Annotated in this window: 33 protein-coding genes and 2 pseudogenes; 24 read left to right on the top strand and 11 right to left on the bottom strand. The window is 61.7% G+C overall.

The window, feature by feature from the left end; all coding sequences use genetic code 11:
- The 7 genes from ACYP2A_RS19355 to ACYP2A_RS19325 all read left to right on the top strand — a co-directional run.
- A partial coding sequence (locus ACYP2A_RS19355) for an amino acid adenylation domain-containing protein (protein ID WP_459747344.1) occupies positions 1-9,462 on the top strand: 9,462 nt, incomplete at its 5' end.
- Between the two features lie 7 nt (positions 9,463-9,469).
- On the top strand, positions 9,470-10,615 hold the full coding sequence (gene macA, locus ACYP2A_RS19350) for a macrolide transporter subunit MacA (protein ID WP_459747342.1): 1,146 nt from the start codon (positions 9,470-9,472) through the stop codon (positions 10,613-10,615).
- 26 nt (positions 10,616-10,641) lie between these two features.
- Positions 10,642-12,600: a MacB family efflux pump subunit gene (locus ACYP2A_RS19345; protein ID WP_459747370.1), complete on the top strand. Its 1,959-nt coding sequence runs from the start codon at positions 10,642-10,644 to the stop codon at positions 12,598-12,600.
- A gap of 77 nt (positions 12,601-12,677) precedes the next feature.
- Positions 12,678-13,253, top strand: coding sequence for a sigma-70 family RNA polymerase sigma factor (locus ACYP2A_RS19340; protein ID WP_459747341.1), 576 nt, complete (start codon positions 12,678-12,680; stop codon positions 13,251-13,253).
- On the top strand, positions 13,250-13,957 hold the full coding sequence (locus ACYP2A_RS19335) for an anti-sigma factor (protein ID WP_459747340.1): 708 nt from the start codon (positions 13,250-13,252) through the stop codon (positions 13,955-13,957). The genes ACYP2A_RS19340 and ACYP2A_RS19335 overlap by 4 nt, the downstream gene beginning before the upstream one ends.
- Positions 13,958-14,031: 74 nt before the next feature.
- Positions 14,032-14,592 carry a fasciclin domain-containing protein gene (locus tag ACYP2A_RS19330; protein ID WP_459747338.1) on the top strand — a complete coding sequence of 187 codons (561 nt, stop codon included), beginning with the start codon at positions 14,032-14,034 and terminating at the stop codon, positions 14,590-14,592.
- A gap of 283 nt (positions 14,593-14,875) precedes the next feature.
- Positions 14,876-15,421 carry a hypothetical protein gene (locus ACYP2A_RS19325; protein WP_459747337.1) on the top strand — a complete coding sequence of 182 codons (546 nt, stop codon included), beginning with the start codon at positions 14,876-14,878 and terminating at the stop codon, positions 15,419-15,421.
- A 165-nt stretch (positions 15,422-15,586) separates the two neighbouring features.
- On the opposite strand, the gene ACYP2A_RS19320 is transcribed toward ACYP2A_RS19325, so the two are convergent.
- Genes ACYP2A_RS19320 through ACYP2A_RS19310 form a run of 3 tightly spaced genes read right to left on the bottom strand, consistent with a single transcriptional unit; the run spans position 15,587 to position 18,900 of the window.
- Complete coding sequence (locus tag ACYP2A_RS19320) at positions 15,587-16,798, bottom strand: MFS transporter (RefSeq protein WP_459747335.1); 1,212 nt, start codon at positions 16,796-16,798, stop codon at positions 15,587-15,589.
- 27 nt (positions 16,799-16,825) lie between these two features.
- Entirely contained in the window at positions 16,826-17,845 is a 1,020-nt protein-coding gene (locus ACYP2A_RS19315; protein ID WP_459747333.1) for an alpha/beta hydrolase, read from the bottom strand.
- The gene (locus ACYP2A_RS19310) at positions 17,842-18,900 is read right to left on the bottom strand and encodes an NAD(P)-dependent alcohol dehydrogenase (protein WP_459747332.1); all 1,059 of its coding nucleotides are present in this window, start codon (positions 18,898-18,900) and stop codon (positions 17,842-17,844) included. The genes ACYP2A_RS19315 and ACYP2A_RS19310 overlap by 4 nt, the downstream gene beginning before the upstream one ends.
- A 172-nt stretch (positions 18,901-19,072) precedes the next feature.
- On the opposite strand from ACYP2A_RS19310, the gene ACYP2A_RS19305 reads away from it, so the two are divergent.
- Positions 19,073-19,972: an AraC family transcriptional regulator gene (locus ACYP2A_RS19305; protein WP_459747331.1), complete on the top strand. Its 900-nt coding sequence runs from the start codon at positions 19,073-19,075 to the stop codon at positions 19,970-19,972.
- A 272-nt stretch (positions 19,973-20,244) separates the two neighbouring features.
- On the opposite strand, the gene ACYP2A_RS19300 is transcribed toward ACYP2A_RS19305, so the two are convergent.
- On the bottom strand, positions 20,245-20,778 hold the full coding sequence (locus ACYP2A_RS19300) for a hypothetical protein (protein ID WP_459747330.1): 534 nt from the start codon (positions 20,776-20,778) through the stop codon (positions 20,245-20,247).
- 216 nt (positions 20,779-20,994) lie between these two features.
- Between ACYP2A_RS19300 and ACYP2A_RS19295 the strand changes: the two genes are divergently transcribed.
- The 3 genes from ACYP2A_RS19295 (at position 20,995) to ACYP2A_RS19285 (ending at position 23,583) form a co-directional block, all read left to right on the top strand.
- Positions 20,995-22,107 (top strand): GAF domain-containing protein, encoded by a 1,113-nt coding sequence (locus ACYP2A_RS19295; protein WP_459747329.1) that lies wholly within the window; start codon positions 20,995-20,997, stop codon positions 22,105-22,107.
- Positions 22,108-22,345: 238 nt separating this feature from the next.
- Positions 22,346-23,143, top strand: a complete 798-nt coding sequence (locus tag ACYP2A_RS19290) for a hypothetical protein (RefSeq protein ID WP_459747327.1) — start codon at positions 22,346-22,348, stop codon at positions 23,141-23,143.
- Positions 23,140-23,583 (top strand): DMP19 family protein, encoded by a 444-nt coding sequence (locus tag ACYP2A_RS19285; RefSeq protein WP_459747325.1) that lies wholly within the window; start codon positions 23,140-23,142, stop codon positions 23,581-23,583. The genes ACYP2A_RS19290 and ACYP2A_RS19285 overlap by 4 nt, the downstream gene beginning before the upstream one ends.
- On the opposite strand, the gene ACYP2A_RS19280 is transcribed toward ACYP2A_RS19285, so the two are convergent.
- Positions 23,574-24,446, bottom strand: a complete 873-nt coding sequence (locus ACYP2A_RS19280; RefSeq protein ID WP_459747323.1) for a LysR family transcriptional regulator — start codon at positions 24,444-24,446, stop codon at positions 23,574-23,576. The two genes, ACYP2A_RS19285 and ACYP2A_RS19280, sit on opposite strands and share 10 nt — an antisense overlap.
- Before the next feature lie 123 nt (positions 24,447-24,569).
- Between ACYP2A_RS19280 and ACYP2A_RS19275 the strand changes: the two genes are divergently transcribed.
- Both ACYP2A_RS19275 and dld read left to right on the top strand, forming a co-directional pair.
- Entirely contained in the window at positions 24,570-24,995 is a 426-nt protein-coding gene (locus ACYP2A_RS19275; protein WP_459747322.1) for a VOC family protein, read from the top strand.
- A gap of 118 nt (positions 24,996-25,113) precedes the next feature.
- A complete protein-coding gene (dld, locus tag ACYP2A_RS19270; protein ID WP_459747320.1) occupies positions 25,114-26,805 on the top strand; it encodes a D-lactate dehydrogenase in 1,692 nt (563 codons plus the stop codon).
- A 95-nt stretch (positions 26,806-26,900) separates the two neighbouring features.
- Here the strand turns inward: dld and ACYP2A_RS19265 are convergent, their stop codons facing one another.
- The gene (locus ACYP2A_RS19265) at positions 26,901-28,685 is read right to left on the bottom strand and encodes an IlvD/Edd family dehydratase (protein WP_459747319.1); all 1,785 of its coding nucleotides are present in this window, start codon (positions 28,683-28,685) and stop codon (positions 26,901-26,903) included.
- Between the two features lie 31 nt (positions 28,686-28,716).
- Positions 28,717-29,913, bottom strand: coding sequence for a fumarylacetoacetate hydrolase family protein (locus ACYP2A_RS19260; protein ID WP_459747317.1), 1,197 nt, complete (start codon positions 29,911-29,913; stop codon positions 28,717-28,719).
- A gap of 114 nt (positions 29,914-30,027) precedes the next feature.
- Here ACYP2A_RS19260 and ACYP2A_RS19255 point away from each other — a divergent pair, with 114 nt between their 5' ends.
- The 4 genes from ACYP2A_RS19255 (at position 30,028) to ACYP2A_RS19240 (ending at position 34,252) form a co-directional block, all read left to right on the top strand.
- Positions 30,028-30,978, top strand: a complete 951-nt coding sequence (locus tag ACYP2A_RS19255; protein ID WP_459747316.1) for a LysR family transcriptional regulator — start codon at positions 30,028-30,030, stop codon at positions 30,976-30,978.
- Positions 30,979-31,156: 178 nt separating this feature from the next.
- Positions 31,157-32,536, top strand: a complete 1,380-nt coding sequence (locus ACYP2A_RS19250; protein ID WP_459747315.1) for an MFS transporter — start codon at positions 31,157-31,159, stop codon at positions 32,534-32,536.
- On the top strand, positions 32,533-33,273 hold the full coding sequence (locus tag ACYP2A_RS19245) for an SDR family oxidoreductase (protein WP_459747368.1): 741 nt from the start codon (positions 32,533-32,535) through the stop codon (positions 33,271-33,273). The genes ACYP2A_RS19250 and ACYP2A_RS19245 overlap by 4 nt, the downstream gene beginning before the upstream one ends.
- A gap of 130 nt (positions 33,274-33,403) precedes the next feature.
- Positions 33,404-34,252 carry an ureidoglycolate lyase gene (locus tag ACYP2A_RS19240; RefSeq protein WP_459747313.1) on the top strand — a complete coding sequence of 283 codons (849 nt, stop codon included), beginning with the start codon at positions 33,404-33,406 and terminating at the stop codon, positions 34,250-34,252.
- A 171-nt stretch (positions 34,253-34,423) separates the two neighbouring features.
- Here ACYP2A_RS19240 and ACYP2A_RS19235 read toward each other — a convergent pair whose 3' ends face one another.
- From ACYP2A_RS19235 to ACYP2A_RS19225, 3 genes are all read right to left on the bottom strand, one after another.
- On the bottom strand, positions 34,424-36,847 hold the full coding sequence (locus ACYP2A_RS19235) for a TonB-dependent siderophore receptor (protein ID WP_459747311.1): 2,424 nt from the start codon (positions 36,845-36,847) through the stop codon (positions 34,424-34,426).
- A gap of 107 nt (positions 36,848-36,954) precedes the next feature.
- Positions 36,955-37,893, bottom strand: coding sequence for a FecR domain-containing protein (locus tag ACYP2A_RS19230; protein WP_459747309.1), 939 nt, complete (start codon positions 37,891-37,893; stop codon positions 36,955-36,957).
- A 3-nt stretch (positions 37,894-37,896) separates the two neighbouring features.
- Positions 37,897-38,406 carry a sigma-70 family RNA polymerase sigma factor gene (locus ACYP2A_RS19225; RefSeq protein ID WP_459747308.1) on the bottom strand — a complete coding sequence of 170 codons (510 nt, stop codon included), beginning with the start codon at positions 38,404-38,406 and terminating at the stop codon, positions 37,897-37,899.
- A 33-nt stretch (positions 38,407-38,439) separates the two neighbouring features.
- Here ACYP2A_RS19225 and ACYP2A_RS19220 point away from each other — a divergent pair, with 33 nt between their 5' ends.
- Positions 38,440-38,994: a response regulator gene (locus ACYP2A_RS19220; protein WP_459747306.1), complete on the top strand. Its 555-nt coding sequence runs from the start codon at positions 38,440-38,442 to the stop codon at positions 38,992-38,994.
- Between the two features lie 23 nt (positions 38,995-39,017).
- Here the strand turns inward: ACYP2A_RS19220 and ACYP2A_RS19215 are convergent, their stop codons facing one another.
- Positions 39,018-39,908: a LysR family transcriptional regulator gene (locus tag ACYP2A_RS19215; RefSeq protein WP_459747304.1), complete on the bottom strand. Its 891-nt coding sequence runs from the start codon at positions 39,906-39,908 to the stop codon at positions 39,018-39,020.
- 169 nt (positions 39,909-40,077) lie between these two features.
- Here ACYP2A_RS19215 and ACYP2A_RS19210 point away from each other — a divergent pair, with 169 nt between their 5' ends.
- The 6 genes and pseudogenes from ACYP2A_RS19210 to ACYP2A_RS19185 form a co-directional block, all read left to right on the top strand.
- Positions 40,078-41,160, top strand: coding sequence for a 4-oxalomesaconate tautomerase (locus ACYP2A_RS19210; protein WP_459747303.1), 1,083 nt, complete (start codon positions 40,078-40,080; stop codon positions 41,158-41,160).
- Between the two features lie 40 nt (positions 41,161-41,200).
- Positions 41,201-42,523 carry a C4-dicarboxylate transporter DctA gene (gene dctA, locus ACYP2A_RS19205; RefSeq protein WP_459747301.1) on the top strand — a complete coding sequence of 441 codons (1,323 nt, stop codon included), beginning with the start codon at positions 41,201-41,203 and terminating at the stop codon, positions 42,521-42,523.
- Positions 42,524-42,648: 125 nt separating this feature from the next.
- Complete coding sequence (locus tag ACYP2A_RS19200; protein WP_459747300.1) at positions 42,649-43,953, top strand: CitMHS family transporter; 1,305 nt, start codon at positions 42,649-42,651, stop codon at positions 43,951-43,953.
- Between the two features lie 45 nt (positions 43,954-43,998).
- On the top strand, positions 43,999-45,252 hold the full coding sequence (locus ACYP2A_RS19195; protein ID WP_459747297.1) for an OprD family porin: 1,254 nt from the start codon (positions 43,999-44,001) through the stop codon (positions 45,250-45,252).
- Positions 45,253-45,298: 46 nt separating this feature from the next.
- Positions 45,299-46,066 (top strand): annotated as a pseudogene (locus ACYP2A_RS19190) (cache domain-containing protein); the annotation flags it as partial.
- Between the two features lie 396 nt (positions 46,067-46,462).
- A pseudogene (locus ACYP2A_RS19185) lies at positions 46,463-46,971 on the top strand (methyl-accepting chemotaxis protein); the annotation flags it as partial.

Here is a 46,971-nt window from a genome sequence, read left to right as displayed (position 1 = left end):
TTCGCGGCTAAAGCCGCTCCTACGACGTTCACCTATTCCGTAGGAGCGGCTTCAGCCGCGAAGGCCATAAACACACTGGCCTATGTGATCTACACCTCCGGCTCCACCGGCCAACCCAAAGGCGTCATGGTCGAACACCAGACGCTTTCGAATCTGGTCGACTGGCACTGCCAAACCTTCAATCTCGGTGCAGGCCAACACACCTCAAGCCTCGCCGGCTTCGGCTTCGATGCCATGGCTTGGGAAATCTGGCCTGCCCTGTGTAGCGGCGCCACCCTGCACTTGGCGCCGATTCAGGACGGTATCGAAGATATCGATGCGCTGTTGACCTGGTGGCGCGCCCAGCCGCTGGACGTCAGCTTCTTGCCGACCCCGATTGCCGAATACGCCTTCAACCACGACACGCCACACCCAACCCTGCGCACCCTGTTGATCGGCGGCGACCGCCTGCGTCAATTCCCGCACAACCAGCGCTTCGATGTGGTCAACAACTACGGCCCCACCGAAACCACGGTGGTCGCCACCTCAGGCCTTGTAAAAGCAGGCCAGGCGCTGCACATCGGCCAGCCCATGGCCAATGCCAGGGCTTATGTGCTCGACGAACAGCAGCAGCCAGTCCCGATTGGCGTCGCGGGCGAGCTGTATATCGGCGGTGCCGGCGTCGCGCGCGGCTACCTGAATCGCCCGGACCTGACTGCCGAGCGGTTCCTCAAAGACCCGTTCAGCCCACAGCCCAACGCCCGGATGTACAAAACCGGCGATCTGGTGCGCTGGCTACCCGACGGCACTATCGACTATCTGGGGCGCAACGACGATCAGGTCAAGATCCGTGGCGTGCGTATCGAGCCGGGCGAGATCGAAAGCCGTGTGGTGCAGTTCAGCGGCATCAATGAAGCGGTGCTGCTGGCCCGTGAAGACGAGCCGGGGCAGGTGCGGCTGGTCGCGTATTTCACCGAACGCCAACCGGTGAACGTGGCTGCGCTGCGCACCTGGCTGTCGACGCAGTTGCCAGACTACATGCTGCCCAGCGCGTTCGTGGCGCTCGACTGCTGGCCGCTGACGGCCAACGGTAAGCTCGACCGCCGCGCCTTGCCCAGGCCGGAACGTACCGCCTTGGTCAGAGGTGACTGGCAGGCCCCCGAAGGCGAGCTGGAAATTGCCCTGGCGCAGATCTGGGGCGAGTTGCTGGACGTCGAGCAGGTGGGCCGTCATGACCACTTTTTCGAGCTGGGCGGGCATTCGTTGCTGGCCATGCGCCTGGCGTCGCAGGTGCGTCAGCGGCTGGGCGTGGAGCTGAGCCTGAGCGAGCTGTTCGCTCAGGCGCAGTTGTCGGCGGTGGCCGTATCCCTGAGCCGCGCCGGGCACAGCAGCCTGCCGGCTATTGTGCCGGCCGCTCGCGACAGCGCCTTGCCGCTGTCGTTTGCCCAGCAGCGGCTGTGGTTTCTGGCGCAGATGCACGGTGCCAATGCGGCTTACAACATTCCGGTACGCCTGAGCCTGCGTGGCCGCCTGGATGAAAGCGCGCTGCAACGTGCCTTACAGCGCATCGTCGCGCGGCATGACAGCCTGCGCAGCCGCTTTGTCGAGGTCGATGACCAGCCGCAGGTGCTGATTGCGCCGGCCGACTCAAGCGCCTTGTTGAGCGTGCTCGACCTGCGTGGCCAGGCCAGCCAGCAGCTTGACCAGCGCATCGCCGCCGAAGCGGCCCGACCGTTCGATTTGCAGCACGACCCGCTGTTGCGCGGCCAACTGTTGCGGCTGGAGGATGAGCGGCATGTGTTGCTGCTGACCTTGCACCACATCATCAGCGACGGCTGGTCGATGGGCGTGCTGACCCGCGAGTTGCGGGCGCTGTATCAGGCGTTCACTGAGGGCGGCGCCGACCCGCTGCCGCCACTGGCTTTGCAGTATGGCGACTACGCGGTGTGGCAGCGGCGCTGGTTGAGTAATGAGGTCTTGCAGCAACAGAGCGATTACTGGCGTCAGGCGTTGAACGGCGCCCCGGCGCAATTGCTGCTGCCCACCGACCGCCCGCGCCCGGCGCAGCAGGATTATCGCGGTGCCAGTGTCGAGGTGCATCTATCGCCGGCGGTGAGCGCCGGCCTCAAGGCCCTGGCCCAGCGTCAGGGCGTGACCCTGTACATGATCGTGGTCGGCGCCTGGGCGCAGTTGCTGGCGCGCTTGTCCGGGCAGGGCGATGTGGTGATCGGCTCGCCGGTGGCCAACCGTGGCCGCGCCGAGATCGAAGGCCTGATCGGCTTGTTCGTCAACACCGTGGCGTTGCGCATCGACGCCAGCGATGCCCCGGACACCCGCACGTTGCTGGCGCGGGTCAAGCAGCGAGTGCTGGACGCCCAGGCCCATCAGGACTTGCCGTTCGAGCAAGTGGTGGACATTCTGCGGCCCGAGCGTAGCCTTTCCCACAGCCCGGTCTTTCAAACCCTGCTGAGCTGGGACAGCGGGCTGGAGGCCGCGGCCAGCTTGGGTGGCCTGAGCCTGGAAGGCATTGCCCAAGGCAGTCAGGTGGCCAAATTCGACCTGTCGCTGAACCTGGGCGAAACCGCTGGCGGCATTCGCGGCAATCTGGAATACGCCAGCGCCCTGTTCGATGCCGCGACGGTGCAGCGTTATGCCAGGTATTTCGAGCGGGTCTTGCAGGCGATGCTTGGCGATGAGCATACGGCGCTGGAACAGGCTGTGATCGTGTCGGATCAGGAGCGGCAGCAGTTGCTCGAAGACTTCAACGACACCGCTGTGCCATATGACCTTGAGCAGACCTTGCACGGATTGTTCGAGGCGCAGGTGCTGCGCACGCCCGAGGCCATTGCGGTGCAGGCGGGGGAGTTGCGCCTGAGCTATGCCGAGCTGGACGCGCGGGCCAACGGGTTGGCGCATGAACTGATCGAACGCGGCGTGCAGGCGGATGACCGTGTGGCGATCTGCGTCGAGCGCGGCCTGGAGATGGTGATCGGGCTGTTGGGGATCCTTAAAGCCGGCGGCGCGTATGTGCCGCTGGACCCGGCGTACCCGCAGGAGCGGCTGGCGCACATGCTCGAAGACAGCGCGCCGGTGGTGGTGCTGGTGCATGAAGCGACGCGGGAGGTGTTGCCGGTCGTGGATGTGCCCTTTATTCAACTGGGCGCGGCTTTTGTGGGAGGGAGCTCTGCTCGCGATGAGGCCAGCAAAAGCAACACACTGGCCTACGTCATCTACACCTCCGGCTCCACCGGCAAGCCCAAAGGCGTGATGAACGAACACGCCGCCGTGGTCAATCGCTTGCTGTGGATGCAGGACGCCTACGGCCTGACCGCCGACGATTCTGTGTTGCAAAAGACCCCGTTCAGCTTCGATGTCTCGGTCTGGGAGTTCTTCTGGCCGCTGATCACCGGCGCCCGGCTGGTCATGGCCAAACCCGAAGGACACAAGGACCCGGCTTACCTGAAACAGGTGATCGCCCAGGAAAACATCACCACCCTGCATTTCGTGCCGTCGATGCTCGATGTATTTCTGGCCCATGACGACAACATTGCAAGCCCGTCGTTGAAGCGTGTCATTTGCAGCGGTGAGGCCTTGCCCGGCAGTCTGGTAAGGCGCTTCAAGGCGCAATTGCCGGACAGCGAACTGCACAATCTTTATGGCCCGACCGAAGCGGCGGTGGACGTCACCGCCTGGCACTGTGTTGATCCTGCCCCGGACAACACCCCGATTGGCAAACCCATCGCCAATACGCGCATGTACATCCTCGACGCCCAGCAACAACCGGTACCGCTGGGCGTGGTCGGCGAGCTGTATATCGGTGGCGTGCAGGTCGCCCGTGGTTACCTCAATCGCCCGGAACTGAACGCCGAGCGCTTCCTCGATAACCCGTTCAGCCAGGGCAGGCTGTACCGCACCGGCGACGTAGCGCGCTACCTGCCGGATGGCAATATCGAATACCTGGGCCGCAACGACGATCAGGTCAAGATCCGTGGCCTGCGTATCGAGCTGGGCGAGATTCAGGCACGCCTGACCGAGCGGTCTGAAATTCGCGAAGCCGTGGTGGTTGCTCATGATCAGCGTCTGATCGCCTATTACACCGCCGCCGAGCGTCTGGACATCGACGTGCTGCGTGCCCATCTGCTGCAAAGCCTGCCGGAGTTCATGGTCCCGGCGACCTTTGTCCATCTGCACGCCTTGCCCCTGAGCCCCAACGGCAAGCTGGACCGCAAGGCCTTGCCGGCACCGGATGCGCAGTCGATCAAGACCCGCGAATACGAAGCGCCCCAAGGCGAGCTGGAAATCACCCTGGCGCGGCTGTGGGCCGAGTTGCTGGGGGTGGAGCGGGTCGGGCGCCAGGATCACTTTTTCGAACTGGGCGGCCACTCGTTAATGGCCGTGACCCTGATCGCCCGTTTGCGCCGCCTCGGTCTGGCCGCCGATGTGCGCGTGCTGTTCGGCCAGCCGAGTCTGGCGGCGCTGGCGGCGGCGTTGACCCGCAGCGACGCGGTCGAGGTGCCTGCCAATCGCATTACCGCCGACTGCTCGCGTATCACCCCGGCGCTGTTGCCGCTGGTGGATCTGGCGCAGGAAAGCATCGACCGTATCGTCGACAGCGTGTCCGGCGGGGTGGCCAATGTGCAGGATATTTATCCATTGGCGCCGTTGCAGGCCGGGATTCTGTATCACCACCTGGCGGCCGCGCAGGGCGATCCTTATGTGTTGCAGGCGCAATTCGTGTTTGCCGATGCCCAGCGCCTGAATGTTTTTGCTCAAGCGCTGCAAGCGGTAATCGATCGCCACGATATCCTGCGCAGTTCGCTGTTCTGGGACGGGCTGGCGGAGCCGGTGCAGGTGGTCTGGCGTCAGGCTTCGCTGGTCAGCGAGGCGCTGGCGCTGGACCCGGCAGGTGGCGATGCGCTGGGTCAGTTGCGCCAGCGCTACGACAGCGGCCAGTACCGCATGCCGCTCAACCAGCCGCCATTGCTGCGCCTGGTGCACGCGGTCGAACCCGGCAGCCAGCGCGTGGTGGCCTTGCTGCTGTTTCACCATCTGGTCATGGACCATATCGCCCTGGAGGTGCTGCGCGACGAGTTGCAAGTTCTGCTGCAAGGCCGGGCTGACCGTTTGCCGACGCCGGTTGCGTACCGTCATTACGTGGCGTTGAGCCGCTCGACACTGGGCGTCGAGGAGCACGAAGCGTTTTTCCGCGAGTTGCTGGGCGATGTCGAAGAGCCGACCTTGCCGTTTGGCCTGCAATCGGTAGTAGACGGGCCGACGGCGCAAGCACGGTTGCGTCTGGACGATGCCGTGAGCCTGAGCGTCCGGGCCACGGCGCGGGATTTGGGCGTCAGTGCCGCCAGCCTGATGCACCTGGCCTGGGCCAGGGCGCTGGGGCAGTTGTCGGGGCGTGACGATGTGCTGTTCGGCACCGTGCTGCTGGGCCGTTTGCAAGGCGGCGAAGGCGCCGAACGCGCGCTGGGTGTCTTTATCAATACCTTGCCGTTGCGCATTGCGCTCGGCGAGCAGACCGTCGAGGCTGCCGCGCTGGCCACCCATGAACGCCTGACCCGGCTGCTGCGTCATGAGCACGCGCCACTGGCGCTGGCCCAGCGTTGTAGCGGCCTGGCAGCCGGTACGCCGCTGTTCAGTGCCTTGCTCAATTACCGGCACAGTGCCGCGCCAGCCGATGTCGAGCCTCACGTCTGGCAGGGCATCGAGGTGCTGGCTGCCGAAGAACGCACCAACTACCCGCTGACCCTGAGCATCGACGATCTGGGTGAAGGCTTCAGCCTGACCGCCCTGACCGCACCGGGCATCGATGCTGCGCAGGTCTGCGCGCACATGCGCCAGGCACTGGAGCAGTTGCTCAGTGCCCTGACGCAGGCACCGCACACCGCGATGGCCGAACTGTCGAGCCTGCCGGACGCCGAGCGTCAGCGTTTGCTGGTGGATTTCAATGCCAGCCAGCGCGATTACCCGCGTGAGCTGACCGCGATTCAGGTGTTCGAACAGCAAGCCGCGCAACATCCTGAAGCCCTGGCCGTGCTACACGGCGAACAACGCCTGAGCTACCGCGACCTCAATGCCCAGGCCAATCGGCTGGCCCATTACCTGACTGAACAAGGTGTCATACCCGGCGATCATGTGGCGATCCTGCTGCCGCGTTCGGCGCAACTGATTGTCAGCCAGTTGGCCATCGGCAAATGTGCGGCGGTCTATGTGCCGCTGGACATTCAGGCGCCGCCCGAGCGGCAGGCGTTCATCGTTCAGGACAGCCAGGCGGTGGCGCTGCTGACCCACAGCAGCGAGCGCGTCGAGTACCCGGTGCGGCGCATCGACCTGGACCGCCTGGATATTTCAAACCAGTCAGTCCATAACCCGGGCCTGGCGCAAGACGCTCAATCGCTGGCCTACATCATGTACACCTCCGGCTCCACCGGTACGCCCAAGGGCGTGCTGGTGCCGCACCGTGGCATCAACCGGCTGGTGCTCAACAGCAACTACGCCGACTTCAACGCCCAGGACCGCGTGGCATTTGCCTCCAACCCGGCGTTCGATGCCAGCACCATGGATGTCTGGGGCGCCTTGCTCAATGGCGCAACCATCGTGGTCATCGACCCGGCCACGCTGCTCGACCCGCCGGCCTTCGCCCGTCTGCTTGACGAGGCGCGGGTCAGCATCCTGTTTGTCACCACCGCGCTGTTCAACCAGTACGTGCAGTTGATTCCCGAGGCGCTGGCCGGCCTGCGCATTTTGCTGTGTGGCGGCGAGCGCGCGGAACCGGCGGCGTTTCGCCGGTTGCTGGCGCAAGCGCCTGACTTACGTCTGGTGCATTGCTACGGCCCGACCGAAACCACCACCTATGCCACCACCTTCGAGGTGCGGGCGCTGGATGAGCAGGCGCACAGCGTGCCGATCGGGGCACCGATCGCCAATACCCGGGTGTATGTGCTCGACGCCCGCCAGCAGCCGGTACCGCTGGGCGTGCCCGGTGAGCTGTATATCGGCGGCGACGGCGTGGCGCGCGGTTACCTGAACCGGCCGGAATTGACGGCGGCGGCCTTCCTGCACGACCCGTTCAGCGCAGACGAAGGCGCCTTGATGTACCGCACCGGCGATCAGGTGCGCTGGCTGGCGGACGGCAACCTGGAGTACCTGGGGCGCAATGACGATCAGATCAAGATTCGCGGGTTCCGTATCGAGTTGGGCGAGATCGAAGCACGTCTTGCCGGTTGTCCCGGTGTGCAGGACGTCATCGTGCTGGCGCGGGAAATCGAGCCGGGTGCCGTGCGTTTGATCGCCTGGTATACCGTCGCAGTCGATCAACCGGCGCCGGACACCACCACGCTGCGCGCCTGGCTGCAAGCCCGCTTGCCGGAGTACATGGTGCCGTCGGCCTGGGTGCAACTGCAGCGCTTGCCGCTGACCAACAATGGCAAGGTCGACCGCAAGGCCTTGCCGCAGCCGCAACCGCAAGCCTTCGTCAGTCGCGTCTATGAAGCGCCGCAAGGCGAACTGGAGCAGCGTCTGGCGGAACTGTGGCGCGAGGTGTTGCAGGTCGAACAGGTCGGGCGGCATGACAGCTTTTTCGAACTGGGCGGGCATTCATTGCTGGCGGTCAGGCTGGTCAACCAACTGCAGCAAGCGGGACGGAGTATCAGCCTGGCCGAGCTGTTTCAGCATGCCAGCGTCGAGTCGCTGGCGGCGTTGATCGGCCAGCGCAGCGCGGTGCCCGAAAGCGATCAGGCGCTGATCACCGTGCGCGCCGAAGGGCGTGGTACGCCGCTGTTCCTGGTCCATGAGTTCAGTGGTCTGGAGCTGTACTTCCCGGCGCTGGGCCGGCATATCGATGGTGATTTTCCGATCTACGGCCTGCCGGGCGTGGCGCTGGGGCAGCCGCAGTTGCAGACCATGGAATGCCTGGCTGCGCGGCTGGTGGCGGTGATTCGCGGGGTGCAAGCGCATGGGCCTTACCGGCTGGCCGGCTGGTCGTTTGGCGGGGTGCTGGCGTATGAAGTCGCCCTGCAATTGCTGGGTCTGGACGAGCCGGTGGCCTTTCTCGGTTTGCTCGACACTTATGTGCCGCGCCTGACCGACCAGGGCAAGGCGCGCTGGTCCGGCAGCGATGCGCTGCACCGGCAATTGCTGCTGCATTGCACGATGTACTGGGGCAGTCAGGGTGAGGCAGGGCAAAAGCCCCTGGCACGCTTGCAGGCGCTGGAGCAGCAACTGGGGCAGTTGTCGTTCGATGACCTGCTGGAGCAATGCCGTACCCAACAGTTGCTGTACCCGGATCTGGCGGCGGCCAGCGCCGAAGGCCTGCGGCATTTCATGCAACGCGAAGTCGCGCACGGCCATGCGCTGGCGCATTACCGTATCGAACCGATCAGCGTGCCGGTGCATCTGTTCTGTGCGCAATTGCGACCCACCGAGCTGTCGCGGCGCAGCCAGACGCTGGGTTGGGAGACCGCGCTGGCGGCGGATCAACTGCGCAGCATCGAGGTACCTGGCGATCACCAGAGCATGATGCAGGCGCCGCAGGTGCAGGCACTGGGGCTGGCCATCGCGCAGGCAATGAGCGAAGCAGATAAACAACCCATTGATCAGCCGGTGTATCAGCCGCTGGTGACCATTCAGAGCGGGCAGGCCGATCATCAGCCGGTGTTCTGTGTGCCGGGGGCGGGCGACAGTATCACCAGCTTCATCGGTTTGACAGATGCGCTGGGGCCGCAATGGCCGGTCTATGGCCTGCAACCGCGTGGTCTGGACGGCGCATCGGTGCCGCACAGCCGGGTCGAGGCTGCCGCACAGTTTTATGTGCAGGTCATCGAACAGGTGTATCCGCACGGGCCGGTGAACCTGATCGGCCATTCGTTCGGCGGCTGGGTGGCGTATGCCATGGCTGCCGAGTTGCAGGCGCGTGGGCGCACGGTGGCGTCACTGACCCTGATCGACAGCGAAGCGCCCGGCGGGCAAGGCATCGCGGGGCGACCGTACACCACCACGGCGGCCTTGCAGCGGTTGATCGAGGCACTGCAACTGGCCTCGAACAAAACCCTGGGCATTGACCCGCAGGCGTTCAGCGAGGCTGACGACGACACGCAACTGCGCCTGCTGCATGAAGGGCTGGTGCGCGCGGGTGTGTTGTCGCGGCACTCGGCGGCGAGCGCCATGCACGGCCCTGCGCGGACCTACGCCACGGCGCTGCGCACGCTGTATCGACCGCAGCAACGCTATACCGGCCCTGTACGCCTGGTGCTGGTCGACGACCCGGTGCTGGACACCGCCGGCAATCAGCGTGAACAGGCGGCGATGCTGGCCGGCTGGCAACGTGAGGCCGCGCAATTGTCGGTGTGGTACGGGCCGGGCAACCATTTCACGATTCTCAAGACGCCCAACGTCTACAGCCTCGCCGCCTGGTGGCACGACGGTGTAGAGCACGCGGATCGTCACCCGGCCGGTCATACGGATTTTCAACGGTAAGGGATTTATGCAAAAGTCGACATTTCGCAAGACCGCTCTGGGCGCAGCGCTGGTGGCGCTGGCCGGGTTGGGGTTTTACACCGTGCAGGCGCCGGCCGATGCGCCGCGCTACCTGTTTGCTACCGTAGAACGCGGGGACATCGAAAACGCCGTGCTGGCCTCCGGCACGCTGGAGGGCATCAAGCAGGTCGATGTCGGCGCCCAGGTCTCGGGCCAGCTCAAGTCGCTGAAGATCAAGCTTGGCGACAAGGTCAGCAAGGGCCAGTGGCTGGCGGAAATCGACCCGCTGGTGTTGCAGAACACCTTGCGCCAGGCCGAGGTCGAGGAAGAAAACCTCCAGGCCCAGTTGCGCGCCACTCAGGCGCAACTCAAGCAGGCACAGCGCATTTATGAGCGCTACAAACGCCTGGGCGAGGGCGAGTCGATTTCGCGTCAGGACCTGGAAAGCGCCGAGTCCGACTTCGAGGTGCAGCAGGCCAACCTGCTGTCGCTCAAGGCGCAGATCAAGAACGCCCGCATCCAGATCGACACGGCCAAGGTCAACCTGGGCTATACGCGGATCATCGCGCCCATCGACGGCGATGTGGTCGGCATCGTCACCCAGGAAGGCCAGACCGTGATCGCCCAGCAACTGGCGCCGGTACTGCTCAAACTTGCCGATCTAGACACCATGACCGTCAAGGCGCAGGTCTCCGAAGCCGATGTGATTCACATCAATCCCGGCCAGCAGGTGTACTTCACCATTTTGGGCGAAGACAAACGCTATTACGCGACCCTGCGCGGCATTGAGCCGGCACCGCAGGACTTTCAAAAGGCCAGCAGCGATAACCCGAAACAGAACGTCGCGGTGTTTTACAACGCGCTGTTCGATGTGCCCAATCCTGGCCATCGCCTGCGCATTGCCATGACCGCACAGGTGCATATCGTGCTCGACACCGCCAAGGCCGCGCTCAATGTGCCGGTCGCCGCGCTGGGCGCGCGCAACAGCGACGGCACTTACGCCATCCGCGTGCTGGACGGCAAGGGCGCCGCCCAGGTGCGCAGCGTGCAGACCGGCATCAACAATAACGTCAGGGTCGAGATCACCTCGGGGCTGGCCGAAGGCGATCGTGTGGTGATCGGCGATCCGCTCAACGGAGCCAAGGACGCATGAACAGCGCAGACGACAGGCAGCCATTGCTGCGGCAGCCGTTGCTGCAACTGACCGGCATCACCCGCAGTTTCATGGCCGGCGACCGGGAATTCATGGCCCTCAAGGGCATTGACCTGAGCATCGAGGCCGGCGAAATGGTCGCGATCATCGGCGCGTCCGGCTCGGGTAAGTCGACGCTGATGAACGTGCTGGGCTGCCTGGACCAGCCCAGCGCCGGCAGTTACCGCATCAATGGCCAGGAAACCCGCGACCTCGATAATCAGGCGCTGGCCGAGCGGCGCCGCGATTACTTCGGTTTTATCTTCCAGCGCTATCACCTGTTGCCGCACCTGAGTGCCATGCACAACGTCGAGATGCCGGCGATCTATGCCGGCACCCCGGAAACCGAGCGCCATGGCCGCGCCCGGCGCTTGCTCGACCGCCTGGGGCTGTCCGGGCATCTGCATCACCGGCCCAGCCAGTTGTCCGGCGGCCAGCAACAGCGGGTGAGTATTGCCCGCGCGCTGGTCAACGGCGGCGAGGTGATTCTGGCGGACGAGCCCACCGGCGCACTGGACACGGTCAGCGGCAAGGAAGTGATGACCATTTTGCAAGAGCTGCATGCCGCCGGGCACACGGTGATTCTGGTCACCCACGACCCCAAGGTGGCCGCCAATGCCGAACGCATCATCGAGGTCAGTGACGGCCTGATCATCAGCGACCGGCGCAACCAGCCGCCCGATCCGCTGCTGGCCGAACAGGCCGCGCCCCCGGTGCAAAGCGGCGCTTCACGGCGCATGGTCGCCAGCTTCGGCCTGTTCAAGGAAGCCTTCAGGATGGCCTGGGTGGCGCTGATTTCGCACCGCATGCGCACCTTGCTGACCATGCTCGGCATTGTCATCGGCATCACCTCGGTGGTGTCGATCTCGGCCATCGGCGAGGGCGCCAAGCGCTATGTGCTCAAGGACATTCAGGCCATCGGCAGCAACACCATCGATGTCTACCCCGGCGCCAGTTTCGGTGACAGCCGCGCCTCGGCCATCGAGACCCTGTTGCCCTCCGATGTGCTGGCGCTCAACCAGCTATATTACGTCGACAGCGCCACCCCGGTGGTCAACCGCAACCTGTTGCTGCGCTACCGCAATATCGACCTGGACGCTCAGGTCAACGGCGTCAGCGAGCGCTATTTTCAGGTGCGCGGTATCAAGATGGAGGCGGGCATTCACTTCAGCGAAAGCGATGCGCGGCGCCAGGCGCAAGTCGTGGTCATCGACCACAACGCGCGCAAGCGCCTGTTTGGTGACCACGTCGACCCGCTGGGCCAGGTGATCCTGATCGAAAACCTGCCCTGCACGGTGATCGGCGTCACCGCCGACAACAAGAACATGTTCGCCGCCAGCAAGGCGCTGAATGTCTGGGTGCCATATGAAACCGCCGCCGGGCGCCTGCTGGGCCAGCGTCATCTGGACAGCATCAGCGTGCGCATTCGCGACGGCCAGCCGAGCGACCTGGTCGAAGCGAAGGTCACCCAGTTGCTGCAACAGCGCCACGGCACCAAGGACTTTTTCACCAATAACCTCGACAGCATCATGCAGACCGTCGACCGCACCAGCCGCTCGCTGGCGCTGCTGCTGTCGCTGATCGCGGTGATCGCGTTGCTGGTCGGCGGCATCGGGGTGATGAATATCATGCTGGTGTCGGTCACCGAGCGCACCCGTGAAATCGGTATCCGCATGGCCGTCGGCGCCCGCCAGTCAGACATTCGCCAGCAGTTTCTGGTCGAAGCGGTGATGGTCTGCCTGCTGGGCGGCGCCATTGGTATCTCGCTGTCGTACGCCATCGGGCATTTGTTTACCGTGTTCGTCAAAGAGTGGGAGATGGTCTTTTCGGCGGGGGCGATCATTACGGCGGTGGCGTGTTCGACCTTGATCGGGATTGTGTTTGGTTTTGTGCCGGCGCGTAATGCGGCGCGGCTGGACCCGATCGATGCGCTGGCGCGGGATTAGCAGCTGTTCTGCCGATCATTACTGCCACCACAGCAAAGTGATCTAAGCTCCAGCCAGGGTCACTGGAGGATCGTCATTTGGCCATCAGATCGAACACGGCAGGTATTGCCGGCGAGCCACCAGAGCCCGCCGCGCAAGATATCCTGTTGCAGGCGTGTGCGACGGGCAATCGTCTGGCATTCGAAGCGCTTTACCGGGCCACCTCATCCAGGCTGTTCGGCATCTGTCTGCATTACCTGGGCAACCGCGCCGAAGCCGAAGAAGTGCTGCAAGAGGTCTACACCACGGCCTGGCTCAAGGCGTCCGGTTTCGATCCGCAACGGGCCAGCGCCATGACCTGGCTGGCGACCATCGCCCGTCACAAAGCCATCGACCAGCGCCGGTCGCGGCGTAATCATGAACCCCTGGAGTGGCTGGCCGAATGGCCGGCCCAAGACACCGTGGTGGACAGCTTCGAGCGTGAACGCCAGGGCAGCCAGATCGATCGCTGCCTGGCGACGCTCGCCGAGGACCAGCAGCGCTATATCCGCGTGGCCTTTTTTGAAGGTTATTCGTATGCCGAACTGGCCGAGAGCGCCAGCATTCCGCTGGGCACCATGAAAAGCTGGATACGCCGCGCCCTGCTGCGGCTGCGGGGGTGCCTGGGCCTATGAACGACACTGAACTGCCACCGGGCAACGATCCCGACCTGTTGATCGCCGAATATGTGCTGGGCGTGCTGTCTAGCGAAGAAAGAGCGCAGGTCGAGGCCCTGGCCGCCCGTGACCCGCGCTATCAGGCTCAGATTGCCGCCTGGCAGCAGCACTTCAGCCACTGGCTTGAACAGATTCCGCCCGTCAGCCCACCCGCGCAGGCCTGGCAGGGCATCGAACGACGCCTGTTTCCGGCACCGACCGCAGCGGCAACGCCAGCCAGCCATTGGTGGAATGACCTGCGGCTGTGGCGCTGGACCACGGCAACCCTGGCCGCCGGACTGTTGGTGGCAGTGTTCACCCTCCAGCAGCCGATAGCACCGCCCGTTCCGACCCTGCTCGCCCGTCTGGAACAAGGCGACGGCAATGCCCTGTTCGCCGCGACCGTGTACAGCGATGGCCGCAGCGTATTGTTCGTGCCCAACCGCGCCGCCGACTGGCAGGGCAAGAGCGCTCAGGCCTGGCTGATCGGTGCCGACGGCATGCCGCATTCACTGGGCCTGCTGCCTGACAACACGGCCGTGACGCTGACATTACCGCCCGGGCTTGCCGGCACACTGGCCCGTGACGCCGTGCTGGCCGTGTCCCTTGAGCCGGTCAACGGCTCGCCGACCGGGCTGCCGACCGGACCGGTCATCGCCCAGGGAAAAATAATTTCGTTGTAGTGCATCCGTTTTCGCCTCCGCTTCGTATATGTCTCACCTTCATCCGAAGGGCCGAAGAATCAAGGAGACGCATCATGATTACGTTTGCCCAACGCATCGCCGCAACCTGCTTCGCCGCCCTGTGCCTGACTGCATCGCCCAGCTTTGCGGCCGACACCGTGATGGTCGGCGGTGCCGCCATGTACCCGACCAAGACCATTGTCGAAAACGCCGCCAACTCCAAGGACCACACCACTCTGGTGGCAGCGGTCAAGGCGGCGGGGCTGGTCGACACCCTCAACGGTAAAGGCCCGTTCACCGTCTTCGCCCCGACCAACGACGCCTTCGCCAAACTGCCGGCCGGCACCGTCGACACCCTGGTGAAACCCGAAAACAAAGCCATCCTGACCAAAATCCTCACCTACCACGTCGTGGCCGGCACCCATACCGCCAAGCAACTGATGGCCGACGCCAAGATGCACGGCGGCAAAGCCATGCTGACCACCGTCGAGGGTGAACAACTGACCGTGATGGCCAACGACGGCAAACTCTGGCTGATGGACGCCAAAGGCGGCAAGGCCGGGGTCAGCATTGCCGATGTCATGCAGTCCAATGGCGTTATCCATGTGATCGATACCGTGTTGATGCCCAAGTAAGCGCTCGGCACAGGCGGGCATGTGAAGCATGCCCGCTGTGGGGCGGCTCTCAGCAATTCATCGCCGTTCTGCAATCACTTCTAAACCAACCTGACCCAACGCGAGCCTGGTTGTCCACTCGAATAGCGTGTGAGAAATTCCGTTGATAGTCATTTATCAAGGAAGACCATGGAAGTACGATCAACGAAGACAGAAGACTGGCCGGTGCAAACGATGGTCTGGGTCGCAAACTGAGGCATGACGTGCATACTTTCGCCCGCCAATCAGGATCAGGAGATACACCATGCCGTGGGGGCCGATACTTGATGAACCCCGTATTCGCGCTTCATTTGCAGCACTCGAGCATCACCAAAAAACCGTGGTGATTGCGGCTTGTCTTTACCGCCAGCTAAGGCTGATCGAAGCGTTTGATCGCTGTTACGCCCAGCAGGCTTCGCAAATGTTCATCCGCGCACTCGACGCTGCGTTGGCTAACGACCGCGATGCGCGGCAGCGTGTCAGTGAAGAGGTCAGCCATTGCATACCGGATACCGAGGTGTATTCAGAGCAGGAAGGCTCGTATGCACAAAATCTGCTGATTGCACTGAGCTATTTTTTAGACTTCGTGCACAGCAAGGATGCGGGCGCGCTGGATAACAGCACCCGCATGCTGCTTGAGAACATTGATTTGATTAATTACGAGGCGGATGAGCAGTACGATGAGGACAGCGTGTTTGCTCATGAAGTGAGTGTTTTTCTGCGTTTGATCGATGCTGTTCAGCGCTTGTCCATTGAGCGTTGTCGTGATGTTCAGGGCGTTGCACAGCTTGCGCAGCCGCACAGGGTTTAAACCGTTGAGAGGCAGCTCTGCTGGCGATTGAGCGCGAAGCGCTCACAGAAATTTCTGAAACGCTGACATTTTACGACTGCTAGTGCAGCCGATCGCGAGCAGAGCTCCCTCCTACATCTAATGTTTGCTGCGCGACAGCGCGGCGCCGTGGCGGCGGGTGATCTCCTACGAGCGCGGGGATTCAGATAAAAACTTTGTGTTTGACGAGGAGGAGCACGCCGCTTGCCCGGCCAGCACCGCCATCACCGCAGCCATGACCAATATCGCCGCACTGGACTCAAACGTCGCCCGATAACCATCCAGGTCATAAAGCACTCCGCCCAACGTCGCGCCCGAGGCTATTGCCAACTGAATAATCGCGACCATCAGCCCGCCGCCAGCTTCGGCGTCGTCGGGCAGGGTTCTGGCCAGCCAGGTCCACCAGCCGACCGGCGCGGCCGTGGCCACCAGACCCCATACACCCAGCAGCACGGTGGTGATCGTCACCGAGCCGCCGAAGGCGATCAGCGCCAGGGCCATCGCGGCCATCAGCAACGGGATGATCGCCAGGGTGCGAAACAGTCCGTTTTTCAGAAAGGCTTCGATGACGAAGGTGCCGATCAGACCCGACACGCCCAGTACCAGCAGGATCAGCGACAGTGTCGAGACCTCGACCTGGGGCACGCTTTCCAGAAACGGACGCAGGTAGGTAAACAGCATGAACTGGCCCATGAAGAACAGGCTGGCCGCGAACAGGCCGAGGGCGACCGGGACTTTGCTCAGCAACCTGAACGGGTTGCCTCGGGGTTTGTCGTTCTGCGGCGCGAGCGAAGGCATGCGCAGCCATAGCCAGATAAGGGCCAGCGCTGCGACCGGCACGATGCACAGGAACGCGCCGCGCCAGCCGATGATAGAGCCGAGAAAACTGCCCAGCGGTGCGGCGATGACTGTGGCCAGGGCGTTGCCGCCATTGACGACCGCCAAAGCGCGTGGCACCTGTGCCTCGGGCACCAGCTGCATGGCGGTGGCAGCCGACAGCGACCAGAAACCGCCAATGGCCACACCGATCAAGGCGCGGCCCAGCATGAACGTCGGGTAGTCGGAGGCGAACGCCACCACGCTGCCGGAGACGATCATCAGCAAGGTCAGGGACAGCAGCAAGCGCTTGCGTTCGACACGTGCGGCGACGGCGGGGATCAGCAGGCTGGTGATCAGCGCGAACACGCCGGAGACGGAAATGCCCTGGCCGGCCTGGCCTTCGCTGATGTACAGGTCTTGCGCAATCGGCGTCAGCAGGCTGACCGGCATGAACTCCGAGGCCACCAGGGCAAAGGCCGCCAACGACATGGCAAGTACCGCACCCCAGGCGGGCTGGGGTGTAGAGGGGTGATGGGTCATTAAAAGTCCTGGAAGGTGTCGACGCTTTTACAGATGATTCAGGAAGAACTTGCCCAGCTTGTCGAACGGGATCAGGTTCACCCGGTCGTACAGGTCCACATGACCGGCACCTGGAATAACCAGCAGTTCTTTGGGCTCGGCGGCACGTTTGTAGGCGTCTTCGCTGAATTCACGCGAATGTGCATCGCTGCCGGTGATCAACAGCAACGGACGCGGCGAGATCGTCTCGATGTCGTCGAACGGGTAGAAGTTCATGAACTTCACATTGCTGGTCAGCGTCGGCATGGTCGTGGTCAGTTTCGATGCACCGGCCGGCGTCACTTCGCCACGCGGGGTGCGATAGAAGTCGAAGAATTCGTCGCCTATCGGGTTGCCGGTCAGTTTCAGCGGCGAACCGCTGGTGTATGTGGCCGCGCCGCCCTGAAACTCGACATAGCGCTGCTCGGCGGCTTCACGCAGGATCTGCTGGCGCTGCTCCAGCGTCACACCGTGTTTGAGGCCATTACGGTTGGCCGCGCCCATGTCGTACATGCTGACCGTGGCGATGGCTTTGAGGCGCGGGTCGATTTTGGCGGCACTGATCGCAAAGCTGCCGCTGCCGCAAATGCCGATCACGCCAATGCGCTCGCGGTCGACGAAGGGCCGGGTGCCGAGAAAGTCCACTGCTGCGCTGAAGTCCTCGCTGTACAGGTCCGGCAGCACTGCATTACGCGGCAGGCCTTCGCTTTCGCCCCAGAACGACAGGTCCAGCGACAAGGTGACGAAGCCTTGCTCGGCCATTTTGGTGGCGTAGAGGTTCGCGCTTTGCTCCTTCACGGCGCCCATCGGGTGGCCGACGATGATTGCGGCGTTTTTTGCGGAAGGATTCAGGCCTTTGGGCTTGAACAGGTTGCCGGCGACCTTCATGCCGTACTGGTTATTGAAGCTGACCTTTTCCACGGTCACTTTATCGCTGGTGTAGAAATTGTCGGCGCCGTTGGGCAACGCAGCGGCGCTGGCGGCGCACGAAGCCAGCATGAGCCCGAAGGCCATCATCAGTCGTTTCATGGGGCATTACCTGCCAGCGTGGCGTTGTCGATCACGAAGCGGTACTTGACGTCGCCCTTGAGCATCCGCTCGTAGGATTCGTTGATCTGGTCGGCGCGCACCAGTTCGATGTCGGCGACGATGTTGTGCTCGGCGCAGAAATCCAGCATTTCCTGGGTCTCGCTGATACCGCCGATCATCGAGCCGGCGAGGCTGCGGCGTTTCATGATCAGGTTGAAGACGTTGGGCGAGGCGTGCGGCGATGCCGGCGCGCCGACCAGGGTCATGCAGCCGTCGCGTTTGAGCAGCACCAGCAACGCGTCGAGGTCATGTGGCGCCGCCACGGTATTGAGAATGAGGTCGAAGCTTTTGCCGTGTGCGGCCAGCTCTTCAGGGTTGCGGGTGACCACCACTTCATCGGCGCCCAAGGCCCTGGCGGCCTCGCGTTTGGATTCGGAGGTGGTGAAGGCCACCACATGGGCGCCCAGCGCATGGGCCAGTTTGATGCCCATATGGCCCAGCCCGCCAATGCCGACGATGCCGACCTTCATGCCCGGTCCGACATTGCGATGGCGCAGCGGCGACCAGGTGGTGATGCCGGCGCACAACAGCGGTGCCACGGCGGCGAGCTGTTCCTGTGGGTGGCGGATGCGCAGCACATAGCGCTCGTGCACCACGATTTGCTGCGCGTAGCCGCCCAGTGTGTGCCCCGGCGCGTCCGGAGTCGGGAAGTTGTAGGTGCCGATCATGCCGTCGCAGTAGTTCTCCAGCCCTGCGTCGCATTCTTCGCAGTGCTGGCAGCTGTCGACGATGCAACCGACGCCGACCAGATCGCCGACCTTGAAGCCTGCGACATGCGCACCCAGCGCTGTTACACGGCCAACGATTTCATGGCCCGGTACACAGGGGAATTGCGTGCCGGCCCACTCGGCGCGCACCTGATGCAGGTCCGAGTGGCAGATGCCGCAAAAGGCGATATCAATTTGCACATCGTGTGCGCCGGGGGCACGGCGTTCGATCTGCAGCGGTTCGAGGGGTTTGTCACCGGCATGAGCGCCGTAGGCTTGGATCGGCATAGGGAATACTCCTGACTGATTGCATTACTGGCCATTTTCCGGGTATCGCCGAATCGCCGATAACGCATTTCGCTGGATTTCTTGCCCAATCCGCTGAGTCTTCACACCTTCCCGTAGGAGCAACTTCAGTTTCGAATTACAGTAGCTCCACGATTCCCCGTCAGGCCCACCCATGAAAGCCACCACCCCTCAAGCCATCCTGGCGCGCCTCATCAACCGGCATATCAGCCAACCCGGCGATTACCCCACTGCAATTGCCGAGCTGGGCTTGTACCGCCGTGACCAGCCATCGCCACCGGTGATCTGCATGGTGCCGCCGAGCATTGTGCTGGTCGCTCAGGGCGCCAAACGGATGTGGGCCGGCGGCGAAGGTTTTCCCTACGACACCTCGAGTTTTCTGATGACCTCGCTGGACCTGCCGGCCAACTCCGAAGTGATCCAGGCCAGTCCCGAACAGCCCTGCCTGGGCCTGACGCTCAAGCTCGATGTGCGCATGCTCGCTGAGCTGATCGCCCAGGGCTGCCTGCCGCCAACCCGCGACAAACCCGGCGGTAAAAGCGTGGGTATTGGTGAGGCGACACCGGCGATGCTTGCGCCGGTGATTCGTCTGCTGCAGTTGCTGGACGAGCCCGATGCCATCGCGGTGCTGGCGCCGATGATCCAGCGCGAAATTCATTTCCGTCTGTTGCAAGGCGATCAGTCGGGGTTGTTACGCCAGATTGCCTCGGTCGATGGGCAGGGCCACCGCATCGCCAAGGCTATCGATTGGCTCAAGCTCAATTACGCCGCCGCGTTGCGCGTCGAAGAGCTTGCTGCCCGCGTGCAGATGAGTTCACCGACCTTTCACCACCATTTTCGCCAGCTCACCGCCATGAGCCCGCTGCAATACCAGAAATGGCTGCGCCTGACCGAAGCCAGGCGGCTGATGCTCAATGAGCATCTGGACGTGTCGAGTGCGGCGTTCAAGGTCGGCTATGAAAGCCCGTCACAGTTCAGTCGCGAATATGGGCGCTTGTTTGGCGTGCCGCCCAAACGCGACATCATGATGTTGCGCGGGCAGGGCGCTTATTAACCGGATTTAAGATCAGATGCGAAGAAACATCAGCCCTGTTAGACCGTTTATGCATTAATCGTAGGTAACTATTCTAAAAAGAAATATCCATTACGCCGCTATGGTCGCCATTGTCATTTAATCATCTGCTATCACATCCATATCGATGTTTCAGCCATCAATAGCGGCGTCGGCGCGGCCGTTTAGAGGGTGACTGTAGCCTTGGGCGCTGCAACGCTGGCGTCTTGTGCCATTTTTGCAAGGTCATAGAATCGGCGCCATCAAGCAGTTATTCAGTCTTTCGATAATGGAGTTTCGATCATGATGAACGCAATGCAGATGCCGATGAACAACAGCATGCCAATGATGCCGATGATGGGCATGCCGATGATGATGGCGACCATGGAATGCGAAATGATGGCTGACGCCATGATGTGCACCATGAAGCCGGCGGCTGGCATGGACATGGCCATGTTCAAGAACAACGCCGACATGATGGCGATGATGATGAACTGCGGCATGCCGATGATGATGCATTGCGCCAACATGTCGATGATGTGCATGTCCGAGAACGGCATGGCCATGATGAACATGATGAATGGCATGAACATGTCGATGATGATGCCGATGGGCATGCCGATGCCAATGATGAAGTGCATGATGACCTGCACCGTCGAAGCCGACTGCATGAAGTGCATGATGATGCCGATGCCGGGCATGACCATGGACATGATGAATAACTGCTGCATGTTGATGATGAAAATGATGAACGACTGCAGCATGCCGATGATGATGAGCTGCAATGGCATGCCGATGATGTGCTGCACCTGCTGATTCCGCGCTGAACGCTAAAAAGCCCGCCAGTGAAGACTGGCGGGCTTTTTAGCGGCCGCCATTCTGGTGAATGGTTTGATCGCGTTATGATCCGCCAGTCTTGTACTGTTGCTATGACTGAGGATTTTCCTATCAAACTCGTCCCGAACACTCAGAGCCCGTCCCGGCAATGGCAACGATTGCTGTCAGCACAGCGCCAGGCTCTGGAAATGGCGGTCTCGCGCAAAAGCCTCGACGAGTTGCTGGGGTTTATCGCCCGGGCGGGCAGTGAGCACCTGGGTGGCCGTTCGGCGGTGTTTCTGGTCGATGAAGACTCGAAAACGCTCACCTACGCGGCGTCTGCGGGGCTCGATGCGGGGTACATCAAGGCCATCGAAGGCTTTGAGATCGGCCCTCATTCTCCCTCATGCGGCACCGCTGCTTACACCGGCGACCTGGTGATTGTCGGCGAGGTGGCCAACGACCAGCTCTGGACGCCGTTTCTGGAGCTGGCTGCGCAATATGGTATTGGTGCTTGTTGGTCCAAACCTTTGAAGGATGCGAACGGCATTGTGCTGGGCACCTACGCGATTTATCACGGGGCGCCGCGTGTGCCGAACGACGACGAGCTTGAGGCCATCGAACTGCTGGCCAACACGGCAGCGCTGCTGATCGAACGCTCGATTGCCGACATGACCTTGCAAACGACCCTTGAGGCTTTGCAGCGCAGCGAAAACGCCACGCGTGAGTTGAGCCATCGGGTGATGAACACCTTTCATATTTTTGAAGGGGTGTTGGGGGCCAGGATTCGCTCCATACAGGACCCCGAGGCGAGAGCGGTCACCGCCGAGGCGCTGGCCCGTATCCGCGCCATGTCGCTGGTGCACAAGAAACTCTTTTCGCTGACCCAGAACAGCGAAGTCGATCTGGACGCTTCCAGCTTCATGGACAGCCTGATCAACGATCTTGCCCAGGCATTCGCCTCGGAAAACAACCTGCGGATCATTCTGTCCAGGGAAGTCGGCATCACCTTGCCAGCCGAACGTTGCGCCACTCTGGGCCTGCTCGCGGTGGAACTGGTACTCAATGCCATCAAGCATGCGTTCGATCACGGGCAGCCGGACGGGATCATTACCGTGACCCTGCACCGTGATGTCGAGTCGGTGGTGTTTTCGGTGCGCGACAACGGCAAAGGCTTGCCTGACGGGACCTTGACCGCCAAGAGCCAGCGGCTCGGGACCCGCTTGATCCATTCGTTCGTCACCGACCTGCAGGCTGATTTTCAGGCGTATAACCTGGCGGAGGGCGCCGAGTTCTCGGTCAGGTTTGCCAGTACGTCGTAAACGGCCGTAATACGCTTGATTACCAGCCGCTCAGGCGGCTCCATGATTGCGCAGCGCGCGGGTACGGGTATTGGTGGCGTTTCTGGAGGATGCATTGAAGAAGGCATAGGGAATTTTCGCCCGTTCGGCTGTCAGATACCCGCCAGCCTCAGTCCTGGCAGGGTTGCCCGGTACTTCATGACCAAGGATTTTTTATGTGTTCTTTATCAGCGCACGATGCGCGCCCAAAGCCAGCGCCATGAAGCCCCACGCCGAATTGCGCTTGTGCGCTGTGCCGGTGTGCGGCGGCCTGGTGTTGAGCATCGCCAAAGCGCTGGTCAATGGCTGGGACTCGACCGAGCTGTTCTCAGGCTTTCTGTTTGGCTTTGTGATTGCCACGGTGGTGGGCATCCCGCTGTTGCTCTGGGGCGACCGGCGCTGTGGGCAGTTCAAGGGGCGCCATGTACTCAGTGCGCTGGTGCAAAGTCTGGTCATGGTGCTGATGGTGCGTGATTCGTTCATCAATCTGTTGTTGATGTGTGCGATTGGCGGCTTGACGCTGGGGCTGCTGTACACCGTGGTGGTCACTGCCATCGAGCGTTTGCCGGTACGCCGCGCCGCCGGTGGCCGTCAGCGCTGGGGAATGATTGTGGCGGTGCCTGTGTCGGGCGCCGTGGCTGTGGGGGCGACCGCCATGCTGTTCCCCTTGGGCCTGGAGCCACTGCGGATGGCGGTCTTTTTTGCCTTGATCGGTGCCTTGCTGAGCATGCTGGTCAGTTGGCCGGTGTTGTGGCTGATAGAGCGCTTTATCTCGACCCGTTGGCGCTATGTCCTGGGTGGCGGGATCAGCGGCGTGTTGATCTGGCTGCTGTTTGGCGCGCAGTTCACGCCTGCGGATCAGGCAGCCTTGGCCAAAGAGGTGGGCGCCTGGGCCTTTTTGCTGCACTACCTCATCGTCCCCTTTGTGCTGATTGGCTTGCTGGCCGGCAGCCTGTGTACGCTGTTGAATGCCCTGTATGAATGGAGACAATACGCCAAGGAGCGATCCACACCATGAGCCTCAATCCCGTCACCCCCGACCTGATCTGGGAGAATCTGTGCAAGGAAGCCATGGGCCGCCTGCATGCGCTGGACTGGCAACTCGACAAACTGACGCCGAACGATCAATTGATCGTCGCGCTGTGGCGTCTGGAAGCGGATGGCTACAACGGCGGTTTTCTGCAGTTTTTCTGCAACTGGGGCGACCAGACCTGCACGCTGGCCTTGCAGGCGCTGGCGGCCATCGGCGCCCACAACAGCCATGCCGTGGTCAGCCAGCAACGCCAGTTGATCGAACACCTCGAAGACCATCCGCAACTGGAACAACTGTGGGACATCGTGCAGTTACTCAGCGATGAACAGCACGAAGTCATCAGTGGTGAACTGGACGAGCAGCTATGGGCGGCGATGGAGGAGGTGCCAGCGTTGGCTGCGGTCTATTTCTACCGTCACGAATGACCCTTCGCTGACTCAACGATCAGGTTCGCCAGGGCCTCGACCGAGGCATTCAGGCTGGCCCTGGCCCGGTGCACCAGGCCGACATCACGATGAAACGTGTGCTCACCCAGCTCCAGTACCCGTACCGAAGCCGGCCAGGCGTTGCGCAGGGTCTCCGGCACCAGCGCCACGCCCACGCCATTGGCCACCAGCTTGACGATGGCTTCTTGCTCATCGAGTTCGCAGACTTCGCGTGGCACCAGATGCATCTGCTTGAGAAAGCGGTCGACCTGTCGGCCGCCAAAGGAAGAGCGGTCGTAGCGAATGAACGGCTGCGTGGTGAGCAACGTGATCCAGTCATCGCCGGGCATCTTTTTCGGCACGATCAGTCGATACGGCTCGCTGGCCAGCGGGGCCCAGGTCAGATCGCTGTGCAGTGCAAAGGGCGGGCGGATAATCGCCGCCATGTCAATCTCGCCGGTGTCGACCAGGTTGATCAGCTCCAGCGAGACGCCCGGCAGGATTCGTGTGCGGCACTGGGGGAACTGTTGGTGAAAACGGGTCAGCGCATCGGGCAGCAGGTTGCGTTGAATCGACACAATCGCGCCAAGCGTCAGCAAGGTCGAGGCCGGCACACCTGGCGTGCGGTTGCCCAGCTCGTTGTACATCTGGATCAGGTCCTGTGCCTTAACCAGCATTTCATGGCCACGCCGGTTCAGATGCGCCGCACGGCCTGTGCGGTCAAACAGCTCGAACCCCAACTCGGCTTCCAGGCGCTGCATCTGCGCGCTGACGGCGGCCTGAGTCAGGCCGATACGATGGGCGGCGGCAGCGAACGTGCCTTCACGCGAGACGGCAATCAAGGTCTTGAGTTCGCGAATCATGTACAAATTTCCTTTGTGCTAACTACAAAATCATATTGTTTTTTTTATTGCTTGGCCAAGCATAAGATTTCCTCGGTTGCTGAACGACAGCATTGATAAAAATGACCAACCGTGGAGTTCCCTATGAGCCTTTCTCCTTTTCACCTTGCAATCCCTGTGTACGACCTGGCCGCGACCCGCACCTTTTACGGCGAAGTTTTCGGTCTGGAAGAGGGCCGCTCCAGCACGCAATGGGTCGATTTCAACTTCTACGGCCACCAGTTGGTGATCCACGAACACCCCAAGACTGCCTCGCAGGAAAGCGTGCACAGCAACCCGGTCGATGGCCACGATGTGCCGGTGCCGCACTTCGGCATTATCTTGCAGTGGGAACAGTGGGAAGCGCTGGCTGAACGCCTGAAGTCGTTCGGTACCGAATTTGTGATCGAGCCCTACATTCGCTTCAAAGGCCAGGTCGGCGAGCAGGCGACCATGTTTCTGTTCGACCCGTGCGGCAATGCACTTGAGTTCAAGGCCTTCAAAGACATGAGCCAACTGTTTGCCAAATAGGCTACTGATAGCAACCAGTTATCAATTTATGGACATTTGTCATTAGTCGCGATCAAGGAACCTTACTAGACTGCAACCGTTTGCAATCACAATTATAAGCAGCCTAAGGTTCCACACCATGCCGCAGTCGTTAACGCTACAACGCTTGGGCGAGCAGGTCGGCAATGACCATCTGATCACCGATTCCTACCAGAAAAACTACTACTGCAAAGGCTTTCGCTACGGCCGTGGCGAAGCCTTGGCCGTGGTGCTGCCGCAGACCCTGACGCAGTTGTGGCAGGTGCTGAAAATCTGTCAGGAGGAGGGTGTGATCATCCTCATGCAGGCAGCCAATACCGGGGTAACGGGCGGTTCGACGCCGCACGGTAGCGATTACGACCGACCGGTCGTGATCATCAGCACGCGCAAGATCAAAGGCATGAAGGTGATCGACGATGCCCGGCAGATCATCGCCTTTCCGGGCAGTTCGCTGACCGAGCTGGAAGATGGCCTGAAGCCCTACGGTCGTGAGCCGCATTCGGTCATCGGTTCGTCATGCATCGGCGCCTCGGTGGTGGGGGGTATCTGCAATAACTCCGGCGGTTCGCTGCTGCAACGAGGCCCTGCGTTTACTGAAAAGTCACTGTTTGCGCGGATCAACGAAGACGGCACGCTGGAGTTGATCAACCATCTGGGCATCGAGCTGGGCGATACCCCCGAGCAGATGATCAGTAATCTTGAGGCGGGCACTTACAGCACCGGCACCGCCAGCGATTGGGCCGGCAAGATCTGGGCCGACGATTATTACGCGGTGATCAAGGATGTCGACGCGCCGACCCCGGCCCGCTTTAACGGTAACCCGCAGTACCTGCACGAGAGCTCCGGCTGTGCAGGCAAGGTGATCGTCTTCGCTGTGCGTCTGGCCACCTTTGAGGCGGTAAAGGCGCAAGACACCTTCTATATCGGCACCAACGATGAGCGCGAACTGCTGCAACTGCGGCGCTTTCTGATCGAAAACCTCGACCACCTGCCGATTCAGGCCGAGTACATCGACCGCAGCGCCTTTCGTTTGACCCTGCGTTATGCGCGGCACATGTACCTGTCGATCAAGCGCCTGGGGCCGGCGGCGCTGCCGGGGCTGATGCAGAAAAAAGCGCTGTGGGATGCACGGGTCAGACGCCTGAAGGTGCTGCCGGCGAATATGGTTGATCGCCTGATCCAGTGGGGCAACCGGCTGGTACCGGCCAATGTGGCACCGCGCCTGATGGCGTTTCATCAGCGCTTCGAGCACCACTTGATGATCAAGGTCGACCGGGCCGATACGCCGCAATTGAATACGTTGTTGTCAGCGTTTTTCGCCGAGCGCAGCGGTGACTGGTTTCATTGCAGTGAGGTCGAACAAGCCGATGCCTTTTTGGTCCGCTTCGCGGTGGGCGGCACGCCGGTGTTCTATTGCGATTATTACGGCATCGACGGCGATAGCCGGCTGATCTCACTCGATGTCGCGCTGCGCCGCAACGATGACCAGTGGACGATCCACTTGCCGCCGGCACTGGCCGCCCAGGTCCAGGAACAAAGCTGCTGCGGGCACTTCTTTTGCCTGGTCAATCACCAGGATTACATCCTCAAGCCTGGCGTTGATGGCGCGAAGTTCAAGGCGGCGGTGCTGGAACACCTGGACCAGCGCGGCGCCCGCTATCCGGCCGAACACAATATTGGCCACCTGTATCACGCCTCCGAAGCGCATCAACAGCACTTCCATGCGCTGGATCCGACCAATAGCTGCAACCCCGGGATTGGTAAAACCAGCAAGCTGAAAGACTGGGCGTGATGTGCGGACCATAGGACCGTAGGACAGACCGGGCGGCGCTCCGCTTTAGTCGGGAACGGTGGCGCTGCGGTTCCCGACTAAAGTCGGTCCTACGATCAGTGCGAGTGCCGGGGTATCCCGCCGCTGCGGGCGATGATGCGCATGTGCAGGGTTGCAGGTTCCAGGCAGCCGCCGGTGGACAATTGCCCGACCAATTGCCGGTACAGCTCCTGCCACGGCGTTTGCGAGGCCGGGATATTCGGTGTCCAGGCGGCGCGGCGGCGCTCCATTTCAGACTCATCGATCAACAGGTTGACCGAGCGGGCGTTGAGGTCGACGCGCAGGATATCGTTGGTTTGCAACAGCGCCAGACCACCGCCCACGGCCGCTTCCGGCGACATATTGAGAATCGACGGGCTGGCCGAGGTGCCGCTCTGGCGGCCGTCGCCCAGGCACGGCAACGAGGTGATGCCTTGTTTGATCAACGCCTTGGGCGGGTCCATGTTGACCACCTCGGCACTGCCCGGATAGCCCACGGTGCCCGCACCACGGATCACCAGAATGCAGCGCTCGTCGATGTCCAGTGCCGGGTCGTCGATGCGCGCGTGGTAGTCCTCCGGCCCTTCGAACACAATCGCCCGCGCCTCGAAGCTGTTCTCGGCACCCGGTTCCGACAGGTAGGTCTTGCGAAAGGCCTCGCCGACGACCGACATCTTCATGATCGCGCTGTCGAAGAAGTTGCCACTCAGCACGATAAAGCCTGCGCTGTGCTTGAGCGGCTGGTCGTACGGCAATATAACGTCGGTGTTGCTGGTGACCGAGGCGCTGACAATCTCGCCGATGCTGCGGCCGCTGACCGTGGCGCACTGGTCGTGCAGGCGACCGGCTTTTTGCAGTTCGTGCATCACCGCCGGCACGCCGCCTGCGCGATGGAAACCTTCGCCGAGGTATTTACCGGCCGGCATGCAGTTGACCAGCAGCGGAATGTCGACGCCGATGCGCTGCCAGTCGTCCAGATTCAGCTCGACGCCCATGTGCCGGGCGATGGCAATCAGGTGCGGCGGGCAGTTGCTTGAAGCACCGAGGGCCGAGGCGACGGCAATAGCGTTTTCGAACGCTTCGCGGGTCATGATCTGCGACGGGCGCACGTCCTGCATCACCAGCTCGCAGATGCGTTTGCCGGTGGCATAGGCCATCTGCCCGCGCTCGCGGTACGGCGCCGGAATGCTCGCGCAGCCGGGCAGCGACATGCCCAGCGCTTCGGCAATGGCGTTCATCGACAGCGCCGTGCCCATGGTGTTGCAGTGGCCTACCGACGGCGAAGCGGCGGTGGTCATGTCCATGAAGCCTTCATAGTCGATCTCGCCGGCGGCCATCAACTTACGCGCATGCCAGAGCACGGTGCCCGAGCCGATCAACTCGCCCTTGTGGTGCCCGTCGAGCATCGGCCCGCCCGACAGCACAATGGCCGGCAGGTCGGTGGTCGCGGCGGCCATCAGGCAAGCGGGCGTGGTCTTGTCGCAGCCGGTGGTCAGCACCACGCCGTCGAGCGGGTAGCCGTGCATGATTTCGACCAGACCCAGATAAGCCAGGTTGCGGTCCAGCGCGGCGGTCGGCCGGCGGCTCTGCTCGGCGATCGGGTGTACCGGGAACTCCATGGGAATGCCGCCCGCATCGCGGATACCGGCCTTGGTCCGTTGCGCGAGTTCGATGTGGTGGCGGTTGCACGGGGTCAGGTCGCTGCCGGTCTGGGCGATGCCGATGATCGGCCGGCCCGATTGCAGTTCGGCACGGGTCAGGCCGTAGTTCATGTAGCGCTCGACATACAGGGCGGTCATGTCGGCGTGGTCGGGGTCATTGAACCAGAGCTGGCTGCGCAGCGGGCGCTTGGAAAGGGTCATGGTGTTGTTCTCTTTTATTGTTGTAGCGTTATCAACGATTGAGCAGTTGCCGGGCACTCAGGTTGCGCAACAGTGCGCCGACGCCAAAGGTCCAGGGCGCGGCAGCATCGCTGGTGGTCACGGTGTTGTGCAAGCTGCCCAGTAACGGGCTGCTGATGCACACCTGGTCGCCGGTTTTATGGGTAAAGCCGGCGCCCGGATGGTCGCGGTCCTCGGTGGGGGCGAACAAGGTGCCGAGAAACAGCACGAAGCCGTCGGGGTACTGGTGGCACGGGTTCAGCGTCTGGCCCGCCAGGTCTTGCGGGTCGCGGCTGATCTGGTCCATCGAGCTGGAGCCGTGCAATTGGTAACCCTCGGGGCCGCTGACGTGCAGGTCGATCACGCAGGCGCGCACAGTATTCAGGTCGAAGCGTTCATCGAACAAACGAATGAAGGGGCCAATGGCGCACGAGGCATTGTTGTCCTTGGCCTTGCCCAGCAACAACGCGCTGCGGCCTTCGACATCGCGCAGGTTGACGTCGTTACCCAGCGTCGCGCCGTGAATCTGGCCGCGGCTGTTGACCGCCAGCACCACTTCAGGCTCCGGGTTATTCCACTGCGAGCCCGGATGAATACCGATGTCACTGGCGCTGCCGACCGCCGACAGAATCGGCGCCTTGGTGAAGATTTCGGCATCCGGGCCAATGCCCACTTCCAGGTACTGCGACCACATGCCTTGTTCGATCAGCAGGGCCTTGAGGCGCAAGGCTTGTTCGGAGCCGGGTTTCACCGCCCGCAGGTTATCGCCAATCGCCGCCCGCACGATTGCGCGCACGCTCTCGGCGCGGGCGGCATCGCCACCGGCTTTTTCTTCGATGACTCGCTCGATCATGCTTGAGGCGAAGGTCACACCGGCGGCCTTGATCACTTGCAAATCGATCGGGGCCAGCAGAAAGGGTTGATTCGGATCGGCATGCGCACCGGTATTGGCCAGCAATGCTTCGATGCTGGTGACAAACCGGCCCGGCGTCTGGCGCACGGCTGCAAGCGGCGACTCAAGCTCCAGCAGCTCACTGAGCGTGGCAAAGCGCTCGGACAGGTCGAACACACCGTCGGCGCGCAGGACGATGGGCGAGGGGCCGGCGATCTGGCCGGGAATCCAGGCACGGCCGATCAGCGTAGCGTCCGCCGCATCCTTGGGTAAGGTGTTTTGAGGCGTCAGGCGAAGAGGGTTCAGACGAATCGACATGGTTCAGCCATCCAGGTGCATGAAGGCTTCACGCTAGGCGGCGGCGTGGATAAACTCCAATGGCATATTTTCAATATCCGATAACCTTACGTTATTGATCTGCCGGAGCCGCTGATGTCGAGCTTGTCCTTCTCTAACTTCTGCAACTGGTTCAAGTTTCGCCATCTGAACCTGATCGACACCCTGGATCGCACGCGCAACATGCACCAGGCTGCCGAGCAGATGAACCTTAGCCAGCCGGCGCTGAGCAAGATGCTCAAAGAGATTGAAAGCCAGCTGGGCTTTGCCGTGTTCGAGCGCTTGCCGCGCAGCATGGTGCCGACGCCGTTGGGCGCGCAGGTGGTGCGCTATGCGCAACTGGCCCTCAACGATGCGCAGACCTTTGTCGAGCAGATCAATAACCTCAGTGCCGGCGGCCACGGCCATCTCAAGGTCGGCGGCATCTTTGCCGCGACTGCCGTGGTGTTGCCCGAGGCCATCGTGCAAATCAAGGCGCGCTGGCCGTTGCTGGCCATCGAGGTGGTCGAGCAGACCAGCGACCACCTGATGGAAATGCTCGAAGAGCGCACTCTGGACCTGGCGATCGGGCGTTTTACCGAGCAGAGCCAGCAGCAGCGTTATGACTTTCAGGCGCTGGCGCCCGAGCCGTTCTGCATCGTGGTCAACAGCCGCCACCCGTTGTGCGATGCCGGCCCCATGACCCTGCAGGAGCTGGTCGACTGGCCGTGGATGTTCTACCCCAAGGGCACGCCGATTCGCGGACGTATGGAAGACGTGTTCGCTCAGGCCAATGTCGCCGTGCCGCGCAATACCATCGAAACCATCTCGATGCAGACCTTCCTTAAAGTGCTGCAAAGCGGCCCGATGATCGGCATGTTGCCTGACGCGATGGTTCAGGCGCAGCTCGACAGCGGGCTGTTGCAGCGCCTCGACACGCCGCTGTACCTGACGCCGCAGTACTACGGCATCCTGACCCGCAAGGGCGAAAGCCTGGCCGGGCCGGTGCGCGAGTTCGCCGATATCCTGCTCGAAAACGCCGCAAGGGCGCAGCACGAGCAAGACTGATTCAATAACCAGGCGTTATCAGTTAATCCACAAATGCCATTGGGATCGAATCGGGGCGTGGCATAGATTACGGACCTGCATTGCACAGTAACGGCTGAAGCGCCGGGGCAGGTTCCGGCGATACAACCCAACTCTATAAAAACAATCAGGCATGTACGCATGCCCAAGGGTTATCTCCATGCACCCACACTCCGAGCACTCGCACACCCCCGATCAGGCATTTGAGGATCGCACTTACCGCAAGGTCATTTTCAGAATCCTCCCGGTGTTGCTGCTGTGTTACATCGCCGCTTACCTGGACCGGGTCAACATCGGCTTCGCCAAGCTGGACATGCTTAACGACCTGCAATTCAGCAACACCGTCTATGCACTGGGCGCCAGTATGTTTTTCTGGGGCTATTTCCTGTTTGAAGTGCCCAGCAACCTGTTACTGCATCGCTTTGGCGCACGCTTCTGGATCGCCCGCATCATGCTGACCTGGGCGGTCATCTCCATGGCGGTGGCGTTCACCGTGCCGCTGGCGAACTTTTTCGGTGTGCAGGCCAGCACCATGTTCTACACCCTGCGTTTTCTGCTGGGCGTGTGCGAGGCGGGCTTCTTTCCGGGCGTGATCCTGTACCTCAACTACTGGTTCCCGACCCATCGGCAAAGCCGCGTGATGTCCGGCTTTCTGATCGCGCTGCCGATCAGCCTGACCCTGGGCGGCGCGTTGTCGGGCTGGCTGATGACCGCCATGCAAGGCGTTCATGGCATGGCCGGCTGGCAGTGGATGTTGCTGATCGAAGGCTTGCCCTCGATCGTCATGGCCTTCGTGGTGATCGTCTGCCTGTGTGACGGCATCGACAAGGCCAAGTGGCTCAACGACAAGGAAAAGGCACTGCTCAAGGCCAATCTCAACAGTGAAAACGCCGGCAAGGTTTCGCGCCTGAGCGACGTATTCTTCAACCCCAAGGTGTGGTTGCTGACCCTGATTTTGCTGACCTTCAACACCGGCTTCTACGGCCTGGCGTTCTGGATGCCGTCGATCATCAAGAGTGCCGGCATCTCCAGCAGCCTGCACATTGGTTTGCTGACTGCGATTCCGTATGGCGTGGCGATGGTGGTCATGCTGCTCAATGCCCGTCACTCCAACCGCACCGGCGAGCGCCGTCTGCACGCCGCCGTGCCGGCCTTTATCGGCGGTATCGGCCTGATGCTCAGTGCGTACTTTGCCCATGACCTGGTGCTGTCGGTGCTGTTCCTGACCGTGGCCGCCTCGGGGATTCTCAGCCTGATGCCGATCTACTGGACCCTGCCTGGCACCTTGTTGTCTGGCGTTGCGGCGGCGGCGGGCATCGGCATGATCAACGCCTTCGGCAACCTGTCGGGCTTTGCCGGCTCGATGATTACCGCCACCGCTGAAACCCTGACTGGTGACATCAACAACGGCACCTATGTGCTGGCGCTGAGCCTGTTCATCTGTGGCGGCCTGATCCTGACCATTCCGCGCAGCATGCTCAGCAAGCATGAGAACCAAGCGCCGGTCGTGCCCACTCAACTGACCCCATCGAAGGCCTGAACATGAACACTAAACGTGTACTGATTACCGCCGCCGGCCAGGGCATCGGCCTGGCCAGCGCCAAAGCCTTCGTCGCCGCCGGTGCCGAGGTGATTGCGACCGACGTGGACATTCGCGGGTTGGCCGATATTCAGGGCTTACAGGCACTGACCCTGGATGTCACCTCGGCACAAGCGATCGAGGCGCTCAGCGAACAGATTGGCCCGATCGACGTGCTGTTCAACTGCGCAGGCTACGTACACGCCGGCAGCATACTGACCTGTGATGAGGCTGCGTGGGCGCGTTCGCTGGACCTCAACGTCACCGCCATGTACCGCACCATTCGGGCTTTTTTACCCGGCATGCTGGCGCGTGGCGGCGGTTCGATCATCAACATGGCTTCGGTGGTCTCCAGCGTCAAGGCGGTGCCCAACCGTTTTGCCTATGCGGCCAGCAAGGCGGCGGTGGTCGGCTTGACCAAGGCGGTGGCGGCCGATTTCGTCGCTCAAGGCATTCGTTGCAACGCTATTTGCCCAGGCACGGTGGAATCGCCGTCGCTGCGTGCACGCATCGCCGAGCAGGCGTTGCAACAGGGCGTCAGTGAAGAGCAGGTGTACCAGCAGTTTCTGGCGCGTCAGCCGATGGGCCGCATCGGCACGCCGGAGGAAATCGCCCAACTGGTGGTCTACCTGGGTTCCGACGCCAGCGCCTACACCACAGGAAGCCTGCACGTCATCGATGGCGGCATGAGCATCTGAATCCCGTTTGTCGTAGGAGCGGCCGGGCGGCGATCCGCTTTAGCCGCGAACGGCCACACCGCAGATTTGTGGCGCCTGCTTCCCGGCTAAAGCCAGTCCTACGGTGTTCCAACCACATTAAGGAGCAACCATGAAATTACTTCGTTATGGCGACAAAGGCGCAGAGAAACCCGGACTGCTGGATGCCGATAACCAGATGCGCGACCTGTCTGCCCATGTGGCCGACATCGCAGGTGAAACCCTGACGCCGGCAGGTCTTGCCGCCCTGGCAAAGATTGACCCCAACAGTTTGCCGCTGGTGCCTGGCAATCCTCGCTTGGGTGCCTGTGTCGGCCAGGTCGGCAAGTTTGTCTGTATCGGCCTGAACTACGCCGACCATGCCGCCGAGTCGGGCATGGACGTGCCGAAAGAGCCGATCATTTTCAACAAATGGACCAGTGCCATTTGCGGCCCCAACGACGACATCGAAATTCCGCGTGGCTCGGTCAAGACCGACTGGGAAGTGGAGTTGGGCGTGGTGATCGGCAAAGGCGGGCGCAACATCGATGAAGCCAATGCGATGGAGCATGTGGCCGGCTATTGCGTGATCAATGATGTGTCCGAGCGCGAATGGCAACTGGAACGCGGCGGCAGTTGGGACAAGGGTAAAGGCTTCGACACCTTCGGGCCTTTGGGGCCGTGGCTGGTGACTCGCGACGAAATCGCCGACCCGCACGCGCTGGACCTGTGGCTGGAAGTCGACGGCCACCGTTACCAGCAAGGCAACACCCGCACCCTGATCTTCAGCGTGCCGCAGTTGATTGCCTACCTGAGCCGCTGCATGAGCCTGCAACCGGGCGACGTGATCTCCACCGGCACGCCACCTGGCGTCGGCCTGGGCATCAAGCCGACACCGGTATTCCTGCGCGCCGGGCAGACCATACGTCTGGGGATTGAAGGGTTGGGCGAACAGCGACAAGTGACCGTGCAGGCCGATTGATCGGCCGTAGGACCGGCTGTAGGACCGGCTTTAGCCGGGAAGCAGACGCCACTGTTTCGCGTCGTAGCCTCCGCAGCTAAAGCAGCTCCTACGGATTAATGCCAATCAGTCAAGGCACAACACGGCCCCGTAGGACCGGCTTTAGCCGGGAAAGCAGACGACACTTATTCGTTACCACGAATACTTGACGCTGGTCAGCAGCGTGCGGCGCATGCCTGGGTAGCACTCGTAAGAGTCATCACAGGTCGCCACATACTCGGTGTCCAGCAGGTTCTGCGCGTTCACCGACAGCGTCACGTTCTTGTTGAGCGCGTAGCTGGCACCGGCATCGAACAGGGTGTAATTGTCGATGTGGTAGGTGTTGCCATTGTCGCCATACAACACGCCGGTGTAACGCGCGCCGGCGCCCAGGCTCAGGCCGTTGAGCAGGTTGTCGTGGAAGGTGTAGTTCAGCCAGGTCGAGGCCATGTGCTTGGGCACGTTGGCGGGGCGATTGCCCTCGTCGCCGCGGTTGCTTTTGGTGATCTCGGCGCGGGTCAGGGTGTAGGACGCAATCAAATCCCAGTTCTGGTCCAGGCGCGCCTTCAACTCCGCCTCGATACCGCGCGACTGCTGCTCGCCAGACGCCACGGTAAAACCGGTGTTGACGCCGTTGATGATCTCGGTGGTCAGCACGTTGGTCTTGGTCAGGTCGTAGGCCGCCAGGGTCATCAGCAGCGCATCGTTCGGCTGGTACTTCACACCGACTTCCCACTGCCGCGCTTCGCTGGGGTCAAACGCATTGGCGTTGCGGTCGGTGCCGGAGTTGGGGGTGAACGACTCGGCGTAGCTGATGTACGGCGCAAGACCTGCATCGGTGAGGTAAGTCAGGCCCAGGCGGCCGGTGAAGGCGTTGTCTTTCTGGTTGGTCGAGGCGCCGACATGGTTGTCGAAGTCGTTGCGCACATAGTCGTAACGTCCGCCGGCGGTCAGAATCCAGTGATCGTCGAACTTGATCTGGTCCTGCACATACGCGCCGACCTGCTCGATGGTCTGGTCGTAGTTGATCGAACTCAGGCTATTGGCCGACGAAGGGCGGGGAATGGCCTGGCCGTACTGCGGCGCGTAGATATTCAGGTTCGGTGCCCGAATCCGCCAGCGGGTGATATCGGCTTCTTGCCAGGTGTAGTCGACGCCCATCAGCAACTTGTGGGTCAGTGGGCCGGTGTTGAAGTCGGCCTGCAACTGGTTGTCGAGGTTGAAGGTGTTCATGTGCTGGTCAAAGCGGTCGGCGATGCGTGTCACGTTGCCGGTGCTGACATCGACGTCGGCGGGCAGCAGGTTCTGAAAGATCAGATCGACCTGACCGTAACGGGCGTTCTGGCGAAATTCCCAGGTGTCGTCCAGGCGATGGCGGAACTCGTAGCCGAAGCTGTATTGCTCCTGGTCCAGGTGGTTGAAGCTGTGGTCACCCATCAGGATATTGGTGGTGTGGCCGGTCGGGGTGCTGTAGGCGAACAGCGAACCACCGTTTTTATCGCGGGTGAAATCGCTGAGCAACGTCAGGCTGGTGTCTTCGTCCGGCGCCCAGGTGAGGGAGGGCGCGATGTACAGGCGGTCATCGTTCAGCTCGTGGCCGTCGGCGTAATCGACCTGGGTATTGGCTTCGCGCGCCAGGCCGACCACGCGGTACAGCAGGCTTTGGTCGTCGTTCAGCGCCCCGCCGATATCGAACTGGCCTTGCAGGCGGTCATGGTTGCCGCCGGTGAGCTGCACTTCATTGACGTGATTGGCTTCAGGCTTTTTACTCACCCGGTTGACGATGCCGCCAGCATCGCCCTGGCCAAACAGGCTGGAGGCCGGGCCGCGCACGACGTCGATGCGGTCGAAGGCATAAGGCTCGCTGCGGTAAAACGCATAGCTGTTGTTCTGTTGGCGCAAACCGTTGAGGTAGTCGCTGCTGGCCTGGCCGTTGAAGCCGCGAATGTACAGCCAGTCAAAACCCTTGGGGTCCAGGCCGTAGGCCTCGACCTTGACGCCCGGCACATAGCGCAGCGCATCGGTGACCGTTTGCGCGCCCTGGGCCTGCATCTGCTGGCGGGTGATCACCGAAATCGACTGCGGCACCTCAATCAGCGGCGTGTCGGTCTTGGTGCCGGCACTGCTGCGGGTGGCGACATAGCCTTCCACCGGGCCGGCAACCGGTTCAACCGAGCGGCCTGAAATAGGGGTGGGGTCCAGTTGCACCGTGCCTTCGACCAGCGGGATCAGCGAGTAGCTGCCATTGGCCAGTTGCACCGGCTGCAACTTGCTGCCGGCCAGCAGTTGGCGCAAGCCCGAGTCCACGGTGTAGCTGCCGCGCAAACCTGCAGACCGCTGCCCACGGGCGATCGCCGGGTCGAACGAAACGGTGACGCCGGTCACTGCGGAAAACTGCGCCAGCGCGCTGTTTACGGTGCCGGCAGGAATATCGAAACGGGTTTCAGCGGCGGTCTGCGCCCAGACCGGCTGCGCCACCATGACAGTGGCAAGGGGCATGCCCAAGGCCAGGCCGAGCACCGCCCGGCGCACGGCGCTGGCCAGTGTGTGAGGTTTTCCAATCGTTGCTGCGGACATACCGTTTCCTTAATCGCCCAAGTGGCAGTAATGGTGGCGTCTATTGCGCCTCTCTCTACCAAGTCGAACGAGAATCAGAATCGACAACACCTGAGCGTAAATTATTTTCAGGCGGGGGTTACACGGGTCCAGTAACGGCTGAAATGCTGGATGCGCACGGGCAGGGTGGACGACAGGTTTTCCAGAATGGTGTCGATATTGGCCAGGTTGAACGCCCCGGAAATACGCAGCCCCGCGACAACCGGATCACAGCCAAGGTAACCCGGCCGATAACGCTGCAGCTCGGTGACTACCTCAACCAGACGCCAGTCATCGACCACCAGCAAACCCCGGCTCCAGGCGTCGGCTTGCAGGCTGGCCGGTTGCACGCTGCCCAACTGGTCCTGACGAAACAGCAGTTGCTGGCCGGCATTGACGCGCAGTGCCGGGCTCATCGAAGCGGTGCGCACCTCGACGGCATGTTCCAGCACGCACACGCGGGTGCTGTCATCTTCACGGTGCACGGTAAAGCGCGTGCCCAGCGCGCGAATGCTGCCCTCGCGGGTGTGGACGACAAAGGGCCGACCCTGCGTGTCGCGCGCGGTTTCAACCAGGATTTCGCCGCGCAGCACGTGCACCTCGCGCAAGGTGGCGCTGTAACGGATATTCACCGCCGTGGCGGTATTGAGGTGCAACTGGCTGCCGTCTTCAAGGCGCAGGCTGCGGCGCTCGCCGGTGGCGGTGCGCTGGTCGGCCATCAGCGTCGGCAGTGGCGTGGTACGCCAGGCCAGGGTGCCGCCAGCGCCGGCGACGATCAGCAACGACAGCACCTTGAGCACTTCGCGGCGTTTGGCGCGGGCGTTGCTCAGGGTCGGGCGGGCGATGCCAGAACCGACCCGCTCGAAGCGCTCTTGCATGTGCGTCAGCCGGTCCCACGCCAGGCGATTGCCCGGCGCGCCTTCAAGCCAGCGCCTATGCGCTTCGCGGGTGGCCTCATCCAGATCGTCGCAACGCAGGTCGACATACCAGCGCGCGGCAGCCTCGAGGGTGGCGTGATCGACCTTCACGGTTTATTCCTCGCTGGCCAGCAGGCACTGCATCAAGGCGCGCACGGCGTGCTTCTTGACCGTGTTGACCGAGACATCCAGCTGCCGGGCGATCTCGACATAGCTCAAGCCATCGAGCTGCGACATCAGGAAAATCTCCCGCGTGCGACTGCCAAGGCCATCGAGCAAACGGTCGATTTCCAGCAGGGTTTCAATGATCAGCAAGCGCGTTTCAGGCGAGATATCCAGCGCCTCGGGCCGTGCTGCCAGGGTTTCCAGATACGCCTGCTCCAGCGCGCGGCGGCGGAACATGTCGATCATCAGGCTGCGCGCAATGGTGCTCAGGTAAGCCCTCGGTTCGCGCAATTGCGGCGCCGTGCGCTGGGTCAGCACCCGGATGAAGGTGTCCTGGGCCAGGTCCGCCGCATGATCGACGCAGCCCAGCCGCTTGCGCAACCAGCCACACAGCCAGGAATGGTGGTCGGTGTAAAGGCTGTGCACGGCCTGTTGCTGTGTGAGGTCGACAGAGGACATGGCTGAAACCTGAGAAGAAGGACTTATCTGATAATGAATCTCATTTTCTGGTCTGTCGGGGGATTTGGCAAGGGGGTGGGTGCGGGCATCACCACACGGTCCAGGCCACTCAGCAAAAAACCGGAACCTACTGCTGCTTTCTCCCTCATAGACGTAACAAGCAAAGGAGCCGCCGCTATGGAACAGTTAGTCTTGGTCGTGGAGGATGAGCCGGTTCTGCTGGAACTGGCTCAGGAAATTCTGGAACTGGGTGAGATCAACGCCGTGGGTGCCCCCAACGCCGATGAGGCATTGCGTGTTCTGGAACGTGTAGCCGGTATTGGTCTGGTCATCACAGACATTAAAATGCCGGGCAAGATCAACGGCTTCGAGCTGGCCTGGTTGATCGCAGAGCGCTGGCCGCACATCCCCGTGCTGGTGACCTCTGGCCATCAGATGATCAGACCGGATGAGCTGCCACCGCATGCCTGCTTTATGCCAAAGCCCTGGCTGATCAGCGATTTTCTCGACAAATCCAAGGAAATGCTGCTGGAGGCCCAGGGTTATCAGCGTTCACCCTCGACGCTCACACCTGGCCTGCATTCGTAAGCAGGGCAGGTGCTGTTGCCGCATCAATGCGGCCACTGCTCCAGCAGAATCGACACAAACTTTTCTGCCGCTGGCGACAGCGATGCCCCGCGTCGATACACCAGCCCCAGGGTACGGTTGACCACCGGGTCTTTCAGCGGAATGCTCACCAGTGTCGGGTGATCGGCGGCCGGCATGGCCAGGCTGGGCATCGCCGAAACACCCAGCCCGGCCTCGACCATGCCTAATGACGTCGACAAGTGCTGCACCTCGTAAAACCACTGCGGGCGCCAGCTCAGCCCGGACAGGGCGTGGTCGAGCAGCATGCGGTTACCGCTCAGGCGGCCGACGCCGATCAGCCGGTAATCACTGAGTTCCGACCAGGTGATCGAGGCGCGGCTGGCCAGCTCGTGGTCGCGCCGACAAGCCAGCACGAAAGGTTCGTTGACCAGTGGCACGAACTCGATGTCGGGGTGCTGGCCGCTCATCATGTTGATGCCGAAATCCGCCTCGCCACGCAGCACCGCTTCCAGGCCTTCGTTGGCGCTGAGGTCGAGCAGGCGGATGCGGATTTTCGGGTAGCGCTCGTTGTACAGGCGAATCACCGAAGGCAAAAAGTAGAACGCCGCCGTCGGAATGCAGGCCAGCGTCACCTGGCCCACCTGGCGTTCGGCAAGCTCGCGAATGTTCAGAATCGAGTCGTCGAAGTCATCCAGCAAGCGCCGCGCCTTGGGCAGGAAATCCCGTCCCACGCTTGTAAGGCTGACCTTACGCGTCGTGCGGTCAAGCAAGGTGGTGCCCAAGCCCTCTTCAAGTTTCTTGATGCGCCGGCTGAGGGCTGGTTGCGATAGATGAAGGGCGTCGGCTGCCTCGTGAAAACTCCCCAGTTCGGCGATTTTCACGAAAGATCGGATGTCTTGCAGCTCATATTCCATGGTTTGTCCTCTAATAAGCTTCGCGCTGGCGGGGCGTAGCTCACGATAATTCAATCATGCACATATCGCAATAATCACTCTGATCTTTGCATTTGAATGACTGCAACTTCCCTGACACTCTTGCTCAAAGAACATCAAAAACCCCGATTGATTAGCAAGAGTTAAGGTCATGCAACGAATTCCGTGTGTACTCATGCGTGGCGGCACCTCCAAAGGGCCTGTGTTCCTGGCCTGGGACTTGCCGACTGCCATCGAAGAACGTGACGAACTGCTGCTCAACCTGATGGGCTCGGGCCACGAACTGGAAATCGACGGCATCGGCGGCGGCAGCCCGCAAACCAGCAAGGTCGCGATTGTCAGCCCGTCGCTGCATGCCGATGCGGATGTCGATTACCTGTTCGTGCAGGTGATGGTTGCCGAGCGCCGCGTGGATACCGCCCCCAACTGCGGCAACATGCTCTGCGCTGTCGGGCCTTTCGCCATCGAGCAAGGCCTGGTCAAGGCCAAGGGCGATCAGACCCTGGTGCGCATTCGCAACCTCAACACCGGCACGTTTGTGAACTCCGAGGTGCAGACCCCCAATGGCCTCGTCAGCTACGAGGGCGACACCGCTATCGATGGTGTGCCGGGTACGGCGGCGCCGGTGCAACTGACCTTTCTGGATGCCGCAGGCAGCAAGACCGGCAAGCTGTTTCCTACCGGAAATACTCAGGATGTGATCGACGGTATCCCGGTGACCTGCATCGACATGGCCATGCCGATGGTGCTGATCGAAGCCAGCCAACTGGGCAAGCGCGGTGATGAAACCCCGGCGCAACTGGACAGCGACAAAGTCTTTCTCAAACGTCTGGAAAGCCTGCGGCTGCAAGCCGGCCTGGCCATGGGCCTGGGCGATGTCAGCAATAAGGTGATTCCCAAGCCGGTGCTGGTCTCCAGACCCTTCGCCGACGGCACGATCTCGGTGCGTTATTTCATGCCGCATAACTGCCATCGGGCGCTGGCCATTACCGGTTCGATCGGCCTGGCTACCGCCTGCGTCAGCCCTGGCAGCGTGGTCGCGCAGTTGCTGGGCAACAGCCCTGAACCGCGCCTGCAACGTGTACGTATCGAACACCCCAGCGGCGGCATCGACGTGGTCTTGTCGTACATCGGTGAAAACGGCGAAACGATTCGTGCCTCTGTGGTGCGCACCGCACGCCGGTTGTTTTCGGGTTTTGTTTACGCCCCTGTTTCGCAACGCCTGGCCGGTTAACCGCGGTCAGTACGGTTTTGCATCAGCACAATTCTAAAAAATGGGTGATGCCATGAAAGTTGTTAAATCGCTCTACTTCCAAATTGTCTGCGCCGTGGTTCTGGGCGTACTGGTCGGGCACTTCTGGGCCCAACAGGCCGTTGCCCTGAAGCCATTGGGTGATGCGTTCATCAAGCTGATCAAGATGATGATTGCGCCGGTGGTGTTCTGCACCATCGTCACCGGCATCGCCGGCATGAGCGACAAACGTTCGCTGGGTCGCCTGCTGAGCAAGACCATGTTGCTGTTTCTCGGCCTGACGGTGATCAGCCTGATCATCGGCCTGGTGGCGGTGTACCTGTTCAAGCCGGGTGCCAGCATGAACATCGACCCCAGCCAGTTGAGCACCCAGGGCTTGTCGCAATACACCGACTCGGCGGCCAAGCTGAGTGTGGTTGAGTTCTTCATGCACATCATCCCCGAGACCTTCGTGGGGGCGTTCAACAAGGGCGAAGTGTTGCCGGTGTTGTTCATTGCCGTGCTCAGCGGCTTTGCCCTGTCGTCGCTGGGCGAGCGCGGCAAACCGGTGCTGACGGTGCTGGAATCGGCCTCGCACATGGTCTTCAAGATCTTCGCTTACCTGATGCGCTTCGCTCCGGTCGGTGCGTTCGGTGCCCTGGCCTTTACCGTGGGCCAGTACGGCATCACCTCGCTGGGTTCGCTGGCCAAGCTGATCATGACCTTGTACATCGCCTGCGGCTTCTTTGTCTTCGTGGTACTGGGCAGTATTTGCCGCGCTCACGGCTTCAGCCTGTGGAAACTGCTGCGCTACTTCCGTGAAGAGTTTCTGGTGGTGCTGGGCACCTCGTCGACCGAGCCTGTGATGCCGCGCATGCTGGAAAAACTCCAGGCCCTGGGCTGCAAAAAGAGCATCGTCGGGCTGGTGTTGCCCACCGGTTACTCGTTCAACCTCGACGGCACGGCGATCTACCTGTCGCTGGCGGCGATCTTCATTGCCCAGGCCTGCAACATCGACCTGAGTGCCGGGCAGGTCATCACCATGCTGGCGATCATGCTGCTGTCGTCCAAAGGTGCGGCGGGCGTTACCGGCAGCGGCTTCGTGGCACTGGCCTCGACCCTGACGGTGATCCACGACATCCCGCTGGCGGGTCTGGCGCTGCTGATCGGCATCGACCGCTTCATGTCCGAAGCTCGCGCCTTGACCAGCCTGGCCAGTAACGCGGTGGCCACTGTGGTCATCGCGATCTCGGAAAAAGGCTGCGACCGCCAGGTGCTGCAAGACGCACTGGACGGCAAGGTCACTCAGACGGTCAGTACAGCCGATGAGGCCTGGGACACCACCCCGGTGACCAAACACAGCTAAACCGCAGCATCCCAAACCCTTTAGCAAACGTCTGCGCCGGGCTTCCTTGATCGGGAAGCCCAGCGCCCAGGGGACCGTGCGCCTGTGCGCCGGCCAATCTGCCAATAACAACAAGAGAATTCACTATGCTCGCACTCCTTGGCCTGGCCATGGTCGTGGTGTTCACCTACCTGATCATGAGCAAACGCCTCTCGCCCATCGTCGCCCTGACTGTGGTGCCAATCGTGTTCGCGGTGATCGGCGGCTTTGCCCCGACCACCGGCAAGATGATGCTCGACGGCCTGAAAATGGTCGCGCCTTCCGCTGCACTGTTGCTGTTCGCCATCCTGTTTTTCGGCCTGATGATCGATGCCGGCCTGTTCGACCCGCTGATCCGCAAGATCCTCAAGCGTGTGAATGGCGACCCGATGAAAATCGCCATCGGCACCGCGCTGCTGTCGCTGGTGGTCGCGCTGGACGGTGACGGCACCACCACCTACATGATCACCTGCGCGGCGATGCTGCCGTTGTACAAGCGCATCGGCATGAACCCGATGATCCTGGCGACCATTGCCATGCTGTCGCTGAGCATCATGAGCGGTATGACTCCGTGGGGCGGGCCTGCAACCCGCGCCATTGCAGCGTTGGGCCTGGATGCCGGCGAGTACTTCGTGCCGCTGTTGCCGACCATGATCGGCGGCGCGATGTGGGTGGTGTTTACCGCGTTTCTGCTGGGCCGTGCCGAGCGCAAGCGCATTGGCAATATCCAGCTGCAAAGCGGCGGTGGTGATTGCTACATCAATGAGATTCTGGCCAATACACCGCACAAACGTCTCAAGCTGGCTTACGTCAACCTGGCGCTGGTCATCGCAGTCATGGTTGCGCTGGTGATGGGCGTCATGCATTCGGCGGTGCTGTTCCTGATCGGTTTCGTCATCGCGCTGATGATCAACTACCCGCAACTGGATGTTCAGAAAGAACGCATTCTGGCCCACTCGGGCAATGCCATGACCGTGGTGCTGTTGGTGTTTGCCGCCGGTATCTTCGCCGGGATCTTCTCCGGTACCAAGATGGTCGACGCCATGGCGCAAACCCTGGTCGAGTGGATTCCACCGTCGTGGGGCCATCTGTTCCCGCTGGTGGTGGCGATCACCAGCATGCCGCTGACCTTCGTGCTGTCCAACGATGCCTACTACTTTGGCGTGGTGCCGATCCTGGCCAACGCTGCCGCCGCCTACGGCATCTCGCCGCTGGAAATCGCCCGCGCCTCGATTTTGGGCCAGCCGGTGCACCTGATGAGCCCGCTGGTGGCCTCGACGTTGTTGCTGGTCGGCATGGTCGACCGTGACATCGGCGACTTCCAGAAGGCCACGGTCAAGTGGGCGGTGCTCACCTCGCTGGTGATTACCGCGCTGGCCCTGCTGACCGGCGCCATCAGCCTGTTCGTCTGATTCACCTGTTTCTGCCTTTCTAATAACAACAATGAGTCGTTTGCCATGAATAATCAGCTTACCCGCGGTGCTGTGTTGCCTCTGTTCGCCTTGCTGCCGCTGTCTTACGCCTGCGCTGAAGGTTTTGTCGATGACAGCAAGCTGAAGCTGCAAGCGCGTAATGTCTATTTCAATGAGAACTTTCGCGATGAACACGGCCTGAGCGCCAGCGCCGCACGCACGGCCAAGAGCGAGCGCACCGAATGGGCACAGGGCTTTTTGCTCGACTATCAGTCGGGCTTTACCCAGGGTACGGTGGGGGTGGGCGTCGATGCCATGGGCTTGCTGGGCGTCAGACTGGATTCGGGCCGTGGCCGCAGCGGTACCGGCCTGTTGCCTGTGCATGATGATGGGCGCGCCGCCGATGAGTTTTCCAGCGCTGGCGTGACCGCCAAGGCGAGGGTGGCCAAGACCACGATCAAGTACGGCACCTTGCTGCCCAAGACCCCGGTGCTGATCTACAACGATGCGCGCTTGCTGCCGCAAACCTACCAGGGCGCGAACTTCAGCAGCACCGACATCGACAACCTGACCCTCTCGGGCGGGCACCTCGATCGCTTCAAACTGCGCGACTCCAGCGACAGCATGCCCCTGATTCCCGATGGCTACCGAGGCGACAAAAGCGGCGATTTCAACTATGCCGGCGCCGAGTACAAGCTGGGCAAGACCGTACGCCTGAGCTACTTCTATGGCGAGCTGGAGAACTTCTATCAGCAGAACTTTGCGGGCATTCAGCATGATCTGCCGCTGGGCGCGGGCGTACTGACCAGCGATCTGCGCTACTTCCACAGCACTGACGCCGGTGCCGCCTATGACGGCAAGATCGATAACCAGATGCTCAGCGGCCAGTTGTCGTATGCACTGCTCGGGCACACGTTCAATGCCGGTTACCAGACCCTCAGCGGCGATGCGGGCCTGCCGTATATCAGCGGCGCGACTGTGTACTCGTTCAGCAACGTCGGCATTGGCAAGTTCATCGAGGAGGACGAGAAAACCTGGATGCTCGGCTATGCCTACGACTTCAAGCAACTGGGCGTACCGGGCCTGACCTTTTCGACCCGCTACCTGAGCGGCAACGACGACAAGTCCAACAGCACGATCAAGGAATGGGAGCGCGATGCAGAACTGGCCTATGTCGTGCAGTCCGGCAGCTTCAAGGGGCTGGGGGTCAAGTATCGCAACTACGTTTACCGCTCCGATTTCTCCCGTGGCCGCGACAGTAACCGCCTCTACCTGACCTACGACATCGCCCTCTGGTAGGGCGCTTGTTTCAAACGCATTCACAGCTTGGGTAGAGAGCGCGCACATGTCGTTCAAATCAAAAATATTGCTGCTGACGGTGTTGCCGGTGCTGTTTTTTGCGGTGCTGATCGGTGTCGCCACCACCGTCACGCTGATGGCGCGTGCCGAGCAGGACGTGCTCGATACCCGTGAACAACTGCTCGAACAGAGCCGTGCGCGGCTCAAGGATTACGCCAGCATCGCCCGCACGGCGGTGGCCGATCTGTATGAGCAGGCACCGCCTGGTGATCTGGCGGTGCGAGCGCAGGCGATTGCCCGGTTATCGAAAATCAAATACGGCGATGACGGTTATTTCATCGGTTACGACAGCCAGGTGATTCGCCTGTTTCGTGGCGACAGCCCTGAGGGCGTCGGCACCAACATGAGCGAGCGCAAGGACAAGAACGGCGTTTATCTCAACCGGGAAATGGTCGCCGCCGCCAAAAACGAGCGGCACTACGTCAACTATGCCGGCGCCTTGGTCAACACCGATCAGGTGGTGCCCAAGCTGGCCTACAGTTTTTACCTGGCCAAGTGGGACATGGTGGTGGTCACCGCCGTGAACCTTGACCGTATCGAAATCCAGGTCGCCCACGTTCGCGAGCAAGTGTCCGAGCGCGTGCGCAGCCTGGTCGTCGGTATTGCGCTTGCCGCGCTGGTCTTGCTGGTCGTGATCGGTCTGTTGGCGCGTGTGCTGGTCAACAGCAGCATGCGGCCACTGAATACCCTTCGCGTACACCTGGACGAAATCGCCGCTGGCGAAGGTGATCTCACCCGACGTCTGCCGGTCGACCGCCGCGATGAACTCGGGCAACTGGCGGTGTCGTTCAATGCCTTTGTCGACAAGATTCACGGGCTGGTGAGTCAGATCGTCGCGATGGGCGAGCAACTGAACAGCGCAGTGGGCGATGTCGCCGAGCAGAGCACGCGCATGGACCGCGCAATGGCGCTGCAGCGCCAGGAAACCGAACAGGTCGCCGCAGCGGTCAATCAAATGTCGGCGGCGGCTCAGGAAGTGGCGGTCAGCGCGCAGAATGCCTCGGACGCGGCATTGGAAACCGATCAACAATCACGCTTCGCTCGCCAGGTGGTGGACGACAGCAATCGCCGCATTCATTTGCTGACCTCCAACCTGTCCGAGGCCGGTGGCGCGTTGCACAGCCTGCAAAACGATGTGGTGGCGATTGTCACGGTGCTGGACGTCATCCGCTCCATCGCCGACCAGACCAACCTGCTGGCACTCAATGCCGCCATCGAGGCGGCACGTGCCGGCGAGGCGGGTCGCGGGTTTGCCGTGGTCGCCGATGAAGTTCGCGCGCTGGCCAGCCACACCCAGCGCAGCACCCAGGAAATCCAGGCCACCATCGAACGCCTCAAGCGCGCCACCGGCAGCGTGGTCGGCTCGATGCAACTGTCCACCGAAGCCGGGCAGGGCGCCAGCACCCAGGCGGCACAAGCGGAGCAGTCGCTGAGCAACATCGTCGGGTTGATCGGCACCATCAACGAAATGAACGCCCACATCGCCAGCGCCGCCGAGGAGCAAACCTCGGTGGCTCAGGAAATAAACCGCAGCGTGCACCAGATTGCGGGGTCTATCGACAGTGTCGCCGAACAGACGCAAACCAGCGTCAAGACGGTTGAGGACTTGAATGCCATTGGCATCCGGCTGCAACAGTTGTTGGGGCAGTTCAGGATTTG

This window comes from Pseudomonas sp. 3A(2025), assembly GCF_054589175.1.
This window is presented reverse-complemented; position numbering and strand designations above follow the sequence as displayed.

Coding starts and splice junctions, on each gene's coding strand:
- macA (WP_459747342.1), top strand. CDS start 9,470: ATGCAAAAGTCGACATTTCGCAAGACCGCTCTGGGCGCAGCGCTGGTG.
- ACYP2A_RS19335 (WP_459747340.1), top strand. CDS start 13,250: ATGAACGACACTGAACTGCCACCGGGCAACGATCCCGACCTGTTGATC.
- ACYP2A_RS19330 (WP_459747338.1), top strand. CDS start 14,032: ATGATTACGTTTGCCCAACGCATCGCCGCAACCTGCTTCGCCGCCCTG.
- ACYP2A_RS19325 (WP_459747337.1), top strand. CDS start 14,876: ATGCCGTGGGGGCCGATACTTGATGAACCCCGTATTCGCGCTTCATTT.
- ACYP2A_RS19320 (WP_459747335.1), bottom strand. CDS start 16,798: ATGACCCATCACCCCTCTACACCCCAGCCCGCCTGGGGTGCGGTACTT.
- ACYP2A_RS19315 (WP_459747333.1), bottom strand. CDS start 17,845: ATGAAACGACTGATGATGGCCTTCGGGCTCATGCTGGCTTCGTGCGCC.
- ACYP2A_RS19310 (WP_459747332.1), bottom strand. CDS start 18,900: ATGCCGATCCAAGCCTACGGCGCTCATGCCGGTGACAAACCCCTCGAA.
- ACYP2A_RS19305 (WP_459747331.1), top strand. CDS start 19,073: ATGAAAGCCACCACCCCTCAAGCCATCCTGGCGCGCCTCATCAACCGG.
- ACYP2A_RS19295 (WP_459747329.1), top strand. CDS start 20,995: ATGGCGGTCTCGCGCAAAAGCCTCGACGAGTTGCTGGGGTTTATCGCC.
- ACYP2A_RS19290 (WP_459747327.1), top strand. CDS start 22,346: ATGAAGCCCCACGCCGAATTGCGCTTGTGCGCTGTGCCGGTGTGCGGC.
- ACYP2A_RS19285 (WP_459747325.1), top strand. CDS start 23,140: ATGAGCCTCAATCCCGTCACCCCCGACCTGATCTGGGAGAATCTGTGC.
- ACYP2A_RS19280 (WP_459747323.1), bottom strand. CDS start 24,446: ATGATTCGCGAACTCAAGACCTTGATTGCCGTCTCGCGTGAAGGCACG.
- ACYP2A_RS19275 (WP_459747322.1), top strand. CDS start 24,570: ATGAGCCTTTCTCCTTTTCACCTTGCAATCCCTGTGTACGACCTGGCC.
- dld (WP_459747320.1), top strand. CDS start 25,114: ATGCCGCAGTCGTTAACGCTACAACGCTTGGGCGAGCAGGTCGGCAAT.
- ACYP2A_RS19265 (WP_459747319.1), bottom strand. CDS start 28,685: ATGACCCTTTCCAAGCGCCCGCTGCGCAGCCAGCTCTGGTTCAATGAC.
- ACYP2A_RS19260 (WP_459747317.1), bottom strand. CDS start 29,913: ATGTCGATTCGTCTGAACCCTCTTCGCCTGACGCCTCAAAACACCTTA.
- ACYP2A_RS19255 (WP_459747316.1), top strand. CDS start 30,028: ATGTCGAGCTTGTCCTTCTCTAACTTCTGCAACTGGTTCAAGTTTCGC.
- ACYP2A_RS19250 (WP_459747315.1), top strand. CDS start 31,157: ATGCACCCACACTCCGAGCACTCGCACACCCCCGATCAGGCATTTGAG.
- ACYP2A_RS19240 (WP_459747313.1), top strand. CDS start 33,404: ATGAAATTACTTCGTTATGGCGACAAAGGCGCAGAGAAACCCGGACTG.
- ACYP2A_RS19235 (WP_459747311.1), bottom strand. CDS start 36,847: ATGTCCGCAGCAACGATTGGAAAACCTCACACACTGGCCAGCGCCGTG.
- ACYP2A_RS19225 (WP_459747308.1), bottom strand. CDS start 38,406: ATGTCCTCTGTCGACCTCACACAGCAACAGGCCGTGCACAGCCTTTAC.
- ACYP2A_RS19220 (WP_459747306.1), top strand. CDS start 38,440: ATGAATCTCATTTTCTGGTCTGTCGGGGGATTTGGCAAGGGGGTGGGT.
- ACYP2A_RS19215 (WP_459747304.1), bottom strand. CDS start 39,908: ATGGAATATGAGCTGCAAGACATCCGATCTTTCGTGAAAATCGCCGAA.
- ACYP2A_RS19210 (WP_459747303.1), top strand. CDS start 40,078: ATGCAACGAATTCCGTGTGTACTCATGCGTGGCGGCACCTCCAAAGGG.
- dctA (WP_459747301.1), top strand. CDS start 41,201: ATGGGTGATGCCATGAAAGTTGTTAAATCGCTCTACTTCCAAATTGTC.
- ACYP2A_RS19200 (WP_459747300.1), top strand. CDS start 42,649: ATGCTCGCACTCCTTGGCCTGGCCATGGTCGTGGTGTTCACCTACCTG.
- ACYP2A_RS19195 (WP_459747297.1), top strand. CDS start 43,999: ATGAATAATCAGCTTACCCGCGGTGCTGTGTTGCCTCTGTTCGCCTTG.